The organism is Ruegeria sp. CDSC081, from assembly GCF_059610485.1.
Genome location: NZ_JBXWNS010000009.1, coordinates 1 through 57,311, shown reverse-complemented (window position 1 = coordinate 57,311; position 57,311 = coordinate 1). Strand labels below are relative to the sequence as shown.

Here is a 57,311-nt window from a genome sequence, read left to right as displayed (position 1 = left end):
TGTGCTGCAAAGGGCTATCCATTGGTGATCGTAATGGCGGACAGTTTTTCCGTCGAGCGGAGGCGCCTCATGCGGGTGTTGGGGGCGAAAGTGGTGCTGACACCGCGGGCCGAAAAGGCGATGGGAATGTACAACAAGGCGGTGGAGCTGGCCGAGGCCAACGGTTGGTTTCTGGCCCGTCAATTTGAAACGGGCGCGAATGCAAAAGTTCATGAAATGACAACAGGTCCTGAAATTATCGCAGATTTCAAGGATAAGCGGCTGACGCATTTTGTAACGGGATTTGGCACAGGAGGCACATTGACCGGAGTCGCGCGCGTGCTGCGTCGCGAGTCACCCGATACCCGGATTATTCTGACCGAACCCGAGAATGCCGGACTCGTAGGAAGTGGGATTGCGCAGGATCGCAATTCTGATGGCAGCCCTGTCGCCGGTCATTCGGCTTGGCAACCACACCCGTTTCAAGGTTGGTCACCTGACTTTATCCCAGCTGTGTTGCAAGAAGCTTTGGACAATGGATCATTTGACGAACTGATGCCTGTCGCCGGTCCTGGCGCGATCAATATGGCACTGCAGCTTGCCCAGAAGGAGGGCATTCTGACGGGGGTGTCAGGTGGCGGCACGGTTCTGGCAGCACTGCAAGTTGCTAAGACCGCCCCTGAAGGATCCGTTATTTTGGCGATGTTGCCAGATACGGCTGAACGCTATCTTTCGACGCCTTTGTTTGACGACATCGAGGCCGAGATGACCGACGAGGAACGCGCGATTTCCCTGTCCACACCAAGTGCGCAAATGGCGGCCGAGTAATGGACAGAATGCTGCATCAGGAAGAAACACTCGACCCGGAAGACTGGGAAGCCATGCGTGCCACGGCGTACCGCATGGTGGATGAAGCTGTGTCTCGGCTTTCCAATGTGCGCGAATCTCCTGTTTGGCAAAACATGCCAGACAGTGTGCGCACGACATACAAAGAAGCGCTACCGAGATCGGGAATGCCACTTGATACAGTCTTTGAAGAGATGAAAACCAACTTGCTGCCCTATCCAATGGGTAACATCCATCCCAGGTTTTGGATGTGGTATATGGGTGCCAGCAATTTTACCGGCGCTCTCGGCGACTTTTTAGCTGCCATTCTGGGGTCAAACCTCGGCGGCGGAAATCACGCCGCAGCTCTTATGGACCAGCAAGTGGTGGACTGGCTCAAGACCATGGTCGGGTTCCCGGCTGGTGCTAGTGGAACCTTGACCAGTGGTGGCTCCGTAGCCAACCTGATAGGCCTCACGGTTGCGCGCAACACAGCGCTCGGCCAGCAAACCATCAGGGAACACGGGGTCGGCGGTGCTAAGCTAGCGTTTTATGCGTCCGATCAGGTTCATGGCTGCCATCTGACTGCAATGGAAGTGCTGGGCCTTGGATCAAATTCCCTGCGGTGCCTGCCATCCCGATCAGACTATACGATGGACGTTACAGCCTTGCGTGCACAGATTGCCGAAGACCGCGCGCATGGCATCCAGCCAGTCGCCATTATCGCAACAGCTGGAACTATCAACACCGGCGCAATTGACGATTTGTCCGCACTCGCAGATGTGTCCCGGCGCGAAGGTCTCTGGCTTCACGTGGACGGTTGCATCGGAGCGCTAGCCGCTATCGCTCCTAAAAACGGAGATAAACTAAAAGGTTTGGACAAAGCTGACTCTGTTGCGCTGGATCCACATAAATGGCTGCATGCACCGTTTGAAGTTGGCTGTTGCGTGGTCAAAGACAAATCGCAACATGTTGATACTTTCGCGCTTAGCCAGTCATATTTGGAGAAGGAACCACGCGGCGTGGCCGCTGCCGATTGGCTACATGATTTTGGCATTCAGACATCGCGCGGGTTCCGGGCGCTTAAGGTTTGGATGAGCCTGAAGGAACATGGTGTCGAAAAATTTGGTCGGCTGATCGACCAGAACATCAACCAAGCAGAGTATCTGGCGGATCGCATCCGAGTGGCAAAGGATATCGAACTATTGGCCGATCCTATGTTGGACATCGTGTGCTTTCGCGTTTGCCTGCCCAATTTGACGGAATCCAATCTCGAAGCCCTCAACCGAGAAGTCATGCTGCGACTGCAGGAAGATGGGGTTGCGGCGCTCTCTGACACGAGAGTTGGGTCGACCTATGCGCTGCGCTGCGCCATTTCCAATCACCGAACGCAACTGAGTGATCTTGACATACTTGTGGAGCAAATAGAGGAATTGATCCCGACATGCAGATCGACCTTGCTCGATAACGAACCATACTGAAGGTATTGGTTGTGCGAGCAAAATACGTTTCATGTGATGCTCTGATACCATAGTGATTGCAACTGGTTGCATAGAAGTTGCCCACGTGCTGTTGACGGTCTGGCAGCACTAGGATGTCGGTTTGCTGCCGTGGACAATTCCCCAGCCCTCCGTTTGGAGTCGGATCTACCCGCGCGAAACGCTATGCAGCCAAAAAGAAAACCTTTGTGGGGCCCGCCAAGAGTTTAGGATCGAAACATGCGATATGTGATTCTCTGCACCTTTCTGGCCAGCCCCGCCCTTGCCGATCCGCCAACGATCGAGCAGGTCAACGCCTCGTCCAGCGGTGGCAGTTGGCGTTTCGATGTGACGATCCGGCATCCGGACACCGGATGGGATCACTATGCCGATGGCTGGCGTGTGCTGGATATGGATAGGAATGAGCTGGGGATGCGTGTGTTGCATCACCCGCATGAGACGGAACAGCCATTTACCCGCTCGCTGGGCGGGGTGGCAATTCCTGATGGTACATCTCAGGTCCAAATACAGGCCCGTTGCAGCGTGGATGGCTGGGCAGACGAAACCATTGTTGTGCCGCTGAACTGACCTCAGAATACGCCCAACGCCAGCCCTGCGGCCATCGCCTGCCCCAAGTCGCGGCATGTCTGCAGCGCCTCTTCAGGGATGCGTTTTTCGGCCAGGATCGCCTCGGGCGTTTGTGCATGGGTGCAGATAATCAGCGGCGACTGAACTTCTTTCAGCCGCCATCCGGTTGCAATTCGGGCCGTCTGTCGTGCCGCATTCTGCCCGTCGGACCCGGCACAGATCATCTGGGCAAAGGGGCGACCTTCGATGCGACCAAGAACCGGATAATAACAGCGGTCGTAAAACTCTTTCATCACGCCCGAAATCGCCGCCAGGTTTTCGGGTGCGCAGAAGATATAACCATCTGCGGCCTGCAGATCTTGGGGTCCGGCCCGCTCTGCGGGTTTCAAAACGGTGTCGGCCTCATCGTGCGCACCTTCGGCAGCAGCTTCGGCCATCTGCCGGGCGCCGCCGGTGCGTGAATGGTAAACGATCAATAGCTGCGCCATGTCAGACCCGGTGATAGGGACCGCCCGACAGGATGGTTGCGGCCCGATAAAGTTGCTCGGCCAGCATCACACGGACCAGCATGTGGGGCCAGACCATGGACCCGAAAGAGATGGAGAAATCCGCCTCGGCGCGCAGATCAGGATCTATTCCGTCGGCACCGCCAATGATCAGCGCCAGATCCTGCCGCCCCGCATCGCGCCAACCGCCCAGCTTTTGGGCAAAATCGGGCGAGGACATCACCCGCCCCCGTTCATCCAGCGTGCAGATTACGGTGCCTTTGGGCAGCGCCTTGCGCAGCAATGTGGCCTCGGCCCCCATCCCTGCGTTTTTCTTGTCTTCAACCTCGATCACCCGCGCAGGCCCAAGGCCCAGCGTGCGGCCGGTCCGATCAAATCGGGTCAGGTAATCATCAAGCAGGGATTTCTCGGGTCCGGCGCGCAATCGCCCGACCGCAACTATGCTGATCCGCATATCTCTCTCGCCTCCGGCCCGTTAATGCAGGCCGGGATAGCGCCTCAGTTCGCCGAGGCGCTGCTGCCCGCAGGCTGCCACATCTTTTCCAGCTGATAGAATTCACGCACTTCGGGGCGGAAGATATGAACGACCACATCGCCCGTATCGATCAGCACCCAGTCGCCGGCATCCTTGCCTTCGACCTTCGAGGTGAATCCGAATTCCTGCTTGATGCGATCCGTCAGCTTTTCCGCCATGGCCGAGACCTGACGGGTCGATCGACCCGAGGCAATAACCATGTGATCCGCGACGGACGACTTGCCCTGCAGGTTGATCTGCACGACGTCTTCGGCCTTGTCATCGGAAAGTGAGGAAAGGATACGTTCAAGCAGCTTGTCGCTGATTGACTGAGACTGGGCCATCATATTGGCCCCATCTTCGGCGGGCAAACCCGCCTGAGTGTGTAGAGACAGGACATAGTCCTCCTTTGCTGCGCGCCATGATATCCCGGCGCCGGGGTACTAATAAGGTAGCAAGGAGATTGCAACATTTCAATGAACACGGGGCGAAAGGGCCGCAACGTTTGCTTAGTCGGTGGCAAGCTGTTGCGCATCGGTGTCGTCATTCAGCACGCGCACCTCTCGCTGCGGGAACGGGATCGAGATGCCTTCAGCCTTGAATGCGTCCCACAGCGCCAGATAGACATTGCCCCGTATATTGGTCAGCCCTTTGGTCGGATCGCTGATCCAGAATCGCAGCACGTAATCCACGCTGCTGTCGCCGAACCCCGTAATGTGGCAGACCGCGTCATGTCCGCTGCCACTGAGCACACGCTCGACAGATTTAACCGCATGGATGGCCGTTGCACGCACATTATGGGGGTCATCCGTGTAACTTGTGCCAAATGTCAGATCCAGCCGCACGAACCGGTCCGAATGCGACCAGTTCACCACCTGATTGGTGATCAAATCCTCGTTCGGGATAAGGTATTCGCGCCCATCCCGCGTGACCACCGAGACATAGCGCGCGCCCAGCGCGTTGATCCAGCCGAACGTGTCGCCCAGCGAAATCACATCACCCGGTTTGATCGACCGATCCATCAGGATGATGATGCCCGAGATCAGATTCGACACCACTTTCTGCAAACCAAAGCCGATGCCGACACCAATGGCCCCCGACAACAGCGCAATACCCGTCAAATCAAAGCCCAGCGTCCGAATGGCGGCCATGAAGACGGCGCCATAGATGACGACCTGTAATCCCTTGGCCAACAAGACCTGCATTGACGGCGAGATATCGTCATTGCGTTTGAGGCCACGTTCAGCAGCGCCGGTACCCAGGCGGGCCAGCGTCAACAGCACGCCGATCAGCAAAAGCGCCTTGAGGATGCCCAACGCCGAGAGGTGCAGATCCCCGATCGAGATCGCCACCCCATCCAGAAACCCAGCGACGTCATCGGTCAAGTTTAGCGCAATCAGCGTCGCATAAGCCCACATTGCCCATTTGAAAATTCGCCGCAACGTCCGGTTTCGGACCAGACGGGCCACTAGCGCAATCGCCAGCCAGGCGGTCGCCAATGTTGCCACCACCCCGATGATATAGCTGCGCGATGGCCAGGTGATCTGCTGCATCACCAGATACAGCATCCAGGACAGCGTGACGAAATAGACAAGCGTCAGACGTTGCATCAGCTGGATCAGCGTACGCAACCGCCATTTGGGCCAACCAGAACGGGCACGGGCCCAGGCCTCCCATCGGCCCTGCGTAACCAGCTTCAACACATAGGCCAGCGCCCAGAGACCCAGGATGATGACCAGCTGATGTTGGCGCCAGCCCGGTGTAATGACCAGATCGACCAGTCTATCGAATTGCAGGGAAAAGGCCTCGATCATGGTCTGATACAGATCAGACAGCGAACTGGGTATCAGGTCTGGGTTCATGCACGTCTCCTGCTTGCCAGCTTGGACAGCGTTGGCGCATGATGCAAGCCCGTCGCCGGATTGCGCCTTGATTGACGGACTGACGCGATATATCTGATGCGCATGAGACTCAATCTGACCCCAGCACCTACGTTGCAAGACCGCACGCGACTGCGTGAACGGTTCTTTGGGGCCGCCCGCACGGTTCTGGCCCGCCTATAAGCGGCGTCCAGCCACTCGCCAGCTAAATCTCAATACATACGGGAGAGGACCGATGTCCCCCAAAACACTCTATGACAAGATCTGGGATGCCCATGTCGCGCACGAAGCCGATGATGGCACATGCCTGCTGTATATCGACCGCCATCTGGTTCACGAAGTGACCAGTCCGCAGGCCTTTGAAGGGCTGCGCATGGCCGGCCGCCCGGTGCGCGCACCGGAAAAGACCATCGCGGTACCGGATCACAACGTGCCCACCACGCCGGATCGCGTGAACGGCATCGAAAACCCCGAATCGCGCATTCAGGTCGAGGCACTGGACAAGAACGCCAAGGATTTCGGCATTCACTATTACCCGGTGAATGACGTTCGCCAGGGCATCGTGCATATCGTCGGCCCGGAACAGGGCTGGACCCTGCCCGGCATGACTGTTGTTTGCGGCGACAGCCACACCGCAACGCACGGTGCCTTTGGCGCGCTGGCCCATGGCATCGGCACGTCCGAGGTTGAACACGTTCTGGCCACGCAGACCCTGATCCAGAAGAAATCCAAGAACATGAAGGTGGAAATCACCGGCACACTGCAGCCGGGCGTGACCGCCAAGGATATCACTCTGGCCGTGATCGGCGAGACCGGCACTGCTGGTGGCACCGGCTATGTCATCGAATATTGCGGCGAAGCCATCCGCAATCTGTCGATGGAAGGCCGCATGACCGTCTGCAACATGGCCATCGAAGGCGGCGCCCGCGCCGGCCTGATCGCCCCGGATGAGACCACGTTCGAATATGTCAAAGGCCGCCCACACGCACCGAAAGGGGCCCAGTGGGAAGCGGCGATGGACTGGTGGAAAACGCTGTTCACCGACGAAGACGCGCATTTCGACAAGGTCATCACCCTGCGCGGCGAAGACATCGCGCCGGTCGTCACCTGGGGCACCAGCCCCGAGGACGTGCTGCCGATCACTGCATCCGTGCCTCACCCCGAGGATTTCGAAGGCGGCAAAGTCGATGCGGCCCGCCGGTCGATCGAATATATGGGTCTGGAAGCCGGTCAGAAGCTCAGCGACGTTGAAATCGACACCGTCTTTATCGGGTCCTGCACCAACGGCCGCATCGAGGACCTGCGCGCCGCTGCCGAGATTCTGAAGGGCAAAAAGATCAAGGACGGGATGCGGGCGATGGTTGTGCCCGGTTCAGGCCTTGTCCGCGCGCAGGCCGAGGAAGAAGGTCTGGCCGAGATCTTCAAAGAGGCCGGGTTCGAATGGCGTCTGGCGGGATGTTCCATGTGCCTTGCGATGAACCCCGATCAGTTGCAACCGGGCGAGCGCTGCGCCGCGACCTCGAACCGCAACTTCGAAGGCCGTCAGGGCCGCGGCGGGCGCACCCACCTGCTAAGCCCCGCAATGGCTGCCGCAGCGGCAATCACAGGACGGCTGACAGACGTCCGCGAGTTGATGTAAGCTGCCCTCATAACTGGATATTTGAGGGATTTAAGACATGAGTGACTGGATCAAATGGCTCCTGATGGGGCTTCTGTCCATAGTGTTCGGCCTTTTTGTGCTGGGCGCGCCTGCAGTGGCGTCGATTGCCGTAACGGTGGTGACCGGCGTACTGCTGCTGATTTCAGGGGCATTGCAGGTGGTCGGCGGGTTCACCGTCGAGGGCACCGGCAACAAGATCCTGTCGCTTTTTATGGGTGCGGTGATGCTGTTTCTGGGCTGGTCCTTCCTGGATCACCCGCTGCAGGGCACCGTGACGCTGGCGACGGTCTGCCTGATCCTGTTTATGGCAGGCGGTATCGCGCGGGTCATTTTGTCGTTCCAGATGAAAGGTACGCAGTATTTCTGGGCGACAATGATCTCGGGCGTGATGTCGATTGTTCTGGCGATGCTCATCTGGCGGTTCGCAGCAACCGATCCCGTCGTGCTGTTGCAACTGCTCGGCATCCTGTTGGGGATCGAAATGGTGTTCAACGGTCTGGGGCTGGTCTTCATGGCGCTCTTCATCAAAGACGCACCCAAAGGCGAAACAACTGAAGCGAAACAAGCTTAAACGCGGGGCATGGGCGCGGCCCTCCCCCGCAGGAGTGTAGACATGGAAAAGTTTGACAAAGTCCACGGGGTGGCCGCCCCGATGCCATTGATCAATATCGACACCGATATGATCATTCCGAAAGTGCACCTGAAAACGATCAAACGATCCGGCCTTGGCGTCGTACTGTTTGACGAGATGCGCTATCACGATCACGGCGGTGAGAATGAAGAGTTCATTCTGAACAAACCCGCCTATCGGCAAACCGAGATTCTGGTGGCCGGCGACAATTTCGGCTGCGGCTCATCGCGCGAACACGCGCCCTGGGCGATCAAGGATTTCGGCATCAAGGTTGTGATCTCGACCAGCTTTGCCGACATCTTCTTCAACAACTGCTTCAAGAACGGCATCCTGCCCATCGTGGTCGAGGAAGAACATCATGCGGTTCTGATGGAAGACGCGCATAGAGGCGAAAACGCCCGCATGACCGTGCATCTGGAAGATCAGCAGATCACCACATCCGATGGTGTCGTGATCGAATTCGAGGTGGATTCTCATCGTAAGCACTGCCTGCTGAACGGTCTGGACGATATTGGCCTGACGATGGAAAAAGACCATCACATCGAGAAGTTCGAGGATCATGCGGGCCAGGCACGCCCCTGGGTGTGATTCTGGGAACGAATCTGTTGATACTCAACTTTATGGGGACGCCACGGCGTCCCCATTCGCCTTCTTGGGGTTCTGAACGGCGAAACCACTACATATAGGTCTCGACTTGAAACACACGTCGGATTTGCGTCAAAAATGATGCAATCCCGCACCAGTTGCGCCATCATTTTGCCCAAAATTGAGTGTTTTCTGCCACCTGGCTTGAGCGAAATGTCGCTTATCGCCAATGTCGGCGGGTACAGGCACCCACCATGGCAAAAAATTGGTGAGAGATGACATCTGCTGCAACGGTAACGTGGCAGGCACAAGTTGGAATGAAGTCGGCAAAGAATCGGCTAATCCAGTTTGAAAGGGTTCGGATAGTGATTGCGCGCACAACAGGGGCGGCAATTCGGGGAATATTGGTTGCACTTTTAGTGCTGACACCCGCGTTGTACTTGCCCGTATCATCAACGAATGGGACCGAGATTGTCGTCTTTCTCGCCATTCTCGCGTTTTTCCTGACCTTCGCCGAATATAATTCGGCCTTCCCAAGCTTTATTGAATTTCGCGACGCACCACCGGTGAACCGCCTGCGCTTTGTTGGGCTGGTTTCGATGGTCGCTTTCCTGACGCTGATCTGCAAAAACGCCTATTCGCCGACAGAATTGACCTCAGGTTTTTATGTGATCGGGTTGGGCGTCGCCAATGTGGTCGATTTCCCCTATTCACCCGTGCGTCTGATCGTGTTGATGCTGCCTGTCAACGCAAGCGCGCCGCTGATCGAACTTGTTCGTATCGCTGCCAGTGTGGCCTATGTCGCAGCTATGGTCACAATCGCCAGTTTCTACTACGCGGTGAAAATACGTGGTTGGCCCACCGGAAACGGAGCCTTCAACGTCTGGACCAATCTGCCGCTGTTCGATCCGACCAAGGGTGGCGATGTCGTGACCCGTCTGCAGCGTGATGGACGGTTGAACATCTCGATCGGCGTCCTGCTGCCGTTTGTAATCCCGGCTCTGATCAAGATCCTGACCGATTATGTGAGCCCGATCTCGCTGAACAGCCCCCAGACGCTGATCTGGACGTTGAGCGCTTGGGCCTTTCTGCCTGCTAGCATGATCATGCGGGGAATGGCGACACTGCGCATTGCAAACCTGATTGTCGAAAAACGCCGCGCCTATTCTACGACTGAAACAACACAGACCGCATGATTCGTGTTTTTCTGCTGCTTTTGCTGCCATTCGCGGCACAGGCAGAGACGATACGCATAGCCACCTTCAACACCGAACTCAGCCGTAAAGGACCGGGCATTCTGCTGCGCGATATCCGGCGCGAGGATGCGCAGGTTCGTGCTGTGATGCGGGTGTTGTTGGAAACCCAACCCGATATCGTTGCCTTGCAGGGCATCGACTGGGATCTCAATGGCGAAACGCTGACCGCATTCGGTGAGGCGCTGCGCGACGAGGGGCTGGACTATCCCTATCGCTTTACCGCCAAGCCTAATTCAGGAATGGAAACCAGTCTGGATCTGGACGGGGACGGGCAGGCCAATGGACCAAGAGATTCCCAAGGCTATGGCGAGTTCACCGGTCAGGGCGGGCTGGCCATTCTGTCCCGGTTTCCCATAGGCCATGACGACATGCAGGATTTCTCGGGAGTATTGTGGCGCGACCTGCCGGGGGCTGATCTGCCGACGGTCGATGGCACGCCATTTCCCTCTGAAGCCGCCCAGCGCATTCAGCGACTGTCCTCGGTGGCACATTGGATCGTACCAATCGAGTCCCCGATCGGCCACCTGAACCTGATGACATTTCACGCGACCCCGCCCGTTTTCGACGGACCCGAGGACCGGAACGGGTTGCGCAATCGTGACGAAATTCGCTTGTGGAACGCTGTGCTGGACGGTGCTCTAGGCCCTGCCCCACTCGGGCCTTTCGTGATTGCTGGGGATGCAAATCTGGATCCCACGCGCGGGGAAGGCCGGAAAGAGGCTATCCAGGGCTTGCTGGCAGACCCGCGGTTGCAGGATGCAAGGCCTGCCACCCCCTCGGGGGCATTGGCCACGGTTGAGTGGAAAGCCGTCGGAGAAATGCGGGTAGATTACGTTCTGCCCTCGGCAGATCTACGCGTTGTGGATGCGGGCATCTTTTGGCCCGACACGGGCGCAGACCTGCGTGCAATCGCCGAACAGGCCAGCCGGCACCGGCTTGTTTGGGTGGACCTGGGACATCGCTAACGCTGGTCAGGCCCGGGCAGTTCTGACCAAGGTCGCGTTCTGCTTGGCTGTTTTCGGGATCGCAGAAGCCATCGCCGCGTCCAAGTCGGTCGTCTGAAATCCAGGGATAAGGTCGTCAAAGAATGCGCCGTCCAAACTATGCGGCAGATCCCATAGATAGCGCATCTCAACCAGATGTGGCGCCAACTTCCAGAAGGGCCGCAGTGCCTGAATCGGCCACCATTTCATTGGGCTGACAGCTATTTCGGCACCGGTTACCCGCGACAAAGATTGCGCAATATCCCGGCCGGTCAGGGTAAACCCGGCATAAGGAACCTCGCAGAAACGGGGAAGGTCCTGGCGGATATCAGCCAACGCAACGGCCGCTCGGGTCAGGTCGGGCAGATAGGCCCAGGCGTGTGGTATATCCGGGCGACCGGGATAAACCATCTTGCCGCGTGCCAAAGGCTTGATCATGACCTGATCGAACCAGTTCCCCGAGGCGCAAGTGTCAATAAAATCACCTGCCCTGAGAAGAATCGTTCTTACCGAGGATTTTCGATAGGCTTCTTCCATCTCAACCCGGATCCTGCCCAGGGGATTTTGTGCCGCATGCGGTGTTGCACCCGACCATGGCCCCGGCGTTTGCGCGCCAAAAACATAGACATTGCCGGGAAGGATCACAGTTGCACCGTGATCCGCTGCCGCATTGATCACGTCACGATGCAGTTCGGGGACTTGTCGCGCCCAGTCCGGATAGGCCGGATTCCAGGCATTGACGACAACATCCACTCCTTCGACAGATCGCTTCAGGTCCTGCGTCTTGCGATCAAAGCAGTGTACGGTCCAGCCCGCCTCGCGAAAAGCTATTGCGGCATTGCGTCCAAACCGACCCGTCGCACCCAGAATAAGGACTGTTCCCGTCATATAAGCCTCCTCTTGTCCATCTAATATGAGCCATTCAGTTCAATTCAGGAATTGCCGCCAAACGCAGAACGTGTATTCATTTTTGAATGGACAAATCTATCACCCACTCTGACTGGTCTCTGATCCAAAGCTTTCTGGCCGTAGCGGAAACCGGATCTTTGTCTGCCGCTGCCCGGCAGTTGAACCGCAGCCAGCCCACCCTGGGTCGCCAGATCCACGCACTTGAGGATGAGCTTGGCGTCTCGCTGTTTGACAGGCATGCTCGGGGCTTGAAGCTAAGTGAAGTCGGAGCGCAGCTTTTCCCGATGGCGCAACAGATGCACGTAGCCATGAACGCGTTCAGCCTAACGGCCGCAGGCCAGTCTCAGGAATTGGAGGGGTCGGTGCGCATCACCGCGTCGGTCTTTGCCTCTCATCACCTGCTGCCGCCGATTCTGGCCCAAATACGGGCAGCAGAACCCGCGATACAACTGGAACTGGTCGCCACCGATGCCACCGAGAACCTGCTCTACCGCGAGGCCGATATCGCAGTGCGGATGTTTCGGCCGGAACAGATGGACATCATCACGAAACATCTGGGGGAAATCAGACTGTGCTTTTGCGCAAGCCGGTCCTATCTGGATCGTGCCGGCCGCCCCAATTCTCCCGACGATCTGTTGAGTCATGACCTTGTCGGGTTTGATGCGAACGAGCAGATCATTATCGGCATGCGCGAAATGGGCTGGCCCGTGAACCGGGACAACTTTGCCACACGCTGCGACTTTCAGACTGCCTATTGGGAACTGGTCCGCGCGGGCTGCGGTATCGGTTTTAGCGCCGTGAGAGTTGCCGAGGCCGACCCAGAGGTAGAGGTTTTGGACATAAACGTCGAAATCCCTGCGCTGCCGGTTTGGCTTGCCGCACCGCAGGCGATGCGGCAAACGACACGAATCCGACGAGTCTGGGATATGTTGGCCGAAGGGATAAAGGCCGATCTCTGACCGATTCACACTATCCGTGACGTAGCAAGGGCACGGAAACCCGATTTCCCGTCCAGAACCTGCGTTTAGGCCGGTTCGTCTCATTGACCCGATGCGGCGCAGGCGCTAGGGCCTTTGCTGTCAAACGCAAGGAGATCCTTCATGTCCAACCCCTCGCTCCTCATCCTGCCCGGAGACGGAATTGGCCCCGAAGTCATGGCCGAAGTGCGCCGTATCATCGACTGGTTCGGTGCCAAGCGCGGCCTGGAATTCGACGTGAGCGAGGATCTGGTCGGCGGTGCCGCCTATGACGCCCATGGCAAACCGCTGTCGGACGAAACCATGGCCAAGGCGCAGGAGGCGGACGCAGTTCTGCTGGGTGCTGTTGGTGGACCCAAATACGACGATCTGGATTTCAGCCTCAAGCCCGAGCGCGGCTTGCTGCGGCTGCGCAAAGAGATGGACCTGTATTCGAACCTGCGCCCGGCGCAGTGCTTTGACGCGCTGGCGGATTTCTCGTCGCTGAAGAAAGACATCGTTGCCGGTCTAGATATCATGATCGTGCGCGAGCTGACCTCGGGCGTCTATTTCGGTGAGCCCCGCGGCATCTTCGAAGAAGGCAACGAACGCGTCGGCATCAACACCCAGCGCTATACCGAATCCGAGATCGAACGCGCCGCACGCTCGGCTTTTGAGCTGGCGATGCGCCGGAACAAGAAACTGTGCTCGATGGAAAAGGCCAATGTCATGGAATCCGGCATTCTATGGCGCGAAGTCGTAAACCGGGTCGCTCAGGACTATCCCGAGGTCGAGCTAAGCCACATGTATGCCGACAATGGCGCGATGCAGCTGGTGCGTGCGCCCAAGCAGTTTGATGTGATCGTCACTGACAACCTGTTTGGTGACATCCTGTCGGACTGTGCCGCGATGCTGACCGGTTCACTGGGCATGCTGCCGTCCGCCTCCCTGGGCTCACCAATGGCCAATGGCCGCCCCAAGGCGATGTACGAGCCGGTCCACGGTTCCGCCCCCGATATCGCCGGTCAGGGCAAAGCCAACCCGATCGCCTGTATCCTGAGCTTTGCCATGGCACTGCGCTACAGCTTCGATCAGGGGGCCGAGGCTGACCGACTGGAAGCCGCTATCGAAAAAGTCCTGGCCGATGGTGTCCGCACCGGCGACCTGCTGGCCGACGAAGGGGTCACGCCGGTTTCCACCACGGAAATGGGCGACGCGATTCTGGCGGCTCTGGACGACAGCCTCTGATCAGAGGTCACACCCGAAAATAGAGGCGGCGCCAGATGCGCCGCCCAACTATAGCCGATGGCGTGGACCACTGGCACGTAGTCTGCTCGGGCTCTTGCCGCGGACGTCGCTAGTCTGTTTTGAGCCCAAAGTCACGAATGCTGCAACATGCATGAATGCCGGCTTTTGGTCACGCAGTAGCCAAACACAAGAATTGGTTTTCAGATCGTTTGGTCTATTGTGATCTATTATGCTCTGTCCCTGCTTCATCTACCCAAAAGGAAAGGGGGTTTGCCTTCACACCATCCAACATCCTCAATACTTCTGCCTTCCATCCCGCTTTGGTCTGTAGTGCCAATTGGGACGGTGGTCGGTGGTTTGGTTCGAGGATGGCATACTCATATCTGAGCGGTTTCGTGAAGGGTAAGAAAACCACTTTGCCATTCGAGAAGTTAAGTTCACGCTCAGTCGCAACTGTCAGCGGATCTACGATGCTGCAACACTGTCCTGAACTCACAAAGGGGATTAATGGCAGAAAGTACTGGCAAGTTACCGTTGGGTTGTATTCAGCGGCAACATTTTCAAACTCCTGCCGGATTTTTCGTTGAAACGGGTGTGAAGGATGCAGGCCGCCCATTGGCGTTCCATCCAGATCCGATAAGGTCAAGCTCTGGCGCGATGAAAGCGGATGATCGCGATCAAGGGCACAGAAGCAATCTGCCCGAATTAGCTCGGCGGAATATTGGGGTTTTTTACCGGTTGAATGCTCGAAGTCAGCAAAGCCGAAGTCGATGTTTTGTGATCCCGCAAGCTCCATAATCTGAGGTGAGCTGCGAGTGGAAAGTGTTATGCGAATTTCGGGGTTTTCGCCAACTGACTGGCTTATGAAACGCGGGAACAAAAAGGCAGACGGACCAGGCATCGTTGCAATATTCAAGCTTCCGGCATGCCCTTTGATGAGACCTTCCATGGTGTTGGAGATCGACGCGAGGCGGTCAAGAATGCCTGTCGTTTCTGCCAATAGATAATGCGCTTCGGGAACCGGCACCAAACGCCGTCCTTTACGTTCGAACAGCGACAGGCCCAGAGATTTTTCAAGGTTTTTCAACGCAAGACTGATTGCAGGCTGCGTTCGATTCAGTTTCTTGGCTGTTTGAGAGATGGAGCCGGTCTCCATCACCTCACGAAATACAGTTAGCTGGGTCAGGTTCATATGTTTAAATATAAGTAAAAATTTAGTTTAGTGAAATATAACAAATTTGTATTTATGCAATTTGTCTCTACGCTTGCAGGATCGAAGTTTGGGAAAACCGAAACCGAAATTCCAACAAGGGAGATGACAATGAAAATTGTAAAATGCTTGACTGGTCTAGCATTGGCGGGCGCGCTGGCCGCACCTGCGCTGGCGCAAGATCCGACCTTTTTCCGTATCGGCACCGGTGGTGCTGGCGGCACCTACTTCCCCATCGGTGGCACCATCGCCAATGGTATCTCAGCGCCTCCGGGCTCACGCCCGTGTGAAGAAGGTGGCCAGTGCGGTGTTCCGGGGCTGATCGCAATTGCGCAATCCACCACCGCGTCGGTCTTTAACAACGCGGCCGTTGAAAACGGTGAGCTTGAGGCGGGTCTTGCTGCAGCTGACGTCACGCGTTCGATGTATCTGGGAGAAGGCAAGTTCGACGGCAAACCGCATCCGAAACTGCGCATCGTGGCCAATCTGTTCCCCGAAGACCTGCACCTTGTTCTGCCGGCTGGCTCGACAATCAACGATCTGAGCGATCTGGAAGGCAAGCGCGTTGGAATTGCACAGGCTGGTTCTGGCACGCAGGTCGCCGTTCTGCAGATGCTCGATGCCTGGGGCGTCAACCGTGACAACATGGACGAAGCTGAACTTAACAACAGCCAGAGCGCCGAGCGTCTGGCCGACGGTCAGCTGGACGCCTATTTCTATGCTGCGGGCTGGCCGGTTGCTGCGATGGTGCAACTATCTTCGACCAAAGGCATGAACCTGCACTCGTTCAGCGATGAGGATCTGGCCAAGATCAATGAGATCATTCCGGCCTATATTCCCTCGGCCATCCCGGGCGGTGTCTATGAAGGCATTGATGCTGAAACGAAGACCCCCGCAGTAAGCGCGATGCTGGTTGTGTCCTCGGACCTGTCTGATGATCTAGTCTATGAGCTGACCAAGGCGATGTGGAACGACAACACCCGCAAGTTGCTGGATAACGGTCATGCCAAGGGCAAGCAGATCACCCCTGATACCGCTCTGGACGGTGTCGAAGCACTGGGCGTACCGCTGCATCCGGGTGCTGAGAAGTTCTACAAAGAAGCCGGGCTTCTTCAGTAACTCTGTCTCACGAAACTGAATTGTCCGGTGTTCCGTTTGGAGCACCGGATACTCGAAATACGCGCAATCAGGGGGGCCATCATGTCCGAGACCCAGAAACTTGATGACCACGAACTGACGGCCGAGGAATTGGCTGCTATCGAAGAACAGTTCGACGAAGGCGCCGCCGTCCGGCAGGTAACTCCGACAACCGGCAATGTTCTTCGCGTCGTCGCCCTGATCTTAGCATTCTACGAATTTTTCACAGCCGGGTTTGGCCTGCCCGCCGATCACTGGCACATGGGCATTTATCTGGCCCTGCTGTTCATTCTGGTCTACGCGACAATCCCGATTATCGGGGCCAAAAGCCTTTATGCGCTTAAGGTAAGCCGGTTTCGCATAGGCAACATCCCACTGTACGACTTAGTCTTCATGGTGCTGGGGATCATTGCAGCGCTGTATGTTGGCGTCGCCTGGCGCGGCATTCCGTTACTGGGGATCGAGGAACAGACGTTCCGCATGGGTAACCCCAACACATTTGATGTGGTATTGGGCGTGATCATCATCCTGCTGGTTCTGGACATCGCGCGCCGCACTTTGGGTTGGGTGTTGCCGCTGATCATCTGCGTCTTTATTTCATACGCCCTGCTTGGGCCGTACTTCCCCGGATTGCTGCAACATCCCGGCGTGAACTTTAAAACCTTCGTATCGTCGATGTATTTCCCGCAGGAAGGCATCTACGGCGTCACCCTTTGGGTTGTTTCGACCATCGTGTTCCATTTCGTGCTGTTTGGCGTGATCGCGCAACGCACCGGGTTGGGGCAACTTTTCATTGATAACGCCACGATTTTGGCGGGCCGCTATACCGGCGGTCCGGCAAAAGTGTCGGTGGTATCCTCAGCCTTCTTCGGCACGATCTCGGGCTCTTCGGTGGCCAACACCGTTTCGACCGGCGCGCTGACAATTCCCAACATGAAGCGTCTAGGATACCCCGGCCACTTTGCGGGCGGTGTCGAGGCCGCATCTTCGGCTGGGGGACAGATCACGCCGCCAATCATGGGGGCAGCCGCCTTCATCATGGCCGAATTCCTCGAGGTTCCATATACCACGATCGTGATTGCAGCGATCTTTCCGGCCCTTCTGCACTATGTTGGCGTCTTTGCCGTGGTGCACCTGATGGCGCGCAAGCTGAACCTGAAAGGTCTGACCAAAGAGCAGCTGCCTCAGTTCAAGGCGGTTTGGGCCGAAGGCTGGGCCAATATTGTGCCCCTGATCGGGTTGCTGGTGGTTCTGTTCACGGGTTACACGCCCTTTATGTCGGCCTTCTGCGGCATATCACTTGCGGTAATCGCGGGCATGTCGCGCTTGAGGCAACCACCGACGCTGATATATGCGGCGGCGTTCCTCAGCTTTGTACTGTGGAAGTTCTCAGACGGCGGCTTTGACCTGACCATGACAACAATCCTATGCGGATTGACGGTCGTCGCAACAATGAACCCTCAGAAACGCATCGAAGTGCCCGAGATGCTACAGGCGGTAGAATTGGGTGTGAAATACTCGCTGGCCGTGGGCGCCGCCGCTGCTGCGGTTGGCATCGTGGTAGGCGTGATCAACACCACTGGCATCGGTTTCCGCATCGGTTTCATGGTTACGCAAGGCGCAGGCAACCTGGCATCGGATCTGTACAACATGATCTCGTTCGGCAGCTTCCAGTTCTTTGCGATGGAAGACTTACAATTGTTCATCTCATTGGTGTTCATCGCCGTCGTCTGTATCCTGATGGGCGCCGGCATTCCGACCACCGCGCTGTATATCATGCTGGTGTCAGTGGCGCAGCCTGCGCTGGCGCAGCTGGGTGTTCCACCCATCGCCAGCCACCTTTTCGTGCTCTACTATGGTGTTGTGTCAGAGATTACGCCACCGGTCTGTACCTCAGCCTACGCGGCAGCGGCGATTGCCAATTCAAACCCGTTCCGAACAGGATTGTCTGCCTTTACCCTTGGCTTAGGGAAGGTTGTCGCGCCCATGGCCTTTGTCTATGCGCCGGTGCTGCTATTCGTGTCGTCAACCGGGTTTAACCTGTGGGAATTCACCTATACCGCGACCAGTTGCATCGCCGGGGTCATTGCCCTGTCGGCGGCTGTGGTTGGGTATTGGTTGAGCCCGCTGAATATCGCATCGCGCATTCTGTTGGCCATCGCTGGGATTATCTTTGTCGCGCCCAGCCTGACTGCTGATCTGATCGCGCTGGCCGTGGCGTCACCTGTCATCGTCACCCAACTGATCGCCCGCAACCGCAGTCACTCTCCGGCGTGAAACCATGACTGAACAAGTGACCATCATCGGCGCAGGGATCGTCGGCATTTGTTGCGCTTTGTCGCTACAAGAGCGCAACATTCCGGTTCGGCTGATTGACCGCGGTCAACCAGGGCAGGAAACCTCTTTCGGGAATGCAGGTGTAGTGTCGCCGTGGTCAATCATTCCGCAAGCGATGCCGGGCATATGGAAATCACTTCCCCAGATGCTACTGGATCCTAAAAGCGCGCTTTCGGTCAGAACCAGTTTCTGGCCAAAAATGATCCCCTGGGGGCTACGGTTTTTGGGAAATTCCGGCGAAAGGTCAGTGCGCGAAATCTCGGACGCGATGGAGCTTTTGTGCCGCCCTTCTATCGACCTGTATCGTCGTCATCTTCAAGGCACCGGGCACGAAAACCTGATCACTGACAGCTACTATATTCACGCATTTCGCCATCGGAAGCAGGCTGATCTGAATGGGCTTGGATATCTGATCCGCCAGGAAAAAGGAGGCGATCTGGAGCTTGTCGATGGTGCTGAATTGCATCGCCTGGAACCTGCACTGTCAGAAGAATTCAAAGCCGCGATCGTGATCAAAGGTCAGGCACGCGTAACCTCACCAGGACGTCTGGGGGCAGTTCTGGCTGAAAAAGCACGCATGCAAGGGGCCGAGATCGTACAAACCGAAGTCTCCAAGTTGATCCAGACCCAAGATGGAAGTTGGCAGATTACAACATCACAGGATACGCTGCACGCCCCCAGGCTTATACTTGCGGCTGGGGTGTGGTCCGCCGACCTGCTGAAACCGTTTGGGTTGCCAGTGCCCCTTGTTGCCGAGCGCGGCTACCACGTTGAATTCCCGAACCGTTCAGTCCAATTGAACAACTCGGTCATGGATGTGGACGCAAAGGTCGTCGCAAGCTCGATGCTGGGCGGCCTGAGAGTCGCCGGCACGGCCGAATTTGGCAGCGTCGATGCGCCCGCTGATCCGCGCAAGAAAGAAATCCTGACCGAACAGGCAAAGGCGATGTTGCCAGACCTCGAAACAAGCGAGGCACGATTCTGGATGGGTCGACGGCCATCATTTCCGGACAGTTTGCCTGCTATCGGGCCGATCAACGGCTCAGACGGGCTGTATGCCGCGTTCGGACATTCACATTACGGGCTAATGATGGCCCCGAAAACCGGTGAGCTTGTGGCGGATCTTGTATCCGGTCGCAGCCCGAACGTCGATATGGCGCCGTTTTCGTTGGCTAGGTTTTGAACACTCAAGTCAGAAAGGTCTAATAACAATGCCAATTTACCAAGGCGGTCAGAATATATGCGGCGCGTCGATCGGTGTTCTGTGCCTTGAAAGTTATTTTCCAAAACCGCCGGGCCATATCAAGAACCCATCCAGCCTGCCATTTCCGGTCCTGTATGAGATGATCGATGGCGTGACGGTCCCAACCTTGCTGAACAACCCTACGCCCGAATTACTGACCCCCTTCATTGAAGGAGCCAAGCGGCTTGAGGCTGAGGGCGTTCGTGCCATCACCGGCAGCTGTGGCTTCCTGGCCCTGTTTCAAAAGGAATTGGCAGCGGCGGTTTCCGTTCCTGTTTTTGCATCCAGCCTGATCCAGGTGCCGCTGGCTTATCACATGACCGGGGCCAGCGCCCCAGTGGGCGTGCTGACTGCGGATGCATCGGCACTGACGCCCCAGCATTTTGAAGGTGTCGGTGCAGCCGGTGTTCCTGTGGCAGTGAAGGGCTTGGAAGGTACATCAGAATTCGCCGAGGTGATCTTGCGGAACGCACGAACGAGGATGGATACTGATCTGATCGAAGCCGAGGTCTTGGATGCCGCTCGCAGTCTTATGCTTGAAGCTCCGGATATTCGGTCATTGGTATTGGAGTGTACAGATCTGCCGCCATATGCCGCGCGCCTTCAGGAAGAACTGCAGCTTCCCGTTTTTGACCTTACAACACTGGCGCATATGGCGCATTCTGTGGCGGCCCGAGTACCATACTCTGGAATGATGCCGTGGCAGCGCTGACCGCGCCGTGCCGTAGGCGGGTTGGAATTGAAGTAGACCTCAGCTGGTCAATCAAGGTACCTGTGGCCCTGCAACAATCCCCCGATCCACAGGAGTTTGAGTGCCCGCTGAACTGTACATCCTGATGACCGCTATTTGCCTTGGCGCTATGCTGCAAGTCGGGGTTGGCATCGGATTTAGCATCATTGCGGGGCCACCCATGATGATTATGCTTGGCACGCCGACGGCGGTTCCCATTTTGCTTCTGCTAAACACCGTTGTGTCAGCGGTGGCAACGGACCGGCATGTTCTGAAAAACAATCGGCGAATAATCGTCACTGCGGTCATTGGATGCGTCGTTGGAGTGGCTGCTGGCCGCATTGTTTATCCCCTTTTGAGCGAGGCGTTTGTTCTCGCCCTGACGGCCTGCCTGTTGTTAATCGGCTTGATTACAACCTTGCTCCCCTTGCGTGGCTTAATTGGAAACGTCGGGTTTTCAGCTGTTACCGGATTGTCCGGGCTTGCAACTGTATGGGCGGCAACCCCGGGTCCACTTATGGTGTTCGGTTTGATTGCAAAGGGTCGGTCCGCCAAAGAGGTGGCAAAGCTGGTTCAACCAATAGCGCTGGTGGCATATGGCATCGCATTTTTGTTGCACAATCTGTCCGGGGCACAATCAATCTCGTATGGGTCGTCAGTATGGGGGTTCCTCGCCATAACCTTGATCGGCAGCTTACTTGGCCGTGCGACAGGTCCCTACTTGCCACAGGCGGTCGTCATAGCATCGATCCGCGTGGTTTCACTGATCGCGTGCTGTGTTCTGTTCTATCGCGCCTATATGACGGCTTAATCTCAAAGGTCACACGATGATACGAAACGAAAATCTGCACAGATTTCCACGTGCCCAACTCATGTCTGGCCCAACACCTTTGGAGCACCTGGACAACCTATCGGCCGAGCTGGATATCGATCTCTGGCTGAAACGTGATGATCTGACCGGGCTTAGTTTTGGCGGTAACAAAACACGGCAGCTTGAATTTTATCTTGGAGATGCGCAGCAAAAAGGTGCTGATACCATTCTGATCACGGGCGCCGTTCAATCCAATTTTGTGCGATCTGCAGCCGCCGCAGCGGCCAAACTGGGTATGCAATCGGTGCTTCAGTTGGAAGAGCGTGTGCCGGACATGGGATCAGAGTATTATGCGTCCGGAAATGTACTCCTGGCACAAATCCTGGGTGCCGAGCAAATGAGTTACCCCGAGGGCGAAGACGAATCCGGAGCGGACGCGGCATTGCATGCACGCGCCGACGAATTGAAAGCCCAAGGTTGCACACCTTACGTTATTCACCTTGGCCTGCATCATCCGCCCCTAGGAGCCCTGGGTTATGTCGTCGCTGGACAGGAATTGTACCAGCAGATGCCAGATTTCGATGCGGTCGTTGTCCCGTCAGGCAGCGGCGCAACACATGGCGGTTTGGTAACCGGATTGGCGCTGGAAGAAAGCATTGCCTCGGTGTTTGGGATTTGCGTGCGCCGGGATCGCGAAAAGCAAAAGGCTCGAATGAAAACCGTTCTGCAGAATCTTGCGGACTTGCTGGAAATCGACGCAGGTTTTCTACAGGATAGGATTGATGTTTGGGATGAAGCCCTGCCGCCAGGCTATGGCAAAGTGAATGCCAAAACACGCGCCGCTTTGGAGAAAATGGCCCGAACCGAAGGGGTTTTTCTAGACCCGGTCTATTCTGCCAAAACATTCGCCGGTTTGCTGGACCTGATCGAACGTGGAAAGATAAAACCAGGTGAGAAAGTCGTTTTACTGCACACGGGCGGGTTGCCCGCACTTTTCGGGTATCAAAAAGAGCTAGTAGGCAACCCGGCTTGAGGTGTCCAAAGCACAAATCCGGATCAGGACCCTACTTGGCTGTACTTTTAGTACCCAAACGATTTTTTTTAGCCCGTTCCGGCTCGATTTGCGAATACGCAAGGTCAGCTTTGGTTCGCGAGTGGCAACTGAGTTCTTCGCTGCGAACGGCAGGATTGTCGCGCGATCTGTGAATTCGCATGGCGAACGATCTTGCGAGCGCAGCGAGAGGCCGAAGCCGCATTGCGGCGGCGGCACTTACGATGAATGTCTCTTTCGGGCCGTGCGCGACAGTCAGGTTTTCGTCTGAAAAAGGTGAAGTTGTACTGCCTGTCGATGACCGTAACGAGCTCGAATTGTTGAATGCTGTGGAGCCGTGTTAATGTCCGCATACGATGCTCTGGAAACCGAAATGACCAAACACCCGAGTCAAGTGAACGATGAAAGACTCGCCATTCTCTGTGTTGCAGGCTTTGGTGACAATGCGAGCATGTTTGAAGGTTTGGCTGACACCCACCTCGCCAACAGTTATCGTGTGCTACCCATCAATCTTCCGGGGTTTGGCGCTCAGCCTCTGGCAAAGGCAACAACTCTTGAAGCACTTGCACAAACCGTCGCCGACAAAGCGATCAAGCACGGAGCTGAGATCATTGTCGCTCATTCGGTTGCTTCAATCATAGCCTCCCTGGCCGCCAAAAGGGCCGACTGTCCTTTGACAACCATTATTTCTCTAGAGGGTAATATCACCGCCGAGGATGCCTATTTTTCTGGAACTGCCGCGGACTACAGTGATCCGGTTGCGTTTCGTGCAGCTTTTCTTGAGCGGCTTGATGAAATGGCGAAAACGGCACCAATCATCCGACGGTATCGTAATGAAGTATCGAAGGCCGATACTCTGGCGCTGTGGCAACTCGGCACCGACGCACGGCATTTTTCAGCAGGCTGCGTGCCCGGCGAGCTTTTGCAAAGCGCGGCAAATGTGATTTATCTCTACAATCCTGACAACTGTCCGGACAGCACCGTCCGGTGGCTGGAAGAAAACAAGATGGATCGGATTATTCTCGAAAACGCCACTCACTGGGCGAGCGTTGATCAGCCCGAAAGGCTTGCAGAAATGATTGCTGAGGCACTCCACCGATAGGCGAACGCAGCCGTTCACAATTGGATAGATGAAAGTTGGCTTTGTATTGGATTTCCGCAAGAAACGGGTCGCGGTGTCGCGGTCACGTAAGCTAATCCGTTAGGTAATAGTTAGTGACGGATTCAGAAGACATGACAAACCAACCCATGCCAGCAATGGATTTAACAGCCGGCGTCATGCTGCTTTTGCTCGCCGCGGTTTGGGGCGGGTCGTTCTTTTTTGGTGAGGTAGCCCTGTCAGAGGTGCCACCACTTACAATTACATTGCACAGGGTTTTTTGGGCGGTTCCTATTCTTGCGCTAATCGTCATATTCAAAGGACTGAGTGTTCCACGCACCCCTCGGGTATGGGGCGCTTATCTCGTAATGGGGGCGCTCAATAACGCCATTCCGTTCTCGCTGATCTTCTGGGGGCAAACGCAAATCGACAGCGGGCTGGCTTCAATCCTAAATGCAACGACAGCAATGTTTGCAGCGGTCGTGGCGGGTTTGCTTCTTAAGGACGAACCCTTTACTCCGAAGAAGATAGCAGGTGCTGCACTGGGTATTTTGGGTGTGGCCTTCATTATGGGGCCAAGCGCATTGACCGAGTTCAATCCGAGCAATCTGGCACAGTTGGCTATTCTTGGGGCGACGCTCTCTTATGCATTTGCCGGTGTATGGGGCAGGACTGCTCTTTCGGGCCAACCACCGCTGGTGAATGCGCTTGGTATGCTGATCGGCAGCACAGTGCTTATGATCCCGATTGTTCTCGTGATGGATGGCCCCCCAAACTTGGCTCTGTCTTCTGGCGTATGGGCTGCGCTTCTTGGGATGGCCGCACTATCAACAGCACTGGCCTATGTTCTCTATTTCGCAATCCTTGCGCGCGCAGGTGCTGCCAACCTTCTTTTGGTAACCTTACTGATTCCACCGTTCGCTATCGGCCTTGGCGTTTCATTCCTGGGTGAAAAGATGGAGCCAGAGGCTTGGGTCGGGTTCGCCATCATTGCCCTTGGCTTTGCTGTAACCGACGGCCGGCTTTTTTCCCGCTTTGTCAGGCGCAAGTCCCAACAAGCAGAATGAGGCGCTTTCTGGAATACTATTGACCACCACATTAAGGAGTGACAATCCTCGTCGTCACCAACTGACCCGGCCAAGCGTCGGGTCTATTTTTGAGTAGCGGACATTCAGCAGGGGCAACCGAATGGCCGGAAAGTCCCGCATATCAGAAGTTGCCATGTTGGCAGCGGCAGAGCAGTTCAGACGTGGAATTCACCTTGATACGGATGCAAATCGGGCATTCTGCACCATATGCTGTCATTGGCTGACCCTGCGCGCCGACTTTTCCTTGCCTACATCAGTTGCCAAAGATGTTGTTCAGCAGGTTGTTGATCGCATTTTCGAACCCATTGCCCTGATTGCGGCGCTGACGCCTGGGCCGCTCTTGCCGGACGGGCGGATCGGGGGCCAGCATTGGCAGCGGAGAGGGTGTCATCCCCTCGGTCACGCGCACCATCGTCTCTTTCCAAATCTCCGCAGGTAACCCGCCGCCGGTCACGCCGGACAGGGGGGTGTTGTCGTCATAACCCATCCAGACGCCGGTCACATAATCAGCCGTGAACCCGATGAACCAGGCATCCCGCGCCGCCTGCGTGGTGCCGGTCTTGCCTGCCACCTGCCAGCCGGGTAGTTTCGCGCGCCCGCCCGTGCCTTCGGACACGACACGTTCCATCATCCAGGTCAGTTGCTTGGCTGCCTTATCGTTGATCACCCGCTCACCGATGCCGGTGCTCGTCGCCATCAGAGGGGCGTCGTCCCCCAGCAGCTTCAGCTCGGTCAACCCATAGGGCTCAACCGCTGAGCCACCATTCAGGATACCGGCATAGGCCCCGGTCATCTCAATCAGCGTGCTTTCCGATGCGCCCAGCGCCAGCGCAGGACCCTCGGCCAGATTGCTTTCTATGCCGAACTCACTTGCGACGGTACGGACATTTTCCAGACCGGCAACCTCGGCCACTTTCACCGCCGGGATGTTCAATGAGTTCTTGAGAGCATCAGCAAGCGTGACGCGCCCATAATGCTTGTTGGTGTAGTTCTTGGGGCACCATTGCCCCGAACCGGCGATATTGATGCAATAGGGCTCGTCCACCACCGTATCCAGAGGCGAATAGCCCAGTTCCAACGCGGTGGCATAGACGAAGGGTTTGAAGGATGACCCTGTTTGCCTCAGCGCCTGTGTGGCCCGGTTGAATGCGCCCGATACGCGGGTCTTGCGCCCGCCGACCATCGCCCGCACGGCCCCATCTGCGGACATCACCACGATGGCAGCTTGCGCCTTGGACCCTTCGCGCACCTTTTCCTTGAAGATATATTGCAATGCCTCTTCTGCGGATTTCTGCAGGCGCTGGTCCAGCGTCGTCCGGATCACCACGTCATCGGTGGTGTCCGAGCCGAAAAAGCTGGGCAGTTCCGTGATGACCCAATCGGCAAAATACCCGCCGGCGCGTGCAGCCGCAGCCGCAGACAGTTGCGCCGGGCTGCTGCGGGCACCGCTGGCCTGAGCAGTGGTCAGATAGCCCTGCGCCTCCATCAGCCCAATCACCAACTGCGCCCTATCCTGCGAGCGTTGCAGGTTATTTGTCGGCGCATACCGCGTCGGCGCCACCAGCAGACCTGCCAGCATCGCCGCCTGCGAGGGGCTGACCTCGGCGGCAGAAATCCCGAAATAGCGCTGGCTTGCCGCCTCAAAACCCCGCGCACCGGACCCGAGGAAGGCACGGTTCAGATAGATGGTCAGGATTTCATCCTTGGAGTATTTGACCTCCATCGCGATCGCATAGACAGCCTCTTTGCCCTTGCGCCACAGGGATCCCTGACGGCAATCAGCCTCATAGGCGGCCTCAGACTCCCACTCGCTAGGGACATATGGCACGCCCAGACACAACAGTTTGGCCGTCTGCTGGGTGATGGTCGATCCGCCATGACCAGACAAAGGCCCTCGGCCTTCGCGTAGGTTGATACGCACAGCGCTAGCGACACCCCGAGGACTGACGCCGAAATGGCGGTAGAATCGCTTGTCCTCGGTGGCGACCACTGCGTTTTTCAGATACGGAGAAACCGTGTCCGCGGTGATTACCCCGCCGAACTGATCCCCACGCCAGGCAAAGACTTTGCCATCCCGATCCAACAACGTGACCGACCCGCGCGCGCGCCCGTCTAGCAAAGCATCGACATCAGGCAAAGAGGTATAGACAACCCCGACAGCCAGCGCCAGCAACAGAGCGGCCACAGCGCCCACGCGCCAGCTTACCCCCCAGATCAGGCGCCAGACCCAGCGAAACAACCGGCGAAAAAAGCCACCACCACCGCCGGATTTCCGGCGTGTCTTTCTCCGTGTGCTTTTGCGGGTTGTCGTTTTGCGCGCCGCAGCCTTTTTGCCTGCGGGTTTCGCAGTGCGTTTGGTCGCCGTGGGTTTTCGCCCCTTCGACGCGTATCTTTTGTCCGCCACAAGCGGTGCCTTGCGGCGCCTGGACTCAGTCATGCTCAAACTCTGCCCGGTTATCGTTTTGAGGCACCATACCCTGCTATACCGATGAAGTAGAGGTCTGAATTTCCGGAATACGCCCTCTCTAACGCGCCTATAATTTAGTCGATATGCAGAATCTGTGCAAAAATTGTGCACTCACTCACCAATTCCTCCCGAATTTGACCACTGAACCGTTCCTTACACAGCTTCGGCACGCTCTTTTTCTGCAGGTGCAAACACGCCGGACAGACCGGGGAAGCAGAGGGGAACAGCGTGAAACTGATTATTGCAACAATCAAACCGTTCAAGCTCGAGGAGGTGCGCGAGGCACTGACCGACGCGGGCATACGCGGCATGATGGTAACCGAGATCAAGGGCTTCGGCTCGCAATCGGGGCACACGGAAATCTATCGCGGCGCCGAATACGCGGTGAACTTTGTACCCAAGATCAAGCTTGAGATCGTGGTGCCCGCCATGATGGCCGACCAGATCGTAGAAACCATCACCAAATCCGCCAAGACCGGCAAGATCGGCGACGGCAAGATTTTCGTCCTCGACGTTGAGCAGGCCCTGCGCGTGCGGACCGGGGAAACGAACGAAGAGGCGCTGTAAGCGCCCCCACTCAACACTATTCGAGGACTGACAATGAACCTGATGAAATCACTCATCCCTGCCGCCGCGATCGTCGCGCTGCCGCAGATTGGCCTAGCGCAGGAGGCCGCCACCGGCGAAGCCGCGCTGCACACACAATACATCTTCACCACGCTGCTGTTTCTGATGGCAGGGTTCCTGGTGTTCTTCATGGCCGCCGGCTTTGCCATGCTCGAAGGCGGGCTGGTGCGGTCGAAAAACGTGGCCATGCAGATGATCAAGAACGTGGCGCTGTTTTCGTTTGCCGCGATCATGTACTGGCTGATCGGCTTCAACCTGATGTACCCCGGCGACGGCTGGACCATCGCGGGGTGGGTTGGACCGTTCTTCAAAACCACGGTCCTGGATCCGGTGGGCGTGGGTGCTGACGCCGCGGCATTGGATTATGCTTCGGTTGGTTCGGACTTCTTCTTCCAGCTGGTGTTTGTGGCCGCAACTGCGTCGATCGTATCGGGTGCTGTAGCTGAACGTATCAAGCTGTGGCCCTTCCTGATCTTCGTGATTGTTCTGACCGGCGTCATGTACCCGATCTCTGGCTCGTGGCAGTGGGGCGGTGGCTGGTTGTCCGAGGCTGGTTTCTCGGATTTTGCTGGCTCGACCATCGTGCATTCGGTTGGCGGCTGGGCGGCTCTGGCGGGTGCCCTGATCCTGGGTCCGCGGATTGGCAAGTACAAAGACGGCAAGGTTCATCCGATGCCCGGTTCGAACCTGGCGCTGGCCACTTTGGGAACATTCATCCTGTGGTTGGGGTGGTTCGGCTTCAACGGCGGGTCGCAGCTGGCGATGGGCACCGTGGGTGACGTATCCGACGTGTCGCGCATCTTTGCCAACACCAACATGGCCGCAGCCGCAGGCGCAGTGGCAGCCCTGATCCTGACACAGCTGCTGTACAAAAAACCTGACCTGACCATGGTGCTGAACGGCGCGCTGGCTGGCCTGGTGTCGATCACTGCGGAGCCGCTGGCCCCGACCCTGTTCGGCGCGCTGTGGATCGGTGCCGTTGGCGGTGTCATCGTGGTCTTTGCGGTTCCGATGCTGGACAAGTTCAATATCGATGACGTGGTTGGTGCCATCCCGGTTCACCTGTTCGCCGGGATCTGGGGCACCGTCGCCGTGATTTTTTACGGCGAAGCCAGCCTGGGTACGCAGCTGCTGGGTATCCTCGCCTACGGTCTGTTCACCTTTGTCGGCGCTTTGATCCTGTGGTCGATCCTGAAGGCCACCGTCGGCATTCGAGTCAGCGAAGAGGATGAGATCAACGGCCTGGACATGGCGGAACTGGGCATGGAAGCGTACCCGGAGTTCTCCAAGGGCTGATATCCAACCCAATCCAACAAAAAACCCGGGCGGTGTCGCCCGGGTTTCTTTTTTTTCCGCAGATTTAAACTCCGACGTCGATAATCGCTTTGGCCAGAATCGGAACCGTGTTGGCATTCAGCCCGGCAATGTTCAGACGGCTGTCGCCGACCATGTAGATGCCGTGATCAGCGCGCAGTTGTTCCACCAGTTCCGGTGCCGCGCCCAAGCGCGAGAACATGCCGCGATGCTGGGCGACAAAGCCGAACCGGTCGGAGCCGCTGTGGCGTTGCAGCTCATCGGCCAGTTGCTGGCGCAGCCCCAGCATGGACAAGCGGATCTCTTCCAGCTCAGCCTCCCAGTCGGCCCGCAGGACGGGGTCGGTCAGGATCGTGGTGACCACGCGCGCGCCATGGTCGGGCGGGAATGAATAGTTCTGGCGGTTCAGAAAGGCCAGCGTGCTCTGGTTCAACGCGGTCTGTCCCGCATCTGCGCTGATTGCCATCAATAGGCCCGTGCGTTCACGGTAGACGCCGAAATTCTTGGAACACGACGCCGCGATCAGGCATTCCTTGACCGAAGACGCAACAAGGCGGGTCGCCTGCGCATCCTCTTCCAGACCGTCGCCAAAACCCTGATAGGCAATGTCGATCATCGCCACGAGGCCAAGCTCGTTGATGATGGTCACCACTTCCTGCCACTGCACCAGGTTCAGGTTGGCCCCGGTCGGGTTGTGGCAACAGCCGTGCAACAACACCACATCGCCCGACTTGGCGGTTTTCAGATCGGCAATCATGCCGTCGAAATCGACGCCACGAGTCTCGCCATCGAAATAGCGGTATGGAACCGCTTCGATCCCCAGGTAATTCAGGATCGACAGATGGTTTGGCCAGGTCGGGTTCGAGACGAACACGCGGGCCGAGGGGTTGGCCATGCGGATCATCTCAAATGCCTGACGGCAAGCACCGGTTCCACCGGGCGTAGCCACAGCGGCAATGTTGCCACGCGGCACCGATGTGCGCAGGATCAGGTCAATCATCGCATCCGCATAGGCCGGATCACCAGCCAGACCGGTATAGGCCTTGCTTTCCTGCTCTTCCAGAATGCGCTTTTCGGCGGCCTTGACCGCGCGCATCACTGGCGTGATGCCTTCGGCATTCTTGTAGACGCCAACACCCAGGTCGATCTTCTGATCGCGCGGGTCTTCGCGGTACATCTGCATCAGCGCTAGAATCTTGTCGGCAGGTTGCGGTTTGAGATGTTCAAACATCAGGTCTCTCCGGTTGCGACGGGCAGGGTCGGGAAGGCACCCCATTCAGCCCAGGAGCCGTCATAAAGCGAGTGGTCTTTCTTGCCCATGCGCTCGAGCGCAAGGCTGAGAATCGCGGCGGTCACACCCGACCCGCATGAGGTAATCGCCGGTTTCGACAGGTCGACGCCAGCGGCCTCGAAAATGGCGCGGCATTCCTCGGGCGATTTCATCGTGTGATTCTTGTTCAGCAAGGTGCCGAAGGGGACGTTTCGTGATCCGGGAATACGACCAGACCGCAGCCCTTCGCGCGGCTCGGGATCGGTACCCGCGAAGCGGCCGACTGCGCGTGCGTCTATGATCTCGTGATCCCCCAGCTTGGCTGCGGCAGATACCTGCGTGACATCACGCACCAGATGGTTCTGAACCCGCACGGTCATGTGGCGGTCGCGGATAACAGGCGGCAGGTCTTCAACCTCTCGCCCCTCGGCCAGCCATTTCGGCAAGCCACCGTCCAGCACGGCAATGTTGTCCTGCCCCATCAGGCGGAACATCCACCAGGCCCGCGCAGCCGAGGACAGCCCCGAGCCGTCATAGACCACCACCTGATGGCCATCCCCCACGCCCATCGCCCGCAGGCGCGACATGAATTTCTCGACCGGAGGCACCATATGCGGCAGGTCCGACCGATGATCGGCAATATCATCAATGTCAAAGAATCTCGCGCCGGGGATATGGGTCGCGTCATATTCCGCTTTGGCGTCGCGTCCGTGTTGCGGCAGATACCATGATCCGTCCAGGACCCGCAGGTCCGGATCCTTGAGATGGGCCGCAAGCCATTCGGTTGAAACGAGGGTTTTGGGATCGTCCTGCATCAATGCCTCCCCTATGCGCGCTTGGTTTGTCCCTATACGCGCGCGCATGTCTGTTCAAGGCTGGATGGCGGCCTGTACCGCTAACGGGCCCGCCTGAGGCGGAAAAACTGAGCGATCCCGATCAGACTGATCAAAATCCAGAAGGATTCGATCAGCATCGAGGCCAAATTGAAGTTCTCAAACAGCGAATAGACGATCAGAATCGACCCCAGTAGGTTTACCACTGGAAAGGCCAGGTCGTCGGAATTCATCATCCGCATCTGCGTGGCGAGATACGCAGCAACCACGATCATCGCCCCGATTGATCCGATTCCATCCGCGATGGTCAAAGTGTCAAGAAACGCAGTCATGATCTGCCCTTGCCGTTTTCAGGAAACTCGCTGTGTTGCCCATAATGGTGCATGTTCAAAAACGCAGCCCCTTGCGCGCCTGCACGATAGCCATGCGGCAGGTCGGCGGCAAAACGCAGCCCCTGTCCAGCGTTTAGCGGCACCCAGGCCTCACCCCGCAAGATTTCAAGCGTGCCGGAAAGGACAAACACCTCTTCGGTCACGCCCGTCGCATGGGCAGGCGACTCGTGGCTTTGGTTCGGGGTCAGGCTGACGTGAAAGGTTTCGGCCCCTAGCGCGGAATCAAACGGAAAGACGATCTTGACCTCGATGCTGCCCGGAAAAGTCACGGTCTGAAAAACAGAGGGGTCTCCATTCGCGGTTTCAATCAGCGCGCTCAGCGGCAGTTGGAACCCCTTGGCGATCTTCCACAAAGTGGCGATGGTTGGGCTGGATTCGCCACGCTCGATCTGCCCCAGCATGGCTTTGCTGACGCCTGTCATCTCGGCGACTTTGGACAGGCTCAGCCCGGATGCCGCCCGCATGTCCCGTAATTTCAGCGTGATCTCGTCCGGTGCCATGATGCCGTCTTTCGAATCCTCTTGTGCGTTATAGCGCACATGTGGTACGTGCGCTATAACGCACAAACCCCAAGACATGCAACCCGAGGCAAAAGGGAAACAGCATCATGCCATTGTACCGATCCAGAACCTCAACCCATGGCCGCAACATGGCCGGTGCCCGCGGCCTGTGGCGCGCGACTGGCATGGGCGACGACGATTTCGGCAAGCCGATCATCGCCATCGTCAACTCGTTCACCCAGTTCGTACCGGGCCACGTGCACCTGAAGGATCTGGGCCAGATGGTCGCCCGCGAGGTCGAGGCGGCGGGTGGTGTTGCCAAGGAATTCAACACCATCGCGGTGGATGACGGTATCGCCATGGGACATGACGGGATGTTGTATTCGCTGCCCTCGCGTGAGGTGATCGCGGATTCGGTTGAATATATGGTCAACGCCCATTGCGCCGATGCGATGGTGTGTATCTCGAACTGCGACAAGATCACGCCCGGCATGCTGATGGCCGCGATGCGCCTGAACATCCCCGCCATTTTCGTCTCGGGTGGGCCAATGGAGGCGGGCAAGATCGACATCGCCGATCTGGACGCCAAAAAGATCGACCTCGTGGACGCTATGGTGGCCGCCGCTGACGACAAGTTCACCGATGAGCAGGTTCAGCATATCGAGGAAAACGCCTGCCCGACTTGCGGGTCGTGCTCGGGCATGTTCACCGCCAACTCGATGAACTGTCTGGCCGAGGCGCTGGGTCTGGCGCTGCCGGGCAACGGCTCGACTCTGGCCACACATGCGGACCGCAAAGAGCTGTTCCTTGAAGCCGGTCGCAGGATCGTCGAGATCACCAAACGGCACTATGATCTGGACGAGAAAGGCTTCCTCCCGCGCGAAATCGCCACGTTCGAGGCGTTCGAAAACGCAATGAGCCTGGATATCGCCATGGGCGGATCGACCAACACGGTGCTGCATCTGCTGGCCATCGCGCATGAGGGCGAGGTGGATTTCACCATGACCGACATGGACCGTCTCAGCCGTCAGGTGCCCTGCCTGTGTAAGGTCGCACCCAATACCGAGAATGTGCATATGGAAGACGTCCACCGCGCCGGTGGCATCTTCTCAATTCTCGGGGAACTCAGCCGCGCCGGGTTGCTGCACGAGGATTGCAGCACGGTGCATTCGGGCACGATGGGTGAGGCGATTGCCAACTGGGACATCAAGGTTGCCAACAACCCCAAGGCGCAAGACTTGTTCAAGGCCGCGCCGGGCGGTGTGCGCACCACGCAGGCCTTCAGCCAGTCGAACCGGTACAAAGAGCTGGACACCGACCGCGAAGGCGGCGTGATCCGGTCGAAAGAACATGCGTTCAGCCAGGATGGCGGTCTGGCGGTTCTGTTCGGCAATATTGCCCGCGACGGCTGTATCGTGAAAACAGCCGGTGTCGATCCGGCCAGCCTGACCTTTACCGGGTCGGCCTATGTCTGCGAAAGCCAGGATCAGGCGGTCAACGACATCCTGACCGGCAAGGTACGGGCGGGCGACGTGGTGGTGATCCGCTATGAAGGTCCGCGCGGCGGGCCGGGGATGCAGGAAATGCTGTACCCGACGTCTTACCTGAAATCCAAAGGTCTGGGTAAAGCCTGTGCTTTGCTGACGGATGGACGGTTCTCGGGTGGAACCTCCGGCCTGTCGATCGGCCACGTCTCACCCGAAGCAGCCGAAGGCGGTGTGATCGGGTTGGTGCGTCAGGGTGACCGGATCGAAATCGACATCCCGAACCGCTCGATCCATCTGGCAGTCTCAGATGAAGTGCTTGCCGAACGACGCCAGGAGCAGGATGCAAAAGGCTGGATACCGGCAGCGCCCCGCAAGCGTAAAGTCTCAACCGCGCTCAAAGCCTATGCCAAACTGACAACCAGCGCGGCAAAAGGGGCCGTGCGGGAGGTCTAAGACATAAGGGCCGGACACCAAATCAAGTGATCCGGTCCAATCAATTCCCAAAGCGCTCCCGCGCCTTCTGGCGCTATCGGCTTTGGTCTTGGGCCTGGCGCGGCGCCAGGCCCAACCAGAGGAGATGTTTCGCAAGATACATTGCCGATGGGCGGGAGAAGGTGATTTCCAGCTCAATCCCCAAGCTTGGCGTGGACTTCATCCAGATCAATCTCGGCGATCGGCATCTTGTTGGCCGGATCTTCAAAATCGTATTTGAACAGATCGAAATCTTGTTTGTAGATCTCGTAGACAAGATGCATCGACAGGTCGTCGAAATAGTCCTCGACAGGATGCTTTCGTTTGGGTCCGTGGCCTTCGGATTCATTGAACCGCGGGATTTCGGACAGGGCCACCTTGTGTGGCGTGTCCAGGTTGCTCAGAACACCTTGCATCCCATCGTTGAACTTCTCGGTCCAGAAGATGCGATCATATCGTCCGCCATTTGCAATAAAGGTCGACACATGGCCAGACATGGCGGACCAGTGGATATCCGGGTCCATGGGCCTGCGCCACCTGATCGTGTCACGAGCAAATAACAGAAATCTGCGGAAACTGGCGACCTGGTCGAAATCACCCTGACCGTCCTCTCCGCCAACCTCGATGCCGTAATTGTAGATCAGCGTCGGCACCAGATTGCCGCGATACCGCTTGCCGTTGCGCTGAATTCCACAGATCTTGTCAAAGAACGAACTGAGAATTCGCGTGTACGGGTTCCGCACGCAGGTGAAAGAAAAGGAGTTATGATTTCGGACATTTGTCGAAATCGGCTCCTGGCTGGGACCGAACGCCCACTTATGCATCCCGTCCTTGGCATCGTGGATATCGCCGTCAAAAAAACGGCCATGATCCGAAAAATACATGATTTGCCCGATGGTTGAGCATGCACATTTCGGGACAACACGGTAAACCATGCTCTCGCTCTCGGTCATCCATGTACCGGGAAAACCCATTTGCTGCGCCTCCTCAACAGGTCGTAACTCACTATTCGCGCCTGCTTTTGTATCTACAGAACCAAAAATAATCTGTTTATTCAATCGCTCATCCTCAGTATCACAGAGGGAACCGGGCAGAAACGGATAACAAAGAACTGAAATGGCAAAAATTGCCTACATTTTGTTGTGCCACAAGGACCCTGACGCAATCATTGCGCAGGCCGAGCAGCTAACCGCCGCTGGCGATTGCATGGCCATACATTTTGACGCCCGCGCAAGTCGCGAGGCCTATGCACGCATTCAGGGCGCTCTTCAGGCCAATTCGAATGTCACTTTTGCAACCAAACGCATCAAATGCGGTTGGGGCGAGTGGTCTTTGGTACAGGCCACATTGAACGCAGTGCAAGCCGCCCTCGAGGCCTTTCCCCGCGCGACGCATTTCTACATGCTGTCAGGGGATTGCATGGCGATCAAAACAGCGGAATACGCGCATCAGTTCCTGAACGAAAATGATAGGGATTTTGTCGAAAGCCACGACTTTTTTGCCAGTAACTGGATCAAGACCGGCATGAAAGAAGACCGGCTGATCTATCGCCATTTCTTCAATGAACGCACCCAGAGCAGACGATTCTATACATCCTATGACGTACAGAAAAAACTTGGTCTGACCCGCGAGGTTCCGGCTGACATCCAGGTCATGATCGGCAGTCAGTGGTGGTGTCTGCGCCGTCATACTGTTGAAATGATCTTTGAATTCCTGGCCCAGCGCCCGGATGTAATCCGCTTTTTCTCGACCACCTGGATACCGGATGAGACCTTCTTTCAAACGCTTGTCCGCCACCTTGTTCCCCGTGAAGAGATCGACAACCGAACGCTCACATTCCTGATGTTCTCGGACTACGGAATGCCCGTGACATTCTATAACGACCATTACGACATGCTGTTAGGGCAGGATTTTCTGTTCGCCCGCAAAATCAGCCCCGAGGCACATGAGCTGAAGGACCGGTTGGGCCAGCTCTATTCTGCGGATGGGGTGGATTTTCACATCTCGGATGAAGGTCGCAATCTCCATAGTTTCTTAACCGCAAGAGGGCGCGTCGGACGCCGCCACAAGCAAAGGTTCTGGGAGGCCGGAAATACGCTGGGACCGGACCGCGATGTTTTCCTGATCGTGTGCAAGAAATGGCATGTGGCCAAACGTCTGGTCGATCAGATTAAGTCCGAAACCGATATCCCTTGTGTCGAGTATCTGTTCAACGAACAGGATACGGCTCTGCCCGATCTGGGCGGCATCGAAACGACCTTGCTCAAACGGTCCCGCCACCGGCGTGCTCTTGTGCGGATGCTGTTTGACAGTTTCGAAACCGACCGGCTGGTTCTATGCATCGATCCCTCAGATATCGAAATCATTCAGGACTTCTGTGCAGATCAGGTCAAAACCCATGTGCTTGAAGTCGAGTGTGAATATTCCGACGATTACCTGATCGGCCACGCCCGCCGTGTGGGGTTGGCCGGTCAGGACAGCCCGACCGAAACCGTGGCACGGCTTGTCCCAACTTTGCACAACGCGATGGAATACGAATCCGAGTTGATCCGGGGCACCGCGCTGGATCGACATGCACGCCTGCGGGAAACCAGCGACCGGACAGAAAACGAAGACGCCATTGTCCGGTTTCTGAATGTTTCACAGGAACAGGCGCAGGCCATCATGCGATTGGATTATCTGTTTGCAGATTGATGAGCCGGCGGCACCATCAGGTACCGCCGACAGCACGATCAGATGTCGAACTTGACGCCTTGCGCCAGCGGAAGCTCGGCTGAGTAGTTCACGGTGTTGGTCTGACGGCGCATATAGGCCTTCCACGCATCCGAGCCGCTTTCACGCCCGCCACCGGTTTCCTTCTCGCCACCAAATGCGCCACCGATCTCGGCCCCCGATGGCCCGATATTGACATTGGCAATGCCACAGTCCGATCCCGCTGCGGTCAGGAATTGCTCGGCCTCGCGCATGTTCAGAGTGAATACGCAAGACGACAGACCTTGCGGTACGTCATTTTGCAATTCGATGGCTTCGTCGAACGCGTCGTACCCCATGACATAGAGGATCGGCGCAAAGGTTTCGGTCTTTACGGTTGCTGTCTGGCCAGGCATCTCGACAATCGCGGGCTGCATATAGACACCGGCGGGGACGTTTTCGGTTACGCGGCCGCCACCAAAGACTGCGCCGCCTTCGGCCTTTGCAGCGTCCAGCGCAGCGGTCATGGCCGCGCCCGAGGCTTCGTCCACCAGCGGACCGATCAAAGTGCCTTCGATCAGCGGATTGCCGATGGGCAGACCGGCATAGGCTTTTTTCAACCGGCTCACCAGCTCTTCGCGGATCGAGTTGTGAACGATCAGACGGCGCAGCGTGGTGCAGCGTTGACCGGCTGTGCCGACAGCAGAAAAGACAATCGCACGCACGGCCATTTCCAGATCGGCCGAAGGGCCCACGATCATCGCGTTATTGCCGCCAAGCTCGAGAATACATTTCCCGAACCGCTGCGCCACGATGGGGGCTACGGCACGGCCCATCCGTGTGGACCCGGTCGCCGAAATGACCGGCACGTCCTCGCTGGCCACCAGCGCCTCGCCCAGCGCGGCACCTCCGATCAGGGTCTGCAGCAGGTGGTCGGGCGCATCACCAAATCGGGCAAGTGCACGTTCAAAGATCTTCTGGCAGGCCATCGCGGTCAAAGGCGTCTTTTCAGACGGCTTCCAGATCACCGGATCACCGCAGACCAGCGCCAGCGCGGCATTCCACGACCAGACCGCCACCGGGAAGTTGAAGGCCGAGATCACGCCCACCGGCCCTGCCGGGTGCCACGTTTCCATCATCCGGTGGCCCGGGCGCTCAGATGCGATGGTCAAACCATAAAGCTGGCGCGACAGGCCGACGGCGAAATCGCAGATGTCGATCATCTCCTGCACTTCACCCAGACCTTCCGAGGTGATCTTACCAGCTTCCCAGCTGACCAGCGCACCCAGATCGTCCTTGGCGGCGCGCAATTCCTCGCCCAGCAAGCGGATCAGTTCGCCCCGGCGTGGGGCCGGAACCGTGCGCCACGCCTTGAATGCCGTCTTGGCATTGGCAAACACCGTGCCCATCCCTGACGCAGGCGTTTCATGTACCTCGGCCAGAATGCCGCCATCAATGGGCGAGCGTACAGCCAGCGTGCCGCCCATCAGCTCAGCGGCTGTCAGGTCCAGATTTGCAAGGGTTGTTTGGGCTGTCATAGCGATGTCTTTCATATCTCAGGCCGCCTTGTTCTGTTTGGTTATGTCCCCGGTGCGGTAAAGCTGACCGAATTCGGTGTTCAGGAAATCAGATAGGTTCACCTGCTCTTGCCGCACGAACCCTTTGCCGGGCAAAGCACCCGTTCGCATCAGATCAACCACACCCAGAACACCGGCAGCAGTGGTGACCTGAATGGCGCTCCAGACCTGACCATTGAGGGTACGGGCATAAGATTTGTTGATCAGGGATTTCTCGCGCAGAGCCCCATCGATCTTGCCTTTTGCAGTGCAAAAAACCAGAACCACATCCTGATCGGTTCGCGGTAGCGCGGTCTCGAAGATTTCCTTCATCAGGTCGCGACGACGTTCCAATCCAAGATCATTCAGCAGCAAACGCAGAATATCACGGTGTCCCGGGTAGCGGATCGATCGGTACGACACGTCCCGCGCCTTTCCGTCCAGGGTTTCTGGCAACGTGCCCAACCCGCCCGAGGTATTGAAGCACTCATATTCCACCCCGTCATGACCCAAACGCTCGTAATCCTCGAGCGGCGCGGTCTTAACCCGTTCGCCATTCACGATGGCATCGCACGGGTTGCAATATTCGTTGATCAGCCCATCGGTGGACCAGGTCAGATTGTACTTCAATGCGTTGGTGGGATAGAGCGGCAGCGCCCCGACCCGCATATGCAGGCTGTCCAGCGTATCGAACTCGGCAGCCAAGGCCGCGCCGGCGATGCCGACAAAACCCGGTGCCAACCCGCATTGCGGCATAAAGGCCGTTTCGCTGTCAGCGGCCAACTCGCGCACCGCGTTGGTGGCGGCAACATCTTCGGTCAGGTCAAAATAATGCGCGCCGGCCGATTTGGCGGCTTTGGCAATCCGTGGGGTCAGGAAAAACGGAGCCGCCGAGATAACCGCATCGAAACCGTTCAGACCCTCAGCTAGCTGCGTTTCATCGCTGACATCAATCTGGCGGGTCGAAACTCCCTGTCGATTCAGCACGGACAACGCCGCCAGATCGCGGTCGGCAACCGTGACCGAATAGTTGGATGAAGATTGCAGCAAAGTCGCGATCATCTGACCGATCTTGCCTGCTCCGATGACACAGATATTCCAGCTCAAAACGCGCCTCCTCTTTCGTTTCAGAAAGTATGAAGGCACAGTTGTTCAATCTGCAGAGGCAATCTTGACGAAAACGTCAAAACTATCGCCATATTGACGGACCTTCCGTCATACCGCCAATACTGGAATCGTCACTGCCTCAGGATTCCGCGTCCAACCCCTCGGTCGACAGGTCATCCAGCCTGGGCATCAAGCGCAACAATTCGCGGGCATAATCTGTCTGGGGGTTGGCGAACAAGTTATTGGTTTCCTGCAACTCGACAATTTGGCCCTGTTTCATCACCGCCACTCGGTCGCACATCTGACGTACCACCGGCAGGTCATGACTGATGAACAGCAGGGTCAGGCCCAGATGTTCCTGCAGGTCCTTCAAGATGTTCAGAATCTGCGCCTGAATGGACACGTCCAGCGCACTGGTTGGCTCGTCACAAATCAGGAATCGCGGTTGCGTGGCCAGCGCACGTGCAATCGAGATACGTTGCCGCTGTCCGCCCGAGAATTCATGCGGGTATTTCTGCCCGGCCTCATGGCCGAGTCCCACCTGATCCAACAACTCATCGACGCGGCGTTTGATATCTGCACCTTCCATCAACCTGTGATGGCGGATCGGCTCGGCCACGATCTCATCCACCCGCATACGGGGATTGAGCGAGGAATACGGGTCCTGAAAGATCATCTGGATGTTCTTGCGATAGGCATCCAGCGCGGTCCGATTGGTCAGATCGCTGACCACCTGCCCGTCGAATGTAATCGTGCCGCCATCCACAGGGTACAACCCTGCAATCATCCGTGCGACAGTCGACTTGCCCGAGCCGGATTCACCCACAACGCCAAACACCTCACCTGCGCGGATGTCGAAACTTACCTCGTCAACGGCGGTGAAATAGGTGCGGTCCCAGGGCAGCAGGCCTTTGCGCTGCAGGAACTTCTTGGTCAGGTTGCGGATCTCGAACACCGGTTTGCTGGTGTCATTATCCACCTTGGGCCAGTGGCGGGCCATGTCTTCGATGGCAAAGCGTGTCTCGCGTCCACCATAGCTGATCTGGGGAAAGCGATGCAGTTTCAGGGTCGGGCGCGGCACGGCAGCGATCAGCGATTTGGTGTATTCATGGGTGGGCTGCCCCATCACCTGCGCGGTCGGGCCGGTTTCGACAACCTTGCCCGCATACATCACCGTCACCTTGTCCGTCGTGTCCGCGATCACACCCATGTCGTGGGTGATCAGGATGACGCCCACCTGACGTTCCCGCGCCAGTTCTTTGATCAGGTCCAGAATCTGCGCCTGAACCGAGACGTCCAGCGCCGTGGTCGGCTCATCCGCGATGATCACATCCGGTTCGGTACACAAGGCAAGCGCGATGACCACACGCTGCCGCATCCCGCCCGAGAACTGGTGCGGATACTGGTCCAGCCGCGTGTCCGGATCAGGAATGCCAACCCGGTCAATCAGGTCGCGCGCGCGTTGGTTAGCCTCGGCATCCGTGCCGCCCAGATGGGCCTGAATGGTCTCGGTCAGTTGTTCGCGCACGGTGAATAACGGGTTCAGCGAGGTCAGCGGGTCCTGAAAGATCATCGAGATCTTTTTGCCGCGCAACCCCCGCATCGCCTCGGCATCCAGACCACTGATCTGGTCACCGCTCAGCTGGATCGTGCCGCTGGCAATACGGCCGGGGCGATCCAACAATCCCATGATGGCCGCGCCAATGGTGGATTTACCGGCCCCGGATTCGCCAACCAAGCCGTGGATTTCTCCGGGTTCAACCGACAGGTCCACATGGTCCACGGCTGTGAACAATTTGCGGCGGGTGGGGAATTCGACCGTCAGGTCATTGATCGTCAGAAGGCTCATGAAATCACCGCAGCTTGGGGTTCAGTGCATCGCGCAGCCAGTCGCCCAGCAGGTTCACAGACAGGGCCAGCGCCAACAGGGTGCAGGCCGGGAAGAACAAGATCCACCACTCACCCGAGAACAGGAAGCCCTGCCCGATGCGGATCAGCGTGCCCAATGACGGCTGGGTTGGTGGTGCCCCTACGCCGAGGAAGCTCAGCGTGGCTTCGGCAATGATCGCCAGCGCCAGTGAGATCGTGGCGATGACCAGAACCGGGCTGAGTACATTGGGCAGGATGTGGCGGAACATAATCGGGAAAGAACCGCGCCCGATCAGGCGGGCGGCCTGCACGTATTCCTTGTTCTTTTCCACCAACGCAGCACCGCGGACGACCCGGGCAAACTGCACCCAGTCGGACAGGGCAATGGCGATGATCAGTACATAGATCGCCATCTCGTCACGATATTCGGGTGGGGTCACGCCTTTGGCGATGCCAAAGATCAGCATAGCGACCAGAATGGCCGGAAAGGTCAGCTGCACATCTGCGACCCGCATGATCAGCGTCTCGACCCAGCCGCCGAAATAGGCCGCGACCAGCCCCAGAACAACTCCGATGATCAGCGCCAGCAGCACCGCCGCAGCGCCGACAAACAGGGATATGCGCATCCCATAGAGGATGGTCGAGAACACATCCCGCCCCTGATCGTCGGTGCCCAGCAGAAAAGTGTCCTGCGTAAAGGCATTCGGCGTGCCCGGCGGTGTAAATCCGTTCATCAGGTTCAGCGTTGCCGGATCAAACGGGTTATGCGGCGCAATCAGCGGGGCCAGTATTGCCGCCAGCACCAGCAGGACCACAACAAATGAGGCAACCATCGCCACGGGTGAATGCCGGAAGGACCATGCGAAATCGCTGTCCCAGAATTGGGCCAGCCGTGATTTGGGCACTTGTCTCGAGGTTTCAGAAGTATCGGTCATGTGGCCCTCGCGTCGACACGCAGGCGCGGGTCAATGGCATAGTACAAAAGATCGACGATCAGATTGATCGACACGAACATGACCGAGATCAGCATCAGATAGGCGGCCATAACAGGGATATCGACAAACTGGATCGCATTTATGAACAGCAGGCCCACACCGGGCCACTGAAACACCGTCTCGGTGATGATGGCAAAGGCGATGATCGAGCCCAGCTGCAACCCGGTGATGGTGATCACCGGCACCAGCGTATTTTTCAGCGCGTGGCGAAAATTGATCACCCGGTCCGACAGCCCACGCGCACGTGCAAAACGGACATAGTCGGCACGCAGGACCTCAAGCATTTCCGACCGCACCAGCCGCATGATCAGCGTCATCTGATACAGGCCCAGCGTGATCGCCGGCAGGATCAGCGCCTTGAGCCCCGAGGTCGTCAGGAACCCCGTGGACCAGCCGCCAATCATAACGGTCTCGCCCCTCCCAAAGCTGGGTAAAAGATCCAATTCAACCGAGAAGATATAGATCAGCAATATCCCGATCAGGAAGGTCGGCAAGGAAACCCCAATCAGCGACACGGTCATGATGATATTCGCCGCCACCCCCTGTCGTCGGATCGCTGTGAAAACGCCCAGCGCGATGCCAAGGGTGATGGCCAGAAAGCCCGACACAAAGGCCAGCTCCAATGTCGCGGGGGCGCGCTCGGCTATGATGGTCGAAACCGGTCGGCCTTGCCGGTAGGACACGCCAAAATTGCCCTGCACCGCGCCTTGCAGGAACTTGAAATATTGCACCGGAAACGGCTGATCCAGACCAAGATCGGACCGCAGCCGGTCGATATCGGCCTGCGTACGTTCCTGCCCCAGCATGTTGTCGATCGGATCACCGACAAAGCGGAACATCGAAAAGGCAACCAGACCCACGATCAGCAGCACGATCACGGATTGGAACATCCTTTGGACAATATAAGCGAACATTCGTTTTCCTCGTTGATCGGACTGTCTATGCAGGCCCGGGCGGGGTGGTCAAGATACCGCTAACGCATGCTAGCGTTTTCTGGCCCCGCCCCGGTTTCAGTTCACCGTTACCCAGCGCAGCAGAAAGAAGTTGTCCGGGCGCTGCGTCAGTTCGACATTGCTGCGTGTGCCCCAGACCAGAGGTTGCACATACATCGGCACATAGACCTGTTCGTCCTGAATGATCTGCGTGACCTCATCCAGCATCGCCTGCCGTTTGCCCGCATCCAACTCGGACTGGATCATCGGCAGCAGCTCATCCACCCGCGCGTTCGAAAATCCGCCGAAATTCCAGCTGCCCAGCTTTTTCTCTTCGTTTGGGGTGGCCACAAGGAAGCGCACGGGGTGTTCGGCATCAAATGTACCGGGGCTCCAGCCCAGCAGGTACATATCGTATTTGCCTTCCCTGAGTTCCGGCCAGTAGTTGCGGACCGGCATCGCATCCAGTTCCGCCGTGATCCCGATCTGGGCCAGCATGCTGACGACCGCCTGGCAAACCGCCTCATCATTCAGATAGCGGTCATTGGGGCATTTCAGCCCGAACGAGAAGCCATCCGCATAGCCCGCCTCGGCCAGCAGCGTCTTGGCGGCATCGACATCAAAGGCGGGACGGTCTGCATTCGCCTCGGAATAACCACTCATCGCCGGGCTGACCAGTTGCGAGGCCGCTTCTGCATTCCCCCGCATGATAGTCGCCAGAATGGCATCCACATTCACCGCCTGCGCTACCGCCTTGCGGACGCGCGGGTCACGGAACGGATTCGGTTTGCCCGCATCGTCGGTGTATTTAAGCACCTCAGCCTGATGATCGAACCCCAACATGATGACCCGTGCCTCGATCCCCTGAATGACGTCGACATCCCCGTTTTCCTTCAGGCGCGCCACGTCCTGAATCGGCACCGGGTTGATCATGTCCACATCGCCTGACAACAAGGCTGCAACCGCTGTCGCCGGGTTTTGGATCGGAGTGAACTCAGCACTTGTGATGTTGTGGTCGGCCTGATCCCACCAGCCGTCAAAGGGCTCAAGAACCGTGCGCAGGCCGGGCTCTCGTGCCGCAAGTTTGAAGGCGCCTGTGCCGTTGGCGTTCAGGGTGGCGTAATTCCCGACCTCTTTGTCGGGCACCGCTGCGTCATTGGCCTCGGCCCAGCCCTGATCCATGATCATCCAGTTGGCGATTGAGGATGGGAATAACGGGTTCGGCGCAGTCGTCATGAAATCGACCGTATAGTCGTCGACCACGATCACCTCGCTGATGGGCGCGAACCAGCTGCGGGTGTCTGACGCCTCGCCCGAGGCGCGCTGATAGCTGAATAGAACGTCCTGCGCATCAAAGCTGCTGCCGTCATGGAAGGTCACACCCTCACGCAGGTTAAAGCGCCAACCTTCACCGTCGCCAATCGTCTCCCAGCTGACGGCCAGCGCGGGTTGAACGCTCATGTCCTTGTCGCGACGCACGAGGCCCTCATAGACATTGTTCAGAAACCCCAGAACCGGGGCCGAGTTGACCGCGTGCGGGTCCATCGTCTGCGGGTCAGTGGTCGAGGCCCATTTGAATTCGGCGGCCTGAACGCTGGTGGTGGCCAGCAAGGCCAATGCAATGGCGCTGTTCCTGAGGGTCATGGCGAAATCTCCCTTTGTTGCCCCGCAATGCGGTGTTGCGCTTAACAATAGCGCAAAAGGCAGGGCGCGATACCGCGCCCTGCCAAATCACTGATCTGAATGGCTTAGTTCAGAGTGAAGTATTTGACCTTGGGTTGATCTTCGGCATCCACTTCGATGCCCACACCGTCGGCCATGCCCCAGTTCAGAACCTGGTGATGAATGGGGATGTAAAGCGCTTCGTCCTGCACAACCCGCCAGATGTCGGCGATGTCGGCATTCCGAGCGTCAAGATCGGTATTCGAGGCAAGCGACTTGATCTTCCCGTCCAGCGCATCGTCCTGATAACCGGTGCCGTTCCACGTGCCGATGTCATCTTCGCGCCCATGCACAAGGAAGTTGAAGATGTATTCCGAGTCATATGTCGGCACACCCCAACCCAGCATGTAGAAATCTGTCTTGCCATCGGTGATCAGCGGGAAATGCTGCGCCTTGGGCTTGGCGTCCAAATTCACGGTCACGCCGATCTGGCCCAGCATCCCAACAGCCGCCTGACAGATAGCTTCATCGTTGATGTACCGATCATTCGGGCAGTCCAGCCGAAGCGAGAAGCCATCGCCATAACCTGCCTCTGCCATCAGTTCCTTGGCCTTGGCCAGATCGGTGGAGGATTCGCCGTCCATGTCAGAGGTCCAGCCATTCACGAAGGGCGGTGCGATCATGCCTGCAGGCTGCGACTGGCCGCGCATCACGACCTGCTTGATCGCATCACGGTTAATCGCCATCGACATCGCTTGACGCACCCGCACATCGGCCAGAGGGTTCTTGCCGTCCACGTTATCCGCCTCGATGTCGTCGGCACCCTGGTTCATACCAAAGAAGATCACCCGGTTCTGCGGGGCTTGCTTGACCATCAGACCGTCGACACCATTGACGCGTTCAATGTCCTGCACCGGCATATCCTGGAGGAAGTTCACCTCACCCGACAGCATCGCCGCAACGCGAGTCGCAGCGTTCTGGATCGGGGTATAGATGATCTCGGTCACTTCCATCGGGAACTGGTCGATGCCCCAATAGTTGTCGTTGCGCACCATCACCGTCTTGATGTCAGGCTCGCGGCTTTGAAGAACATAGGGACCCGTTCCGTTGGCATTGGTGGTGGCATAGGTGATTTCGCCACCTTCGAAATCCTGAACATTGACGGTGTCATTCGACTCGGCCCAGCCCTTGTCCAGAATGAACAGGTTTGTCAGGTTCGACGGCAGGATCGGGTTCGGACCATCTGTGACAATCTCGACGGTGAAATCGTCAACTGCACGCACTTCGACGATCGAGCCGATCAGCTCTTTCATGTCGGAATTAGGTTGCTTGGCACGGGTAAAGCTGAACACCACATCTTCGGCGTTGAAGTCCGCACCGTCATGGAATTTCACGCCTTCGCGCAGCTTGAAGACCCAAACATTCGGGTCATCGGCCTTGGGGCCCCACTCGGTCGCCAGCGCGGGCTCGAATGCACCAGTCACGTCGCGGATGATCAGAGGCTCGTAAATCTGGTGTCGCACGGTGTGCGTCGGACCTTCATTCTGCGAATGCGGATCCAGCGTCAGCGCATCACCGGCCCGCGCCCAGCGCAGCGTTTCCGCCGAAGCGCCCGCCGCCATCAGCGCCGTCGCACTTGCAGCGATCATCAGGTTTCTTAGAATCATTTGTAACTCCCCTTTTTGTTAATATCGCCCTTTGGACGACAGACCATTTTTACGGCCTTGGTGGTCCTGATCATCCAGATCATCGTTACAGTTGCAACACCTGATTGAGCATAAAAACGGCAGTTTGGCGGATGCCCCGACGCAAATCAGCCGTGCGCGCATGAACTTACGTGGCGGAAAGCTTACGCCAAGCTGTGACCGCTGACCGTCTTACAAGTACGGATTTCCGCAGTTTGCAAAACATGCCTTCCGGTTGATCATTCCGGGAATGAAGCCAAGTTTCGAGCCACTTGCGGTCAAAAAACTGGTCCTTGGACCTTGCCCGAATCTGCTGACCACGGCGTATCGCCATGCTGCAGGTACCCGTCGGCCTGATCTGGGGCAACTAGGACACCTTTGCGCCGGTACAGCAGGCCATGGACTTGCACATTCTTCGACCCGATGCCCAAATGGACACCTTGGCAGGGGTCAGGCACATACCCCGGATTGAGGCCCGCAGGCATTTCAAACTGCGCTTAAAAACATTCTTGATCAGATGTCCCAGTTAACTTCGGGAGAAATCGAAAGATGAAAACATTTACCAGAAGGGCGGCCTTGTTTGCCGGCGGAGGGTTTGCAGGATGGGCCGCGTCACGGTGGCTGGGACCGGACCTACCTGTCTATGAAGGCACAAAAAGGACATTTGCGGAAACCGGCGACAAAGTGATGAATGACGCCAGCGGACTGTCACCGACACCGATCCACAAACATCTGGTGCTCAGCGATGACCCCAGAGACACGCTGATCGCCACCATACGGCAAGAGCTTTCGGAGGCCAGATCAGAAGGACGCCCGGTCAACATTGGGGCCGCGCGGCATTCCATGGGTGGGCAAGCCATTCCCCGCAACGGCACAGCGATTACATTTGACAATGGATCGGTTCAGATCGACGGTTCAGCCGGGACCTATCTGGCCCATGCCGGAGCCCGCTGGTCACAGGTCATCTCAGCGCTTGATCCCGCAGGCTGGTCCCCCAAAGTCATGCAGTCAAATAATGATTTCGGTGTCGCCGCCACTTATTCGGTCAATGCACATGGCTGGCCAGTTCCCTTTGGGCCGATGGGGGCGACGGTCCGGTCGTTGCGCATGATCCTGCCCTCGGGTGAGTTGGTGACCTGTTCGCCCACCGCGAACGCCGAGCTGTTCAATCTGGCGATGGGCGGGTACGGGTTGATCGGCGTGATCGTGGACCTTGAGGTCGAGATGGTTCCAAATTCACGCCTGACGCCGGGTTTCGACATTCTGGAAGCAGGAGCGTTTGCCTCGGCCTTTCGTGCGGCGATTGACGACCCGGCGGTCACAATGGCCTATGGCCGCCTGAATGTTGAACGCGATGCGTTTTTCGAGAAAGCGCTATTGGTGACATATCGCGAAGGCTCGGACCAGTCGGACCTGCCACCAGCGTCCGGGTCGGGGTGGATGTCGCATGCGGCCAGCCGTCTGTACCGGGCTCAACTGGGCAGCGAGCCCTTCAAATCCTTCCGTTGGTGGAATGAAACACGGCTGGGCCCAGCGCTGGGTTCGGGTGAGGCGACGCGGAACACTTTGATCAACGAACCGGTTGTGACTCTGGACGACCGCAACCCGGATCGGACCGACGTCCTGCACGAGTATTTCGTGGGGTTCGATGCGTTCGACGATTTCTTATCAGTGTGTCGCGCGGTAATTCCGGCCTCGTATCAAGAGTTTCTGAACGTAACGCTGCGCTATGTCGCACAGGACGATCAGGCTGTTCTGTCCTATGCAAGCGAACCGCGGATCGCCGCTGTCATGTCGTTCAGCCAGGAGCTGACCGAACGCGGCGAAGCCGATATGGCGCGGATGACCCGGGCGCTGATCGACGGGATCGTGGCGATTGGCGGAACCTATTACCTGCCGTACAGGCCACACGCGACACTGGATCAACTGACTGCAGCCTACTCCAATGCGGAAGGGTTTGCGCAGGCAAAACGAGAGCTTGATCCGCAACTGGTTCTGCGGAACAACCTTTGGGACAGCTATCTGGGGCGTCTATGAGCAACCTTCAAAAACTCTGTCTGATTTACTTTGTCGCGCTGATGATTGCCGCATCGCTGAACTATATTCCCGGCCTGACGGATCAGGATGGTCTGGCCTTTGGCATTTTCGCACTGGATATCTATGACGATGCGCTGCACGTGGCCTCGGCCCTTTGGGCGCTGATCGCCGGGCTGTTGTCACACCGCGCGGCTCGTAGCTTTCTGATCCTGTTCGGGCTGGCTTATCTGGGGGACGGCGTGTTCGGGTTTTTCACCGGTTATGGCTATCTTGATCTGGGTATCTTTACAAACCCATCGGCCGGGCCGGAATTGTCCCTGCCCCGCCTGTTTGCCAACCTGCCGCATCTGGCGCTTGGCGGCGTTGCCGCCTGGGCCGGGCTGCGGGACCGGAGACACACCGCATGAGGTTCCTGCTGCGGTGGACCAAACGGCTGATTCTGGTGTTGATCCTTGCCGGGATCGCGCTGGCTGCTCCGATCCTCTATGTGGAAACAAGCTGCCGTGGTACGGGTCAGCCCCCGGCTTATACCGCCCTGATCGACCCGGCACATCACCGGGCCGAAACCCGCACGCTGATGACTTATCCCGAGTGGCACATTGTCCACGCATACGAGGATTACGCCGAGGTTCTGCGCACTCAGGACCCCCATGATTACGGGTTCTGGAGCAGTATCACCGGGTTTTGGGGGTCACTTTGCGATCTGAATCGGAACGCCTCCGCTCTTGGTCAGGTTGATGGGGCCACCAAACAGATGGTCTATGTGATCGGTGCCAGCTTTTCCGCCGAGCTGGCGCTGAAGGCTGCCTATGAGGAAACCCTCGGTCGGCTGGCCTCTGCCTTGCGGGGCCCACAGCGGGCACCTCTGGATGAATTGTCGGCACAGCAGGCCGCCGCATATGCCGAGTTCCTACAACAGGTTCCGTGGTATAAATGGCCCTTCGCCGACGACGCCCAGAGCCTGGTCGAACAAAACAGCGGCAGCCTGCGCGACAGCGAGAGAGCGATTGCGCTGGGTCTGGAATACGGTACCAAACAGGCCTATGCGGGCGTGATCGAACAGGCTGTTGCGCAGGTCGGCGCTGATGAGCTGACGCTGCGGATGATCATCACCGGCGCCAGTGCAGACAGCCTGTCTGCCTATCCCGGCGTGAAGGTTATCGCGCAAGGCCCAAACGGAGTTGAGATCGAAACGCCGCGCTACCGCACCCTGACCAACCTACTGGCGGAAATGGCCGGCGCTGGGGTCGAGATTGTCGAGATCGCCGGCAATGACGACATTCTGTTCACCGCCCTGTCGGATCAACCAACCGCGCCGGATGCGATCTTTAGTGCCCAACGACAAGGGTTCGGGGACTATCGCCATCTGATATTGGTCAAGGTGCCCGATCTTTCACAGCGCCTGCGCCAGATCCAAGCGGACGGGCTGACGCTTGAGCATATCCATGACTATTAGATCGCTCCTGACAGCCATCCCGCTTTTGGTGCTTGGCTGGCTGTCGGTTCTGGTGGTCGTCGCGTTCATAACGGATGAGGCCCCGGCCTATGTCGTGGTCTTTCCCTCGCAAAGTCTGATGCAGAACCTGCCCGATGACGCGGCGGTCATCGGATCATCCGGGATCAGCGTGACGGTCACATCAGAGAGCAGCGGGTTTGCCCAATCGCTTTACCGTCAAGGGGCACGGCTGGTCCTGCCAGCGGGGCTGCCCGGATGCCTTCCGCTTCCGGCGCAGTAACGCCTATCTGCGCAGGTCAGAGCCGATGAAAACTCAGATCAAACCGCGCGCCCTGTGGGACGGGGTGGTTTGCGATGTCTCCGCGATGGGCCGACAGGATGTTGCGGACAATAGCCAGCCCCATCCCGGTGCCGCCGCTTTCCCGGCGGGTTGTAAAGAACGGATCGAACACGCGGTCGGCGTTACCGGGCGATATCCCCGCACCATTGTCGGACACGGTCAGGATAACCGTGTTTCCAGCCTCTGAGGCGCGCAGATCAACCGCGCTGGCCCCATGATCTTTGGCATTTTGCAGAATATGGCCCAGAACGATCCGCAACCCCTCGGCCGAGATCGGGAATGCGACCTCATCCGCCCCGGACAGGTTTAGCTCAAGCGGAGGCGCCCCAGGCAACGCATCGCGCAGGGTGCTTGCCCCGACATATCGGGCCTCGCGCGCGCGGGCGGCATCCCGAAGCGCGGCAAGCTGGGTTTCGATCTGCTGACGCGCCCCGTCGATCTGCGCGATTAGGGCTTTGGAGTCATCGCTGCCATCCGGGGTGTCCTGTAGCATCTCAACCGCCGCGCAGATTGCGGTTACCGGCGATTTCAACTCGTGCGTGACGTGATCGGTATAAGACCGGATGGTCGCCTCACGGTCACGCAGCGCCTCGGCCATGGTGACGACCTGAGTTGCGGTCTGGTGAAGCTCTTTGGTGCCGAAATGCTGGATTGAGGCCGCCTGGGTACCCGCCTCTTGCGCCCCGGCATAGGCCTGCAGGGCTTTGATCGGGCGCAGCAGCAGGCGCACCAGCAACCAACCCAGCCCCGACGTAGCCAGAAAGATCACCCCGCCCAGAACCAAAGCAGAGTTCCGAAATCCGAATTCTGGCCCCAGATAACGCAGAGCCACCAGACCCGCGAAAGACAGGCCCAAGGTTCCGACCAGCGCACCGCCCAGCACAAATCCCAAGGAAGGCCGCCAGCGCCGGGTCACCCCAGCCTCCTCATCCGGATACCCTGACCATGTACGGTTTCCACCGAGTCCGACAAACCAACCTGCGCAAATTTGTTCCGCAGGTTCCGCAGGTGGCTGTCCAAGGTCCTGTCCGAGACCTGGCTGCGCGCGCCCCAAATCTCGGCAATCAGGGCCGTGCGGGGAACAAGACGACCCGGTGTTTCCATCAACATCACCATGATCTGAAACTCAGTACCGGTCAGGGCAATTTCCGTGTCGTGGCAAGCACAGAGCCTTGCGGTCCGGTCCAAGGTCAAGGGGCCGTGCCGCAGATTTCCCGGCGCCGCCACAATGCGATTGGTGCGCCTTAGGATCACCTTGACCCGCGTCACCAGTTCGCGCGGGCTGAAAGGCTTGGTCACGTAGTCATCGGCCCCAAGCTCCAGCCCCAGAATCCGGTCGACCTCATCATCGCGGGCGGTCAGGAACAGGATCGGGACGTCCGAACGGGTTCGAATTTTCTGACATACGGCAAAGCCATCCAGTTCGGGCAGGCCAACATCCAGAACGATCAGGTCCGGTTCGTCGCGAAACGTGCTGATTACGGCTTCTTGACCGTTGGCGGCGGTCGAAACGCTGTAGCCAGCGCGTTCCAGCCCCAGACGCACAACTTCACGCAACCGCGGATCATCATCGACAACTAAGATATTCATATACCCGGACCGATACTGCTCAGATCGGCACCATAGCGGGACAGGCGCCACTTTCGAAAGCCCCATTCCTGCCAGCTGTTGATCGGGTCGGCTTCAAAATAGCACAACGAATTCGGATACCCGTAGCTGATATGCATCCCGGTCATGGGCCCCAACGAACACAGATAGGCATAGTCCGGTTCGGACAGTTTCAGGTTTCGGGTCGCGATCACATGGGCAAAATTCACAAAACTGGTGCAATAGAGGACCAGAACGCTCAGAATGCCGGTTCGCGCGATCAACCAACTATTGGATTTCCTGAACGCTACTTGCCACCCAACCAGCGCCAGACCCGCGGCTACAAGACCCATCCAGATCTGCGCATAGATACGCAGGTAGGTCAGGCCATAGGTGCCGACATATAAATCCAGACGCATCAATGCCGCACCGCACAGAGCCACATTTTGTGCCAGCCACAACACCATCAGCGGTTTCAGCACCCGATTTTCATCCAGAAACGGCCGCGCTGCCAGGGCGAATGCACCGGCCAGCAGCGCCGTTACCAGCAACGGATATGCGCCGCGATGGGCATAGGATGCATAGCTCATCCCCTCGGGCAATGAGGCCCCGCCCAGCAGAATCGACAGGTCCAGCACAGTCTGAACACCAATCAGTGCATTGAACACCCAGAGCGCCCGCAGGACCGAACCACCGTTGAGGCCGGGGATCGTCTGAGGGCCTGCGAATGGTCGCGGGTTCAGTCCGCGAAGCGGGTGGTTATCGACAAAAGGCCAGATGATCAGCGCGATCCCTCCCCAGAACAGGGCGCGCTGCAGCAGGTGGCCAAAGGCGATATCCGGGGTGACGATGGATTGGAATACCGGGTTCGCCTCGGCCAACAGGGTAACAAAAACCATCGTCCCGCCAATCGGCAGACCCCAGTTGCGCAGGAACTGCCGAACCCGCGTCCAGCCGCCTCCGGCATCGTTGACAATCGTGGTTTTCAGGCCGGGTATCGCGCGGACCGGGCCAAGCCAGTTCTTTGGAAGATCAGTCAGAAACCCCAGCGCCAGCAAAAGCAGTTCCAGAACCTGGCCTTTCGGGTGCCTGACCCAGACAATGGCAACGACGAGCCCGGACAAAAGAAACGCGACCGATAATGGTTGAACGAAATCCACGACCGGCAAAACACTCAGCACCAAAACCGTTGCGGGCATAAGCACCCCTTTGCCAGACCGATCCGCGGGCAGGCCGCACAAAAAGACCGCCACAGCAAAGACCGCCAGAGACACACCCGCCTGATGTCCCCAGAACAGGTAATCCGCCAGCGCGACCAGCAAGATAAACCCGATCACGCGCCATGCGCGACCATCGGTGGCAAACGCCGGGGTTGAACCCGGCGGGCCCTTGGTGCCTGAAATCACCGTCTCTTCCGACAGCCACCAAGCGTCCAGCGCCACAGAATTCGGAACTCCAGAAATTATAAGTTGCTGCGCCATTTCTTCCCTCTTGTGTTTTAAGGGACTGGTTTGACCCAAAGGTCGGGAAGCTCGGGTGCAGAAGATCTGCAGATACTGTGCAGATCGGTGAAATGAGTGTCGGATTTGCAAAGGCTCGCGCGTCCTAGCAGGATGAAACCAACATCGCGGAGGTAAAAATGATCTATGCAATCTCGATCTATGGTCAGGCGGGTGTGTTCGAAGCGTTGCCACAGGACCGTCAGGACGATGTCATGGCAGGACATACGGTGCTACAGAATGCACTCAGGCAGCGCGGAGATTTCCTGTCCGTCAAACTGATGCCCCCGACTACGGCTGTCACAGTCGAACCCGCGGCTGCCGAGACTCTGCAACCTATGATCGTCGACGGCCCGTTCGCTGAGACGAAAGAAAGTTTTCTGGGCTTGTATCTGGCCGAGTTCAACGATCTGGATGAGGCGCTTGAACATGCGCGAATGATCTCGTCACCTGTTGCCCGGCTTGAGGTCCGCCCCGCCGCCTGGGCAGGCGGGTCGATGACCTTGGATTGACCGCGTGTCGGATTGGCTAGAGGCCACGTTCTTGCAGCAACGCCCGCAGGCCATCGCTGCCCTGACGCGGTATTTCCGGGACATCGACCTTGCCGAAGATGCATTTGCCGAAGCCTGTCTAAAGGCTCTGACCGTATGGCGCAAACAAGGCGCGCCGCGCGATCCGCTGGCTTGGCTTTTGACCACCGCCCGTAATGCCGGGCTGGATGGTTTGCGCAAATCCCAACGCCGCAGCGCAATCCTGACCCGCCACAGGGAAGAATTTCATTCCATGGCTGATGACCCACCAGATCCGGACGAGCTGCGCGACGATGTTCTGCGCCTGCTGTTCATCTGTTGTCACCCGGACCTAAGCCGGCAAGACCAGATTGCGCTGGCCCTAAAAATTGTTGCCGGGTTGCGTGTGGAAGAAATCGCCCGTGGTTTCCTTGTCAGTACAAAGGCAATGGAACAGCGAATTACCCGCGCCAAGAAAAGGATCGCAGGAAGTTCTGTCGCTTTTGAAACACCCACGCCACAGGAGCGGGCTGCGCGTTTGGGCGAAGTGTCTTTGATGATCTACCTGATGTTCAACGAAGGCTGGTCAACCTCGGGTGGCCCGGTGCAAATCCGGCTCAAACTATGCGATGAGGCGATACGTCTGGCCCGGCTGCTGGTTGCCTTGTTCCCGACGATGGCCGAGCAGATTTCACTGCTGGCCCTGTTGCTTCTGCAACATGCCCGTCGTGAAGCACGGCTAGACGATCAAGGTGATCTTGTAGCCCTGGAAGATCAGGACAGGGCCCTTTGGGACGAGGCCAACATCGCCGAAGCGACAGCCCTGATGCAAAAGGCCGAACGGCTGAACCAAGTGGGTGTTTACGGTATTCAGGCCGCAATTGCCGCCGTTCATGCGCATGCCCAATCGACAGAAGATACCGACTGGTCTCTGATCGAGGCGCATTATGCCGCGCTCTATCGCCTCCAGCCCTCGCCGGTTATCCGCCTGAACCAGATCGCCGCCGGGTCCAGGGTTCATGGCCCACGCCGCACGCTTGTTGCGTTAGATACCTTGGCGAATGATCTGGCGTCTTATCGCTGGTTCCATGCCTTGCGCGCGGCAATGTTGCGAGAGATCGGCGATCTTCCCGCCGCGATCCAGTCCCTTAACCGCGTATTGAACCTTGGCCCGACGGGACCGGAACGTGTGGCGGTCCTGAAAGAAATCGCCGCCTGTGAAAAAGATTTGAACCAGTTGTAGGAAAGGCCGATCCTCACGCGTCCTTTGTTCAGTCCCGCATGCAGCGGGCAATCAAAGGGAGATAAAGATGAGCATTCTGGACATGACCACCGTTGGAAACTCGGGCTGGATCGGGCATTCCGGGCCAGACCAGACCAAGGCCAAGCAATTCTACAAAAATGTGCTGGGCTGGAACATTAACGAGATGCCGATGCAGGACGGGTCAAGCTATGCCGCCGCGGTGGTTGGTGAAACGCCAATCGGAGGGTTCTCGCCCATGCCCGAGACGGATGGAAACTGGACGATCTATTTTACGGTTGCTGATGTCGATAACAGCCTAGCAGCCGCAGTTGCACAGGGAGCCTCAGTCTTGCAACCCGCCATAGATATGCCCGGGGTCGGCCGGATGGCCACTCTGAACGACCCACAGGGCGCACGGTTTGCGTTGATTACTTATGAAAGCATGGCGTCTTAATCTTGGGCAGACAGGAGAATTCCCATGGAACACACACCGCAAATCGCTCTGCTTGTGACAGCAATCTTTGTGCTTATGAGTATTCCGATGGGAATTCTTGTAGGCATCAGACGATCCCAGACCGGAGTTTTACTGCTGCACGGGGATGACGACGAGCTGCTGCGGCGGATTCGGGCACATGGGAACTTTACTGAATATGTTCCACTGGCCCTGCTGGCTTTGGCGGGGGCGGAGATTGCCGGTGCCTCAGACTGGCTGGTCGGGGGATGCGGTCTTGTGCTGTTGGTGGCCCGCGCCGTGCATTATGTCAGCCTGCGTTCCACCCCCGACGGCAAAGGTCGGGTGATCGGTGCCGCACTGACAACATTGGTGATGCTGGTCTTGTCCCTGTCAATTCTTTGGCAGTTGGCGGGATCAGTCTGATGCCAAATGATGAACACCTGAACCAACGTATGCGCCTCGCCCTCGAGGCGCATATTGGAATTTCCGAAATGCGGATGATGGGTGGCACCTGCTTTTTTCTGAACGGCAATATGTTGTGCGGCGCGCGCCGCGACAAAGACGGGTTTGGACGGTTCATGTTCCGTGTCGGCAAGGCCAAAGAGACCGAGGCGCTTTCTAATCCGTTTGCAAACCCGATTGTCCACGGAAAGCGAAAACTCGGTGGGTTTGTCGTTGTAGACGAGGTCAACTGCGATCCGGCTGCGCTGGGTGACTGGCTGAGCCTGTGCCTGGCGCACGCCGCCAGCCTGCCGCCGAAAAGTTGAATATCAGGAGAAGATGATGGATCAGTTCCGCTGCTTTTCGCCCGAGGCCCTTCAGTTTCTTTCTGATCTGCGAGCCAATAACCGACGCGAGTGGTTTCACGCCAACAAACAGATCTATGAGGCCGCGATCAAACAGCCCGCAGAACAATTTGCGGCCCAGATGTCACAGGCGCTGGCTGAAATGACGCACATGCCCCATTCGGCCAAGATCTACCGTATTCATCGAGACGTGCGGTTTTCAAACGACAAGTCACCCTATAATCCTCATCTGCGCATGTCTTTCATACCCGGGGATTGCGGAGATCAGCCCCCGCTTTGGCATTTCGGGCTGTCCCCGGATTGCCTGTCCCTTGGGTGCGGCGTCTTCCAATATGTAAAAGCAGCCCTAGAGAGGTATCGGACCGGCGTAGCAGGACCAGCGGGCAATGATCTCATGGCAATCATCAATGATCTTACGGCCAGGAATGTCAGGATCAGCGAGCCCGAGTTGAAGCGCGGACCGTCAGGCTATGCGAGTGATCACCCCCATCTGGACCTTCTGCGCCGCAAGGGGCTTACCGTTTGGACGGATCTTACCGCCCAACCCACCGTAACCCAGGCAGGTCTTAGGGAAGAATGTCTAAATCAATTTCAACTCTTCCACCCGGTGTTTCGGGCCTTGCAGTCCCTTGGCACCTAGCCGATCTAACACAGGATCATGGTATCCCTTCGCCTTCTTCAACGCCAAGGGTCTCACATTGAGCGGGTCAGGCAGCGAGGGTGCGTCACCAACATTGCTGCCGGTTTCCTACGGGTTGGCATTATCTATTACGGGTCTGTCACAGTGTTTTTCTCGTACTGCTTGCTTCCACGGTGCT

At 57.6% G+C, this 57,311-nt stretch carries 55 protein-coding genes (1 of these 55 running past the window's edge); 33 read left to right on the top strand and 22 right to left on the bottom strand.

All coding sequences use genetic code 11. The annotated features are described in order from the left end of the window. The 3 genes from AC2FH9_RS16185 to AC2FH9_RS16175 form a co-directional block, all read left to right on the top strand. Positions 1-807: the 3' portion of a PLP-dependent cysteine synthase family protein gene (locus AC2FH9_RS16185; protein ID WP_496750533.1), read on the top strand. Its footprint begins 240 nt before the window's first position; only the last 807 of its 1,047 coding nucleotides appear in the window; its start codon lies beyond the left edge, outside the window; it ends in the stop codon at positions 805-807. 8 nt (positions 808-815) lie between these two features. Further along, positions 816-2,285: a pyridoxal phosphate-dependent decarboxylase family protein gene (locus AC2FH9_RS16180; protein ID WP_496872221.1), complete on the top strand. Its 1,470-nt coding sequence runs from the start codon at positions 816-818 to the stop codon at positions 2,283-2,285. A gap of 237 nt (positions 2,286-2,522) precedes the next feature. Next, a complete protein-coding gene (locus tag AC2FH9_RS16175; protein WP_496697316.1) occupies positions 2,523-2,870 on the top strand; it encodes a hypothetical protein in 348 nt (115 codons plus the stop codon). 2 nt (positions 2,871-2,872) lie between these two features. Here AC2FH9_RS16175 and AC2FH9_RS16170 read toward each other — a convergent pair whose 3' ends face one another. The 4 genes from AC2FH9_RS16170 to AC2FH9_RS16155 form a co-directional block, all read right to left on the bottom strand. Continuing rightward, on the bottom strand, positions 2,873-3,358 hold the full coding sequence (locus AC2FH9_RS16170; RefSeq protein WP_496697314.1) for a flavodoxin family protein: 486 nt from the start codon (positions 3,356-3,358) through the stop codon (positions 2,873-2,875). Position 3,359: 1 nt separating this feature from the next. Further along, on the bottom strand, positions 3,360-3,830 hold the full coding sequence (gene rlmH, locus AC2FH9_RS16165; protein ID WP_496872218.1) for a 23S rRNA (pseudouridine(1915)-N(3))-methyltransferase RlmH: 471 nt from the start codon (positions 3,828-3,830) through the stop codon (positions 3,360-3,362). Positions 3,831-3,874: 44 nt separating this feature from the next. Continuing rightward, a complete protein-coding gene (gene rsfS / locus AC2FH9_RS16160) occupies positions 3,875-4,237 on the bottom strand; it encodes a ribosome silencing factor (protein WP_496750536.1) in 363 nt (120 codons plus the stop codon). Between the two features lie 162 nt (positions 4,238-4,399). Further along, positions 4,400-5,752, bottom strand: a complete 1,353-nt coding sequence (locus tag AC2FH9_RS16155) for a mechanosensitive ion channel family protein (protein ID WP_496750538.1) — start codon at positions 5,750-5,752, stop codon at positions 4,400-4,402. Positions 5,753-5,854: 102 nt separating this feature from the next. Here AC2FH9_RS16155 and AC2FH9_RS16150 point away from each other — a divergent pair, with 102 nt between their 5' ends. From AC2FH9_RS16150 to AC2FH9_RS16125, 6 genes are all read left to right on the top strand, one after another. Next, positions 5,855-5,953: an isopropylmalate isomerase gene (locus AC2FH9_RS16150; RefSeq protein WP_271950909.1), complete on the top strand. Its 99-nt coding sequence runs from the start codon at positions 5,855-5,857 to the stop codon at positions 5,951-5,953. Positions 5,954-6,005: 52 nt separating this feature from the next. Next, positions 6,006-7,409, top strand: a complete 1,404-nt coding sequence (leuC, locus tag AC2FH9_RS16145; RefSeq protein ID WP_496697309.1) for a 3-isopropylmalate dehydratase large subunit — start codon at positions 6,006-6,008, stop codon at positions 7,407-7,409. Between the two features lie 37 nt (positions 7,410-7,446). Next, the gene (locus AC2FH9_RS16140; RefSeq protein WP_496872216.1) at positions 7,447-8,001 is read left to right on the top strand and encodes an HdeD family acid-resistance protein; all 555 of its coding nucleotides are present in this window, start codon (positions 7,447-7,449) and stop codon (positions 7,999-8,001) included. A gap of 42 nt (positions 8,002-8,043) precedes the next feature. Further along, a complete protein-coding gene (gene leuD / locus AC2FH9_RS16135; protein ID WP_142638386.1) occupies positions 8,044-8,649 on the top strand; it encodes a 3-isopropylmalate dehydratase small subunit in 606 nt (201 codons plus the stop codon). A gap of 362 nt (positions 8,650-9,011) precedes the next feature. Next, entirely contained in the window at positions 9,012-9,842 is an 831-nt protein-coding gene (locus AC2FH9_RS16130; RefSeq protein ID WP_496692682.1) for a hypothetical protein, read from the top strand. Next, positions 9,839-10,867 carry an endonuclease/exonuclease/phosphatase family protein gene (locus AC2FH9_RS16125; protein ID WP_496697306.1) on the top strand — a complete coding sequence of 343 codons (1,029 nt, stop codon included), beginning with the start codon at positions 9,839-9,841 and terminating at the stop codon, positions 10,865-10,867. Before AC2FH9_RS16130 ends, AC2FH9_RS16125 begins: the two co-directional genes overlap by 4 nt. Before the next feature lie 6 nt (positions 10,868-10,873). On the opposite strand, the gene AC2FH9_RS16120 is transcribed toward AC2FH9_RS16125, so the two are convergent. Beyond that, positions 10,874-11,773, bottom strand: a complete 900-nt coding sequence (locus AC2FH9_RS16120; protein WP_496750542.1) for a sugar nucleotide-binding protein — start codon at positions 11,771-11,773, stop codon at positions 10,874-10,876. Between the two features lie 86 nt (positions 11,774-11,859). Between AC2FH9_RS16120 and AC2FH9_RS16115 the strand changes: the two genes are divergently transcribed. Together AC2FH9_RS16115 and leuB are read left to right on the top strand one after the other, a co-directional pair. Further along, positions 11,860-12,753 (top strand): LysR family transcriptional regulator, encoded by an 894-nt coding sequence (locus AC2FH9_RS16115; protein ID WP_496689880.1) that lies wholly within the window; start codon positions 11,860-11,862, stop codon positions 12,751-12,753. A gap of 141 nt (positions 12,754-12,894) precedes the next feature. Next, complete coding sequence (gene leuB, locus AC2FH9_RS16110) at positions 12,895-13,998, top strand: 3-isopropylmalate dehydrogenase (protein WP_142638396.1); 1,104 nt, start codon at positions 12,895-12,897, stop codon at positions 13,996-13,998. 214 nt (positions 13,999-14,212) lie between these two features. On the opposite strand, the gene AC2FH9_RS16105 is transcribed toward leuB, so the two are convergent. Beyond that, positions 14,213-15,190 carry a LysR family transcriptional regulator gene (locus AC2FH9_RS16105; RefSeq protein WP_496750543.1) on the bottom strand — a complete coding sequence of 326 codons (978 nt, stop codon included), beginning with the start codon at positions 15,188-15,190 and terminating at the stop codon, positions 14,213-14,215. 129 nt (positions 15,191-15,319) lie between these two features. On the opposite strand from AC2FH9_RS16105, the gene AC2FH9_RS16100 reads away from it, so the two are divergent. The 8 genes from AC2FH9_RS16100 (at position 15,320) to AC2FH9_RS16065 (ending at position 24,683) form a co-directional block, all read left to right on the top strand. Next, positions 15,320-16,327, top strand: a complete 1,008-nt coding sequence (locus AC2FH9_RS16100; RefSeq protein WP_496750545.1) for a TAXI family TRAP transporter solute-binding subunit — start codon at positions 15,320-15,322, stop codon at positions 16,325-16,327. 81 nt (positions 16,328-16,408) lie between these two features. Continuing rightward, positions 16,409-18,622, top strand: a complete 2,214-nt coding sequence (locus tag AC2FH9_RS16095) for a TRAP transporter permease (RefSeq protein WP_496872214.1) — start codon at positions 16,409-16,411, stop codon at positions 18,620-18,622. A gap of 4 nt (positions 18,623-18,626) precedes the next feature. Beyond that, a complete protein-coding gene (locus AC2FH9_RS16090) occupies positions 18,627-19,865 on the top strand; it encodes an NAD(P)/FAD-dependent oxidoreductase (protein WP_496872213.1) in 1,239 nt (412 codons plus the stop codon). Between the two features lie 28 nt (positions 19,866-19,893). Continuing rightward, on the top strand, positions 19,894-20,637 hold the full coding sequence (locus tag AC2FH9_RS16085) for an aspartate/glutamate racemase family protein (protein WP_496789983.1): 744 nt from the start codon (positions 19,894-19,896) through the stop codon (positions 20,635-20,637). A 100-nt stretch (positions 20,638-20,737) separates the two neighbouring features. Then, positions 20,738-21,466, top strand: a complete 729-nt coding sequence (locus AC2FH9_RS16080; RefSeq protein WP_496789984.1) for a TSUP family transporter — start codon at positions 20,738-20,740, stop codon at positions 21,464-21,466. Between the two features lie 61 nt (positions 21,467-21,527). Beyond that, on the top strand, positions 21,528-22,499 hold the full coding sequence (locus AC2FH9_RS16075; protein WP_496703646.1) for a D-cysteine desulfhydrase family protein: 972 nt from the start codon (positions 21,528-21,530) through the stop codon (positions 22,497-22,499). Positions 22,500-22,860: 361 nt separating this feature from the next. After that, complete coding sequence (locus AC2FH9_RS16070) at positions 22,861-23,619, top strand: alpha/beta fold hydrolase (RefSeq protein ID WP_496750553.1); 759 nt, start codon at positions 22,861-22,863, stop codon at positions 23,617-23,619. A gap of 155 nt (positions 23,620-23,774) precedes the next feature. Continuing rightward, positions 23,775-24,683: a DMT family transporter gene (locus AC2FH9_RS16065; protein WP_496750555.1), complete on the top strand. Its 909-nt coding sequence runs from the start codon at positions 23,775-23,777 to the stop codon at positions 24,681-24,683. Between the two features lie 274 nt (positions 24,684-24,957). On the opposite strand, the gene AC2FH9_RS16060 is transcribed toward AC2FH9_RS16065, so the two are convergent. Next, entirely contained in the window at positions 24,958-27,141 is a 2,184-nt protein-coding gene (locus tag AC2FH9_RS16060; RefSeq protein ID WP_496872209.1) for a transglycosylase domain-containing protein, read from the bottom strand. A gap of 258 nt (positions 27,142-27,399) precedes the next feature. Here AC2FH9_RS16060 and AC2FH9_RS16055 point away from each other — a divergent pair, with 258 nt between their 5' ends. Together AC2FH9_RS16055 and AC2FH9_RS16050 are read left to right on the top strand one after the other, a co-directional pair. Further along, positions 27,400-27,738, top strand: a complete 339-nt coding sequence (locus AC2FH9_RS16055; protein WP_496694078.1) for a P-II family nitrogen regulator — start codon at positions 27,400-27,402, stop codon at positions 27,736-27,738. Positions 27,739-27,771: 33 nt separating this feature from the next. Then, positions 27,772-29,094: an ammonium transporter gene (locus tag AC2FH9_RS16050; RefSeq protein ID WP_496872207.1), complete on the top strand. Its 1,323-nt coding sequence runs from the start codon at positions 27,772-27,774 to the stop codon at positions 29,092-29,094. A 64-nt stretch (positions 29,095-29,158) separates the two neighbouring features. On the opposite strand, the gene AC2FH9_RS16045 is transcribed toward AC2FH9_RS16050, so the two are convergent. The 4 genes from AC2FH9_RS16045 to AC2FH9_RS16030 form a co-directional block, all read right to left on the bottom strand. Further along, on the bottom strand, positions 29,159-30,343 hold the full coding sequence (locus AC2FH9_RS16045) for an amino acid aminotransferase (protein ID WP_496692678.1): 1,185 nt from the start codon (positions 30,341-30,343) through the stop codon (positions 29,159-29,161). After that, on the bottom strand, positions 30,343-31,197 hold the full coding sequence (gene sseA, locus AC2FH9_RS16040) for a 3-mercaptopyruvate sulfurtransferase (RefSeq protein ID WP_496872206.1): 855 nt from the start codon (positions 31,195-31,197) through the stop codon (positions 30,343-30,345). The genes AC2FH9_RS16045 and sseA overlap by 1 nt, the downstream gene beginning before the upstream one ends. A gap of 80 nt (positions 31,198-31,277) precedes the next feature. Next, positions 31,278-31,547 carry a CBU_0592 family membrane protein gene (locus tag AC2FH9_RS16035; RefSeq protein ID WP_496872205.1) on the bottom strand — a complete coding sequence of 90 codons (270 nt, stop codon included), beginning with the start codon at positions 31,545-31,547 and terminating at the stop codon, positions 31,278-31,280. Further along, positions 31,544-32,107, bottom strand: a complete 564-nt coding sequence (locus AC2FH9_RS16030) for a helix-turn-helix domain-containing protein (protein WP_496703158.1) — start codon at positions 32,105-32,107, stop codon at positions 31,544-31,546. The genes AC2FH9_RS16035 and AC2FH9_RS16030 overlap by 4 nt, the downstream gene beginning before the upstream one ends. A 107-nt stretch (positions 32,108-32,214) precedes the next feature. On the opposite strand from AC2FH9_RS16030, the gene ilvD reads away from it, so the two are divergent. Next, positions 32,215-34,047, top strand: coding sequence for a dihydroxy-acid dehydratase (gene ilvD, locus AC2FH9_RS16025; protein WP_496872204.1), 1,833 nt, complete (start codon positions 32,215-32,217; stop codon positions 34,045-34,047). 173 nt (positions 34,048-34,220) lie between these two features. On the opposite strand, the gene AC2FH9_RS16020 is transcribed toward ilvD, so the two are convergent. Beyond that, a complete protein-coding gene (locus AC2FH9_RS16020) occupies positions 34,221-35,039 on the bottom strand; it encodes a sulfotransferase family protein (protein ID WP_142638414.1) in 819 nt (272 codons plus the stop codon). Between the two features lie 142 nt (positions 35,040-35,181). Between AC2FH9_RS16020 and AC2FH9_RS16015 the strand changes: the two genes are divergently transcribed. Next, positions 35,182-36,759, top strand: a complete 1,578-nt coding sequence (locus tag AC2FH9_RS16015) for a DUF5928 domain-containing protein (RefSeq protein WP_496787130.1) — start codon at positions 35,182-35,184, stop codon at positions 36,757-36,759. 38 nt (positions 36,760-36,797) lie between these two features. Here the strand turns inward: AC2FH9_RS16015 and amaB are convergent, their stop codons facing one another. From amaB to AC2FH9_RS15980, 7 genes are all read right to left on the bottom strand, one after another. Next, a complete protein-coding gene (amaB, locus tag AC2FH9_RS16010; RefSeq protein WP_496872200.1) occupies positions 36,798-38,294 on the bottom strand; it encodes an L-piperidine-6-carboxylate dehydrogenase in 1,497 nt (498 codons plus the stop codon). Positions 38,295-38,312: 18 nt separating this feature from the next. After that, positions 38,313-39,419, bottom strand: a complete 1,107-nt coding sequence (locus AC2FH9_RS16005) for a saccharopine dehydrogenase family protein (RefSeq protein WP_496692672.1) — start codon at positions 39,417-39,419, stop codon at positions 38,313-38,315. A 139-nt stretch (positions 39,420-39,558) separates the two neighbouring features. Next, positions 39,559-41,268, bottom strand: coding sequence for an ABC transporter ATP-binding protein (locus AC2FH9_RS16000; RefSeq protein WP_271950949.1), 1,710 nt, complete (start codon positions 41,266-41,268; stop codon positions 39,559-39,561). Positions 41,269-41,272: 4 nt separating this feature from the next. After that, on the bottom strand, positions 41,273-42,223 hold the full coding sequence (locus tag AC2FH9_RS15995; protein WP_271950952.1) for an ABC transporter permease: 951 nt from the start codon (positions 42,221-42,223) through the stop codon (positions 41,273-41,275). Continuing rightward, positions 42,220-43,197, bottom strand: a complete 978-nt coding sequence (locus AC2FH9_RS15990; RefSeq protein ID WP_142638424.1) for an ABC transporter permease — start codon at positions 43,195-43,197, stop codon at positions 42,220-42,222. The genes AC2FH9_RS15995 and AC2FH9_RS15990 overlap by 4 nt, the downstream gene beginning before the upstream one ends. 96 nt (positions 43,198-43,293) lie before the next feature. Continuing rightward, the gene (locus AC2FH9_RS15985) at positions 43,294-44,859 is read right to left on the bottom strand and encodes an ABC transporter substrate-binding protein (RefSeq protein ID WP_496703793.1); all 1,566 of its coding nucleotides are present in this window, start codon (positions 44,857-44,859) and stop codon (positions 43,294-43,296) included. Positions 44,860-44,963: 104 nt separating this feature from the next. Continuing rightward, positions 44,964-46,544, bottom strand: a complete 1,581-nt coding sequence (locus AC2FH9_RS15980) for an ABC transporter substrate-binding protein (RefSeq protein ID WP_185956712.1) — start codon at positions 46,542-46,544, stop codon at positions 44,964-44,966. Positions 46,545-47,111: 567 nt separating this feature from the next. Between AC2FH9_RS15980 and AC2FH9_RS15975 the strand changes: the two genes are divergently transcribed. From AC2FH9_RS15975 to AC2FH9_RS15960, 4 genes are read left to right on the top strand one after another with little or no spacing between them, the layout of a single operon-like run. Further along, the gene (locus AC2FH9_RS15975) at positions 47,112-48,599 is read left to right on the top strand and encodes an FAD-binding oxidoreductase (RefSeq protein ID WP_496872197.1); all 1,488 of its coding nucleotides are present in this window, start codon (positions 47,112-47,114) and stop codon (positions 48,597-48,599) included. Further along, on the top strand, positions 48,596-49,006 hold the full coding sequence (locus tag AC2FH9_RS15970; protein WP_496692670.1) for a hypothetical protein: 411 nt from the start codon (positions 48,596-48,598) through the stop codon (positions 49,004-49,006). The genes AC2FH9_RS15975 and AC2FH9_RS15970 overlap by 4 nt, the downstream gene beginning before the upstream one ends. Continuing rightward, complete coding sequence (locus AC2FH9_RS15965; RefSeq protein ID WP_496872196.1) at positions 49,003-50,055, top strand: hypothetical protein; 1,053 nt, start codon at positions 49,003-49,005, stop codon at positions 50,053-50,055. The genes AC2FH9_RS15970 and AC2FH9_RS15965 overlap by 4 nt, the downstream gene beginning before the upstream one ends. Continuing rightward, positions 50,045-50,335 (top strand): hypothetical protein, encoded by a 291-nt coding sequence (locus AC2FH9_RS15960; RefSeq protein WP_496697267.1) that lies wholly within the window; start codon positions 50,045-50,047, stop codon positions 50,333-50,335. Before AC2FH9_RS15965 ends, AC2FH9_RS15960 begins: the two co-directional genes overlap by 11 nt. Positions 50,336-50,351: 16 nt before the next feature. Here the strand turns inward: AC2FH9_RS15960 and AC2FH9_RS15955 are convergent, their stop codons facing one another. The 3 genes from AC2FH9_RS15955 to AC2FH9_RS15945 are packed head-to-tail and all read right to left on the bottom strand — an operon-like array spanning position 50,352 to position 53,463. Beyond that, a complete protein-coding gene (locus AC2FH9_RS15955; protein ID WP_496787138.1) occupies positions 50,352-51,311 on the bottom strand; it encodes a sensor histidine kinase in 960 nt (319 codons plus the stop codon). Continuing rightward, positions 51,308-51,985: a response regulator transcription factor gene (locus tag AC2FH9_RS15950; RefSeq protein ID WP_271950973.1), complete on the bottom strand. Its 678-nt coding sequence runs from the start codon at positions 51,983-51,985 to the stop codon at positions 51,308-51,310. Before AC2FH9_RS15950 ends, AC2FH9_RS15955 begins: the two co-directional genes overlap by 4 nt. Next, complete coding sequence (locus AC2FH9_RS15945) at positions 51,982-53,463, bottom strand: DUF4153 domain-containing protein (RefSeq protein WP_496872192.1); 1,482 nt, start codon at positions 53,461-53,463, stop codon at positions 51,982-51,984. Before AC2FH9_RS15945 ends, AC2FH9_RS15950 begins: the two co-directional genes overlap by 4 nt. 158 nt (positions 53,464-53,621) lie before the next feature. On the opposite strand from AC2FH9_RS15945, the gene AC2FH9_RS15940 reads away from it, so the two are divergent. The 6 genes from AC2FH9_RS15940 to AC2FH9_RS15915 all read left to right on the top strand — a co-directional run bounded on the left by AC2FH9_RS15940 (position 53,622) and on the right by AC2FH9_RS15915 (position 57,133). Continuing rightward, entirely contained in the window at positions 53,622-53,993 is a 372-nt protein-coding gene (locus tag AC2FH9_RS15940; RefSeq protein WP_142638441.1) for a YciI family protein, read from the top strand. A 4-nt stretch (positions 53,994-53,997) separates the two neighbouring features. After that, a complete protein-coding gene (locus AC2FH9_RS15935) occupies positions 53,998-55,233 on the top strand; it encodes an RNA polymerase sigma factor (RefSeq protein WP_496872191.1) in 1,236 nt (411 codons plus the stop codon). Positions 55,234-55,300: 67 nt separating this feature from the next. Further along, complete coding sequence (locus AC2FH9_RS15930; RefSeq protein WP_142638446.1) at positions 55,301-55,687, top strand: VOC family protein; 387 nt, start codon at positions 55,301-55,303, stop codon at positions 55,685-55,687. Between the two features lie 24 nt (positions 55,688-55,711). Next, positions 55,712-56,110: an MAPEG family protein gene (locus AC2FH9_RS15925; RefSeq protein WP_142638448.1), complete on the top strand. Its 399-nt coding sequence runs from the start codon at positions 55,712-55,714 to the stop codon at positions 56,108-56,110. Then, positions 56,110-56,454, top strand: a complete 345-nt coding sequence (locus tag AC2FH9_RS15920; protein ID WP_496689891.1) for a TfoX/Sxy family protein — start codon at positions 56,110-56,112, stop codon at positions 56,452-56,454. Before AC2FH9_RS15925 ends, AC2FH9_RS15920 begins: the two co-directional genes overlap by 1 nt. A 16-nt stretch (positions 56,455-56,470) precedes the next feature. Then, positions 56,471-57,133: a DUF2461 domain-containing protein gene (locus AC2FH9_RS15915; protein WP_496692664.1), complete on the top strand. Its 663-nt coding sequence runs from the start codon at positions 56,471-56,473 to the stop codon at positions 57,131-57,133. Positions 57,134-57,311 lie beyond the last annotated feature (178 nt).

Coding starts and splice junctions, on each gene's coding strand:
- AC2FH9_RS16180 (WP_496872221.1), top strand. CDS start 816: ATGCTGCATCAGGAAGAAACACTCGACCCGGAAGACTGGGAAGCCATG.
- AC2FH9_RS16175 (WP_496697316.1), top strand. CDS start 2,523: ATGCGATATGTGATTCTCTGCACCTTTCTGGCCAGCCCCGCCCTTGCC.
- AC2FH9_RS16170 (WP_496697314.1), bottom strand. CDS start 3,358: ATGGCGCAGCTATTGATCGTTTACCATTCACGCACCGGCGGCGCCCGG.
- rlmH (WP_496872218.1), bottom strand. CDS start 3,830: ATGCGGATCAGCATAGTTGCGGTCGGGCGATTGCGCGCCGGACCCGAG.
- rsfS (WP_496750536.1), bottom strand. CDS start 4,237: ATGATGGCCCAGTCTCAGTCAATCAGCGACAAGCTGCTTGAACGTATC.
- AC2FH9_RS16155 (WP_496750538.1), bottom strand. CDS start 5,752: ATGAACCCAGACCTGATACCCAGTTCGCTGTCTGATCTGTATCAGACC.
- AC2FH9_RS16150 (WP_271950909.1), top strand. CDS start 5,855: ATGAGACTCAATCTGACCCCAGCACCTACGTTGCAAGACCGCACGCGA.
- leuC (WP_496697309.1), top strand. CDS start 6,006: ATGTCCCCCAAAACACTCTATGACAAGATCTGGGATGCCCATGTCGCG.
- AC2FH9_RS16140 (WP_496872216.1), top strand. CDS start 7,447: ATGAGTGACTGGATCAAATGGCTCCTGATGGGGCTTCTGTCCATAGTG.
- leuD (WP_142638386.1), top strand. CDS start 8,044: ATGGAAAAGTTTGACAAAGTCCACGGGGTGGCCGCCCCGATGCCATTG.
- AC2FH9_RS16125 (WP_496697306.1), top strand. CDS start 9,839: ATGATTCGTGTTTTTCTGCTGCTTTTGCTGCCATTCGCGGCACAGGCA.
- AC2FH9_RS16120 (WP_496750542.1), bottom strand. CDS start 11,773: ATGACGGGAACAGTCCTTATTCTGGGTGCGACGGGTCGGTTTGGACGC.
- AC2FH9_RS16115 (WP_496689880.1), top strand. CDS start 11,860: ATGGACAAATCTATCACCCACTCTGACTGGTCTCTGATCCAAAGCTTT.
- leuB (WP_142638396.1), top strand. CDS start 12,895: ATGTCCAACCCCTCGCTCCTCATCCTGCCCGGAGACGGAATTGGCCCC.
- AC2FH9_RS16105 (WP_496750543.1), bottom strand. CDS start 15,190: ATGAACCTGACCCAGCTAACTGTATTTCGTGAGGTGATGGAGACCGGC.
- AC2FH9_RS16100 (WP_496750545.1), top strand. CDS start 15,320: ATGAAAATTGTAAAATGCTTGACTGGTCTAGCATTGGCGGGCGCGCTG.
- AC2FH9_RS16095 (WP_496872214.1), top strand. CDS start 16,409: ATGTCCGAGACCCAGAAACTTGATGACCACGAACTGACGGCCGAGGAA.
- AC2FH9_RS16090 (WP_496872213.1), top strand. CDS start 18,627: ATGACTGAACAAGTGACCATCATCGGCGCAGGGATCGTCGGCATTTGT.
- AC2FH9_RS16085 (WP_496789983.1), top strand. CDS start 19,894: ATGCCAATTTACCAAGGCGGTCAGAATATATGCGGCGCGTCGATCGGT.
- AC2FH9_RS16075 (WP_496703646.1), top strand. CDS start 21,528: ATGTCTGGCCCAACACCTTTGGAGCACCTGGACAACCTATCGGCCGAG.
- AC2FH9_RS16070 (WP_496750553.1), top strand. CDS start 22,861: ATGTCCGCATACGATGCTCTGGAAACCGAAATGACCAAACACCCGAGT.
- AC2FH9_RS16065 (WP_496750555.1), top strand. CDS start 23,775: ATGGATTTAACAGCCGGCGTCATGCTGCTTTTGCTCGCCGCGGTTTGG.
- AC2FH9_RS16060 (WP_496872209.1), bottom strand. CDS start 27,141: ATGACTGAGTCCAGGCGCCGCAAGGCACCGCTTGTGGCGGACAAAAGA.
- AC2FH9_RS16050 (WP_496872207.1), top strand. CDS start 27,772: ATGAACCTGATGAAATCACTCATCCCTGCCGCCGCGATCGTCGCGCTG.
- AC2FH9_RS16045 (WP_496692678.1), bottom strand. CDS start 30,343: ATGTTTGAACATCTCAAACCGCAACCTGCCGACAAGATTCTAGCGCTG.
- sseA (WP_496872206.1), bottom strand. CDS start 31,197: ATGCAGGACGATCCCAAAACCCTCGTTTCAACCGAATGGCTTGCGGCC.
- AC2FH9_RS16035 (WP_496872205.1), bottom strand. CDS start 31,547: ATGACTGCGTTTCTTGACACTTTGACCATCGCGGATGGAATCGGATCA.
- AC2FH9_RS16030 (WP_496703158.1), bottom strand. CDS start 32,107: ATGGCACCGGACGAGATCACGCTGAAATTACGGGACATGCGGGCGGCA.
- ilvD (WP_496872204.1), top strand. CDS start 32,215: ATGCCATTGTACCGATCCAGAACCTCAACCCATGGCCGCAACATGGCC.
- AC2FH9_RS16020 (WP_142638414.1), bottom strand. CDS start 35,039: ATGGGTTTTCCCGGTACATGGATGACCGAGAGCGAGAGCATGGTTTAC.
- AC2FH9_RS16015 (WP_496787130.1), top strand. CDS start 35,182: ATGGCAAAAATTGCCTACATTTTGTTGTGCCACAAGGACCCTGACGCA.
- amaB (WP_496872200.1), bottom strand. CDS start 38,294: ATGACAGCCCAAACAACCCTTGCAAATCTGGACCTGACAGCCGCTGAG.
- AC2FH9_RS16000 (WP_271950949.1), bottom strand. CDS start 41,268: ATGAGCCTTCTGACGATCAATGACCTGACGGTCGAATTCCCCACCCGC.
- AC2FH9_RS15995 (WP_271950952.1), bottom strand. CDS start 42,223: ATGACCGATACTTCTGAAACCTCGAGACAAGTGCCCAAATCACGGCTG.
- AC2FH9_RS15990 (WP_142638424.1), bottom strand. CDS start 43,197: ATGTTCGCTTATATTGTCCAAAGGATGTTCCAATCCGTGATCGTGCTG.
- AC2FH9_RS15985 (WP_496703793.1), bottom strand. CDS start 44,859: ATGACCCTCAGGAACAGCGCCATTGCATTGGCCTTGCTGGCCACCACC.
- AC2FH9_RS15980 (WP_185956712.1), bottom strand. CDS start 46,544: ATGATTCTAAGAAACCTGATGATCGCTGCAAGTGCGACGGCGCTGATG.
- AC2FH9_RS15975 (WP_496872197.1), top strand. CDS start 47,112: ATGAAAACATTTACCAGAAGGGCGGCCTTGTTTGCCGGCGGAGGGTTT.
- AC2FH9_RS15970 (WP_496692670.1), top strand. CDS start 48,596: ATGAGCAACCTTCAAAAACTCTGTCTGATTTACTTTGTCGCGCTGATG.
- AC2FH9_RS15965 (WP_496872196.1), top strand. CDS start 49,003: ATGAGGTTCCTGCTGCGGTGGACCAAACGGCTGATTCTGGTGTTGATC.
- AC2FH9_RS15960 (WP_496697267.1), top strand. CDS start 50,045: ATGACTATTAGATCGCTCCTGACAGCCATCCCGCTTTTGGTGCTTGGC.
- AC2FH9_RS15950 (WP_271950973.1), bottom strand. CDS start 51,985: ATGAATATCTTAGTTGTCGATGATGATCCGCGGTTGCGTGAAGTTGTG.
- AC2FH9_RS15945 (WP_496872192.1), bottom strand. CDS start 53,463: ATGGCGCAGCAACTTATAATTTCTGGAGTTCCGAATTCTGTGGCGCTG.
- AC2FH9_RS15940 (WP_142638441.1), top strand. CDS start 53,622: ATGATCTATGCAATCTCGATCTATGGTCAGGCGGGTGTGTTCGAAGCG.
- AC2FH9_RS15930 (WP_142638446.1), top strand. CDS start 55,301: ATGAGCATTCTGGACATGACCACCGTTGGAAACTCGGGCTGGATCGGG.
- AC2FH9_RS15925 (WP_142638448.1), top strand. CDS start 55,712: ATGGAACACACACCGCAAATCGCTCTGCTTGTGACAGCAATCTTTGTG.
- AC2FH9_RS15920 (WP_496689891.1), top strand. CDS start 56,110: ATGCCAAATGATGAACACCTGAACCAACGTATGCGCCTCGCCCTCGAG.
- AC2FH9_RS15915 (WP_496692664.1), top strand. CDS start 56,471: ATGGATCAGTTCCGCTGCTTTTCGCCCGAGGCCCTTCAGTTTCTTTCT.